The organism is Streptomyces tricolor (genome assembly GCF_002155905.1).
Taxonomy (GTDB): Bacteria; Actinomycetota; Actinomycetes; order Streptomycetales; family Streptomycetaceae; genus Streptomyces; species Streptomyces tricolor.
Genome location: NZ_MUMF01000263.1, coordinates 1 through 47,281, shown reverse-complemented (window position 1 = coordinate 47,281; position 47,281 = coordinate 1). Strand labels below are relative to the sequence as shown.

Here is a 47,281-nt window from a genome sequence, read left to right as displayed (position 1 = left end):
GTGGCCCTGCACGTCCCCGATGACGGCCGCGGCGGTGTGGTGGTCCAGCCGGATGACGTCGTAGAAGTCGCCGCCGATGTCCATGCCGTGGCTGGCGGGAAGGTAGCGGGCGGCCACGTCCAGGCCGTCGACGCGGGGCAGTCTCCGGGGCAGGAGCGCCTGCTGCAGGTCGTGGGCGAGCTGGTGTTTCGCGTCGTAGAGGCGGGCACGGTCCATGGCCTGGGCGATCAGTCCGGCCAGGGAGGTGAGGACGGCGCGTTCGTCGGCGGTGAAGGTGTGGGGCCGCTCGTAGGAGAGGATGCAGCAGCCCACGGGCCGCCCCGAGACGATCAGCGGCAGGAACGCCCACGCCTGCTTGCCGCTGATCCGCGGTGCCTGCGGGTAGTTGCGGGCCATCTCGTCCGGGTCGGTGACGAAGGAGGGCACGCCGGTGGCGATGACCTTCCCGGCGGGGGTGATGCCGGTGTCCAGCGGCAGGCCGTCGAGGCATGCGATGACCTCGGGCCGGTAGCCCCGGTAGCCGGTGATCTTCAAGCGGCCGGCGTCGGCCACGGACAGCACCAGGCCCTGGGCGTCGAAGGCGGGCAGGATCTCGGCTGCCACCAGGTCGACGACATCACGTACGCCCACGGCCTCGGTGAGGACCGCGGACAGGTGCATCAGCCGGTACAGGCGGCTCACCCCGGCCGGCCCAGTGGCCGTCGGGGGTCTGACCGGCGCCAGGGTCGGTGGCCGGTCGGCGAGCGCGGTCTCGATGACGCGGACGCTGATTCCGTCGGGATCGGGGAAGAGGTAGAAGTCCAGCCAGGTACCGGGCGGGCGCAGAGCGTGGAAGCTCACGGGCTCGCGGCTGAGCAGTGCGGTCCGGTACTTGTCGCCGTAGGCCGGGTCGTCCAGCCAGGGCAGGGCCTGCCAGGGCAGCCGGCCCAGCAGCGAGGCGGCATCGCAGTCCAGCAGGCGGGCGGCGCCTGAGGTCACGAAGACGACCCGGCCCTCGGTGTCGAGGGCGAGGCTGCCCCCGGGCAGCCGTTCGGAGAAGCCGAGCGCGGCCTGCGGGGCGCGGGTGTCCAGGGCGCGGACCTGCACCACGCGTGGCTGCTCGGGGATGGCAGGCGGCTCACCGGCGGCCTTGAGCAGGCCGCTGATGCGGTGGGCGGCATGCGTCATGCGGGCGCGCTCGCGGTGGCCGGCGCGCGGGGAACGGCCGGCGGGCCACAACAGCAGCAGGGCACCCCGGCAGGTGTCCGTTCCGCAGACGGGCGCGGCAGCCATGCAGAACCGGTAGGGCTGAGCGGCGGCCGCGCGCGGATAGCGCCGGGCCAGCTCTTCCAGGCCGTCGACCCACACCAGGCGGTCCTCGCGTACGGCGTCGGCCACCGGATCCTGGGTGGCCAGCACGATGCGCGTCCAGGGGTCGGCGTACTCGGGGGGCAGGCCGCCGGTCGCCACCAGGCACAGCACCTGCTGCCGGGCGTCCAGCAGGTAGACGCCGCCGACCGCGGCCCCGGTGCGGCGCACGGCCGTGGCCAGCGCCCGGTCCAAGGCCTGCTCCGACGGCCGTGCGGCGGGTCGTTCACCGTGGCGGGACATCGCCCGGTCCCGGTGGGCCTGCGCAGGTGTCCCGGCGGGTGAAGCGGGCGCGGGCGGCCTCGCCGCTGATGCCCGGCGCCCTGCCGGTCTGCGGCCGGCCGGCCCCCGCCTGCCGGTCCGCAAGCACCGCCAGGCGCACCAGCCGGTCGGTGAGAGGGGGAATGCGGGCCACCGCCACGCAAGGCGCGGCCTCCACCGGCGCCCGGCCGTCACCGACGGCCATGCCGGCCAGTTCGCGCTCGACCTGGGTCAGGAGCATCGAGCCGACGGTGACCAGGGTGCGCCGGGCGGCCTCGGCCTTGCTCCCACACCGCCGGGCCCACCAGGCCGCCTGCCGGTGCCCGGCGTGGCGGTACCGGCGACCGGCACCGGCGGAATCCGGCAGGACCGCCCCGCACCAGGCACAGCGTGCGTCACCCATACCAGGACACTACGCCCGCACAACGGCGACGGCGCCCCCGCCGCCTACGATCCTCCGAGCCGTCCTCCCGTGCCCCGGCATGGTGGCCGCACGCATAGGCACGCCCGGCTTATGTTCCCCCACCACATGTGCGCCCGACCTGCATGTTTCGGCGGTGTGCCGACACGTACCTGTCCCCCACCACACGAGGAAGCGGCGCACATGACTCTCCCGCATCGTCGCCGCCACCAGCCCCACCGGGACCACCATCGAGTGTCCGTAGCGGCGAGGGCGTCTGTCCGTAGCAGTGAGGGCGTCTCCGAGCGCCTCGGCTGGGCGCTGTCGGCCGCGCCCGAGCGGGGGCGGCGGTGGCGGTCGGCTCCCCTGTGGCCGTGGCCGGGGGTGTCGTGCTGACGGCTGTGCGAGGGTTGCGCACCGCCCTGCCGGCACCGACCCGCCCGGCCTCGCACCGGTACGGTCACATTCCCGACCCCGACCGGCGGGAGCGCAGCCTGCCGAAGAGTCGCTGGGCCTGGGCTCGGCGGCGCGGATCGGCCGCGGTCCGGCGTACTTGTTCGATCGTGCGCCGACCCTGCGGACTCCTCGCGAACTCCTTGAGTCGTTGGAAAACTCCTGCCATGACACTCCTTTCACCAGGGGTGCCCTGCTCTTGCCGGGCCCCGCGAGGTTCGAATACCCGGTGACGGACGGTCCAGCCTCTTTCGGCCGAGAGCGGACCGGCACGGCGCCATGCCGCCTCGCAAACGTCCCGCCATCACCGGACCCGGAGGGCGTCGACGGACCGCGACAGGGGCTTGAGCAGCCACCGGCTTCCACCGAGCCGGAAGAGCTCTCCGTAACGGGGATGCGGCGCCTTCAGACGGGCGCGCCGCGTTGGCCACGTACGCAGCGGCCCCGCAGACAGGAGGAGCAGGGTTCCACTGCTGGGTCCGCGGGACCGGTGCATGTCTCACATACCCCGCAGTGCGTCCGATAAGCCCGATCCCTCCCAACACGTAGAGGAGTTCCCGTTCATGCCAGTGGGCCCGGCGTATCGGCCGGGCCCACTCAGCGGTGGCGTGTGACGCGCTCTTCGCGCCGGATGCCTGTCGTCTACCAGCGGTACCAGCGACCCTTGCGGCCTCCGCTGTCCGCAGACCGGACGACGAAGCCCAGCAGCCACACGACGAGCACGATCACCGCGATCCACCACAGCGCCTTCAATGCGAAACCCGCGCCGAAGAGGATCAGAGCCAGCAGAAGAACCAGAAGCAGGGGAACCATAGTTATCAACCTCCTGACCACCGGATGCCCTTACCTCTGACCTACAAGCACACAAAACACGAGTTACTTCCACGAAATGAGGGGCATATTCGCGCACGCGCGGACAGACGGTGGTGACGGGTGGCCCTGGCAGCCTCGATGATCAGGTCGGCCACCGCCACGGACCGGGAGAGGGACACCGCGTGGGACGCCTCGCCGCGTACGGCATCGCGAGTCCGCGGCACGGCGGTCGGCCCGTGGCGCCGGGCACACCTGGCTCCGGAGCGCTGCGCAGGGACGGTGGGGCAGCTGCGCAGGGACGGTGGGGCAAGTGTGAGCGGGGCCGGGCGTCAGCCCAGTCGCACCGACCATGATCGAAGCGCTGCCTGCCGACCCGGCCGACGGGGTGCGCTTGAGGTGGTGGTCGACGGGTCGCTCGGCGGTGCGCAGTGGACGGTAGAGCGCACCGCCGCCCTGCGGCGCCGAGGCGCCGGCCCTTCCAGAGTGGCGGAGGCAGGGCGGCGCGGCGGTCGCACCGGCGTCAGCCTCAACCGTGGCTGCGCCGCCGGTGCGACCGTGTCCTCTCACCGTCCGTGGAACCCCGCCCCCTTCGGCTGGGGTCAGAAGTCGTCCGCGCCGTTGCGCAGTTCAGGCGTCCAGTAGCCGGTGAGGGCCTTCGCCGGGTCGACGGCGATGCCGTCGCTGCCGGGCGCGGTGACGGCGATGACCGTGGAGTCGCCGTCCAGCATGACGGAGAACGCCGACACGGGTTCGTTGTCCTCGTCGAGCCCGCCGTCCGACAGCCTCACCAGAGCGTAGGCCGGGGCTCCCGCGGTGAGGACTACCGGCGTGGCCGGCTTGCTCTTGGCAACGGCCGGGACATCCTGCTTGTGGCTCTCCAGGAACTGGATGTGCGGAAAGCCCGTCAGCCGGCAGGAGTGCCCGATGGTGCTCTTCGCCGTGAGGACGATGTGGGTGTAGGGCGGCCCGTCCTGCCTGGCGGCAGTGACACGGACGTCCTTCGCGGTGCAGAGCGGAGTGGAGGCGCTCACCCGCTCGCCGGTCGCACCGGCCGAGCCCGCGGAGGCGCCGCTGGAGCCGGCCGAGCCCTTCGACGCCGCCGACGCCGAGCCGGTCGAGCCCGTCGTGTCGGAGGTGCCGGTGCCCTTGCCGGCCGTCGGCGCGGCGGCCGCCGGGGACGACGCCACCGTGGCCGAGGTGGTCGGCGCGGACGACGAGGCGCCGTCCCCGTCGCTCTGGCAGGCGGTGAGCGACAGGGCGAGAACCGTGCCCGCGGCGGCGAGCAGCGTGGAGCGGTGACGCGCAGTGTTCATGGAGACTCCCCCGTGAGTGGTGCGGCCGCGGCGCGGTGCCGTCGGCCGGTGTGTCCGTGTGTCGGTCAGGTGGTCGGTGGTCGCTGCCGTCCGGTAGCCGGACGGCGCGGCGCGCACGCCCTCCGGCGGTACCGGCAGGTGCGTTCCGCGCCGGACTTCAGTCGACCATTTCCGGTCTCCGCCGCCCAGGCGGTTCTGCCGGCAGAAGTACCGTCGGCCATACTTCTGCCGGGGCTCTCAACCGGACGAGCCGGACGAATCGGGGACAGTGACGGTGCGTGACGGCACGCCTTCCACGGGGGACTTCGGACAGCGGTTGCGGCATCTGCGGGTCCGTTCCGGGCTGAGCCAGGAGGCGCTGTCGCACGCGTCCGGAGTGAGCGTCAGGGCGCTGGCCGACATGGAACGCGGACGCACCCGGGGGCCGCAGCGCCGTACGGTGCAGGCGCTGGCCGAGGCGCTGGGACTGGACGGTGCCGAGGCGGCGCGCCTGGAGAAGTCCGCCGCCGTGGGCCGTCCGCGCCCCAGGACGGGCCCCGTACCGGCCGGGGGCGGGCCCTTGGCGCTGCCGCGCGACATCCGGGACTTCACCGCCCGCGGCCCGGCGCTCGCCCGGCTGCTGGAACTGGCGCAGGACGCCGGTCCGGGGCTGCCGGTGGTCACCGTGGTCACCGGGCAGCCGGGGCTCGGCAAGACCGCGTTCGCGGTGCACGCCGCGCACCGCCTCGCCCCGCACTTCCCGGACGGGCAGTTCGCCCTGGACCTGCACGGCATGGATCCCGAGCCGACGACTCCCCGGGACGCGCTGGCCCGGCTGCTCGGTGCGCTGGGGGTCGCCGACGCGGCGATACCGGCCGGTACCGACGACCGTGCCGGTCTGTGGCGGTCCCTGGCCGGTGAGCGACGCCTGCTGCTGCTCCTCGACAACGCCGCCGACGAGTCCCAGGTCGGCCCCCTGCTGCCCGGCTCCGGTCCGTCCCTGACCCTCGTCACCAGCCGCCGCGCTCTGGCCGGTCTGGAGTCCGTCCACCGCACCGATCTCGCTCTGCTGCGGCGCGAGGAGGCGGTAGAGCTGCTGACCCGCATCATCGGCCCGGAACGGGTGCGGGCGGAGGCACAGGCCGCACGCGATCTCGCCGACCTGTGCGGGCACCTGCCGCTGGCCGTCCGGATCGCCGGCCAGCGGCTCCTCAGCCGGCCGCACGAACGCCTCGGCAAGCTCGTCACCCGTCTCGGTGCCGAGGGCCGGCGGCTGGACGGCCTGCAGGCCGGAAGTCTGCGGGTGCGTGCCGCCTTCGCGCTCTCCTACCGGCAACTCCCGCAGGAACCCCGGACGTTGTTACGGCGCGCCGCGCTCGCCGCCGGAGCGGACTTCAGCCCCCAGACCGCCGCGCTCCTGGCCGGACTGTCCCACGAGGAAGCGGTGGGCTGCGCCGAGGAACTGACCGATGCCGGGCTGCTGCAGAGCGATGCCGCCGCCGAGCGGTATCGCTTCCACGACCTGCTCAGGCTCTACGCGTCCGAGCAGGTGGACACCGAGGACGGTCCCGAGGTCCGCGACGCCGCGCTCGACCGGGCCGCGTCCTGGGTCCTGCGCCGGGCCACCGCCGCCGCGCTGCACTTCGACGCCGACCACGAACAGACCGAGCCGCGGAGCGACCCGGACCCGGAGACGGCGCCCGCCGGCCGGGACGAGGCACGGGCCTGGCTGGAGGCCGAGCGGGCCCAGTGGCTCGCGTCGCTGCGCCGGGCCCACGACACCGGCCGGCACCGGCAGGTCCTGGACACGGCGGAGGCGATGCACTGGTTCTCCGACCTCAACCAGCACTGGGAGCAGTGGGTGGAGGTTTTCCGGCTCTCCGCCGCCTCCGCCCGCCTGCTGGGCAGCAAACGGGAGGAAGCGGTTCACCTCAACTACCTCTCCTGGGCCCACAACTCCTGTACCCACGACGCACGGGCCGCCCTGGCGAGCGCCGACGCCGCGCTCGCGGCGGCCCGCGAGTGCCGGGACGGACTCCAGGAGGGCTGGGCACTCGGGTACGGCGCGGGCGCACTCCAGCGGCAGGGCCGCATGCAGGAGGCCGAGGAGCGGCTGCGCGAGGGAGTCCACCGCCTCGCCGCCGAGAAGTCCCCGCAGAGCCGGCTGGCCGAGCTGACGCTGCTCAACACCCTGGGCACCCTGCTGCGCGAGACCGGCCGGGCGGCCGAGGCGCTGGACCTGCACCGCCGCAGCGAACGGATCTGCCGCGCCGGCGTCCCCGGCCGGACGGACCGGGTGATCACGCTGTACCTCGCCGTTACGCGGCTGCACATCGGCAACGACCTCGCGGCCCTGGAACGCTGGCGCGAGGCGGAAACGCCGCTGCGGCAGGCCCTCGGCGCCCTGGAGGCCGCTCAGGTGTCGGCGTGGGCCGAACGGACCCGCCTGCACCTGGGCCAGACACTCGCCGCCCTGGGACACCCAGAGGCCCGCACGACGCTGCGCACCGCCCGCGACGCCCTCGCCGCACTGCGAAGCCCGCTCCTGGCCGAGGCCACGAAGGCACTCGCCGCACTCGACGACGCCGGTGCCGCCACCACCTGACGCAGGAACAGTCACCCCCACCCGCCATCCGCCCGCCGCGCCCGGCCGGCTGCTCAGGCGCGGGTGTCTGCGGGAGCGGCCTCAGCTCATCGGCCTGAAGCGTTCGGCCTGGTCGTGGCGGTCAGTGCGGCCTGTCTGCGCCAGGTGTCCGATTGGCTGGTTCCTGTCTTGGGAGTGCTGCTTTCCGCGCTCAGACTGCGGGCCCATGACATTTCTCAGACGTCTCACCACCTCATCGGCACTCCTCGCGGCCCTCACGGGCACCGTCCTCACCTCCGCACCTCTGTCCTTCGGTGCCGGCTCCCCGGCTGGGTCCGGTGCGGCGACGGTGCGGCCGGCGATGCCGTACGACTTCAACGGTGACGGCTACCGCGACCTCGCGGCCGGCGGGCCCTCGGGTGCGGTCGGGGCGGTGAAAGGCGCCGGGTACACAGCGGTCGTCTACGGCTCGGCATCCGGACCGGACACCGCCAGACGGCAGATCCTGACGCAGGACAGCCCGGGCGTTCCCGGTGCACCGGAGACGGGTGACTGGTTCGGCTGGGCGTTGACCTCGGCCGACTTCGACAATGACGGCTACGCGGATCTGGCCGTGGGTGCCCCGTACGAGAAGCTCGACGTCGTCGACGCCGGGCTCGTGGCCGTGATCTTCGGCAGCGCTTCGGGACTGTCCGGCCAGGCCGTCGGGTTGAACGTCCCCTCGGGGCAGCAAGCTGAGAATGACCAGTTCGGGGAATGTCTGGCCGCGGGCGACTTCAACCGCGACGGGCGTACGGAGCTGGTGGTCGGCTCGGAGGGGAAGCGTTCCTACTTCACGTACTCCTTCACCGCCCAGCGCACGGCGGTGGCGGGCCCGACGGTGAAGGTGCCCCAGGATCGGTTCATGGACATCGCCACGGGCGACGTCGACGGCGACGGCTACACGGACCTGGCGACCGTCACCAACGACTACGCCGAGACGTCCTCCAACGACGTCCGAGTCTTTCGAGGAGGCAGCGGCGGGCTCGCTTCGTCCCCTGTCTCCACCGTCGACTCGGGTGCCTGGAGCGGCCAGGCCCTGCTCGCGTCGGGTGACGTCAACGGCGACGGGCGGTCCGACGTGATCCTCGGCGACCTCTACGAGAAGGTGAACGGAATCAGCGCGGCCGGGCAGGTGGTGGCCTACTACGGCGGCACCGACGGTATCTCCGCCTCCCGCACCACCACCATCACCCAGGCCACGCCCGGTGTCGCCGGAGCGCCTGAGGAACTCGATCTCTTCGGGTCCAGTGTGGCGACCGGAGACATCAACAACGACGGCATCGCCGACGTGGCGGTGGGAGTCTCCGGCGAGTCGATCGACGGGGCGGATGGTGCGGGCATGGCCACCGTCCTCTACGGCGCCCCGACCGGCCTCTCCGGGACCGGTTCCCAGTCGTTCTCGCAGAAGGAGACCGTCGGCACCCCGGAGAAGAACGACTACATGGGGAGGTCGGTCACCCTTCTGGACTTCGACAACAACGGCCAGGACGACCTCGGCGTCGGCGTGCACGGCGAGAACGCCTTCGACGGAGGCGTGCAGGCCCTGAAAGCCACCGGCGGAAAGATCACGGGCGCCGGAGCCATCGGCTTCATCGGGTCCGACATCGGCGCCAATCCCACCGGCGCCCTGCTGGGTCTCGTCCTCGGCCACTGAACGTGTTCCATCCCGCCTCTGAGGGGTTGCAGGAACTGGTCAGCCTGGGTGGCGACATGGACTTGATCCCTCCGGGTGAGCAGGGGCCCGACCCCGGGCAGCCGGGGTCGGCCCCCATTTTTTTGGCGTACGGGCCACGCATGACATCCAGAGGCCCGAACCACCGCGTCAGGCGGTTCACCAGCCGGTCTCCGGGGTCGTCATGAACGTCCAGGAGGCGCTGCGCTCCCGGCATCCCGGCCTCCGCCCCTGCGCTCGCTGCCGTCAGCTGCACGTGCGCCGGGCTGCTGGGTACTGGACCAGGGGCAGCATCAGAGGGCCGGTTGCCGGCAAGAGGCACGTACGTTGGAGGTGACCATGAGGTACGACGAGTTCCTCGCCCGCGTCCGCGAGCGCGGCGAATACACCGACCAGGACCAAGCCGCCACGATCACCGAAGCCGTCCTAGGGGTGCTGGCGCAGCGGATCACTCCGGGAGAGGTCGATGATCTCGCTGCCCAGCTGCCCGGCGCGCTGGGAGAGATGCTGACCGGAGCGAAACAGCAGCAGCCCGAGATCTTCGGGATCGAGGAATTCCACCGTCGGGTCGCCGAGCGTGTCGGAGAGCGGCCACGCACCGCTGAACGGGACGCCAGCGCCGTCCTGACCACCGTCGCGGACACGGTCAGCGGCGGCGAGCTGAACCAGCTCATCAGCCAGCTCCCCTCCAGCTACGCCGCCTTGTTCGGCAAGCCGGACCTCGCCGGCTGAGACTCCGGTCCTCGGAGGACCCGGCCACGGCGCCAGGTCCTCCGAGTCGCTGTGGTCGCGGCGGCCCATGGCCGTCGGTCAGGGACGGACCGGATCGTTGAAGTCGGCGGCATCAGGCTTGACCTCAACCACGGTTGAGGGGCGAGGGTCGAGTCATGACCACTCAGGCATCGACCATTCTCCTCTTCCGGAACACCATGCGCATCAACGACGGTCATCTGGAGGGCTTTCGCGACGCCATCGCCAGGGCAGTGGCGTTCGCAGAGCAGCACGGGCCGCAGCTGATGGTGGAGACCTTCGTGGACGAAGAGCGGATGCTCGCCCACAGCTTCCAGCTCTACCGGAACTCCGAAGCGGTCCGAATCCACTGGAAGCTGGCGGACCCGTACATCCAAGAAGTGATGAAGCACTGTCGGGTGGAGCGCTTCGAGGTGTTCGGTGAGCCGGACGCCGATGTGGCAGCGGGCGTACGTTCGGCGCTCGGTGAGCAGTGCGAGCTGACGTTCAGCCCGCGCATCGCCGGCTTCGTCCGCTTCACCTGATCGCTCCGCGCCCACCATCCAAAGTGGCAGACAGTCCAGGTCAACGTCAGAGCGCACCGGGCGAGGCTGGCCTACCGGCGTCCGTAACGACCCCCGGTGACAGGTCGTCCCGGGTGTCACCCACATGCCCTAGCTACCCCAGCCCGCCCGGGGTGCTGATGCTCGCCGTCACCAGTCTGGCCCCGGCCAGGCCCTGTCTCCGCGTCGGCCGTGCCCTGACAGCTGCCTCGATCGGACGTTCCCGGATCAGGGACACACAGTGAAGGTGGCGTTGTTGTACCACAGCGGCCGCAGATCGCTGCTGATCCACATGCCCCAGCGTCCGTCGTCCTGCCGGGTCATGGTGATCTTGCGGTTGTCGTAACGGCCGTTGTAGATGATGCGGTTGTTCGTGCCCGCCGCCCCGCTCAGGTGCAGTGCGGCGCGGTTCAGCGTGTTCTGGCCCACGATTCCGTCCGCGCCGCCCGGTACCTGGTACTTGGTCTGCCAGTTCTTTGTGGCGGCCGTGGTGGTGGGCCCGAACTGGCAGTCGATGTCGGACCAGGACAGGAGTCCGTCCGCCCACAGGATCTGCTGCCACATCGCGGTCACGTTGCTGGTGGCGTAGTCCGTGGCGGAGATCGGACCCTCGTCGCCCCAGTCGTCCCACGGAATGTCGACGCCCGCGATGACCCCCTGGCCGGCGCTCGCGGAGGCGGGTGTGTTGGAGAGCGCGAGCCCGCCGAAGAGCCCCGCTGTCACGGCGAGCACCGCGGCCTTCTTGCGCAGACCCGTTCTGGAAACACGCTGTGTCGCCTTGTCCGTCACGTCAATTGTCCCTTCCCCGTCGTCCGCCTTGCTGAGAGGCTGGACGCATCATGCCCACCACGGCGGCCGAAAGCGTTGGCATTTCGCGCCAACTCCTTGGTGTGGCATCCCAGAGTCCTGCGAAATCCGCCACGCGCCGGGGTTTCACGTCCGACGAGGACGCCGAAGGCCCGGACCGTGACCGGCCCGGGTCTTGCGGGGCGGCAAAGACGCGGACATCAGCGGCCCCCCTTGACGACCTCCGATGTCGCCGCGCCCCCAGGGTGGGGATTGCTTCGCTGATGACGCCGGTGATCACCGCGGGCTGTCGTACGAGGTGGGTGCCTCTTCCCGTACGGCCCGGCCGTGTTCTTCCATGAAGCCGATCGCAACGCATCGCAGCTCATTGGCTCTTTTCCCTGTGGACTCGCAGGTGCACAGTGATCGCTGCGGCCAAGAAGACGGCAGCGGCCAGGGCCAGGAACCCACGTGAGCCAAGTGACTCGAGAAGCGCGCCTCCGCTGGCGAGTCCCAGGGGCAGACCTGCCTGGGCGAGGAGCCGGTAGATGCTGTTGATTCTGGTGTGCATGGGCTGAGGGATGATCGACATGCGGTGGGCGTAGAGAGTCGAGAAGTAGGGCGGTGCGACCCAGAGAGCAAGGGCCAGGCCCAACACGGCGGCCCATGGCGCCGGTGCGAGTGCCATGATCAGTTCGCCGGCCGACCATCCCAGCCCCGTAAAGAGCATCACTCCGTACGCGCCGAGACGCCGGTGCAGAGTTCCGCTGCAGAAGCTGCCGAGAACGCCACTCAACGCCCCCAGGGAGAGCAGCAGGCCCGTCCGGGAGGAGTCGATGTGGAACTCGGTCCTCATCAGGGTCATGAAGCTGAGCCATACCGTGCCCAGTGCGGCGATGTTGACGAAGTTCGCCAGCGCCAGTCGCCGGAGTTCCCTATGGCTGAGGAGATAGCTGATCCCTTCCCGGATGGATGCCCACAGGGGTTCGTGGCGCTCTTGGACGGCTACCGGCCGCAGGGAAGTGCGCAGACACAGGACGCCGATGCCGGCGATGACGTAGGTGATCGCGTCGGCTCCGAAGGCGTAACCGGCTCCCTCCATGGTGTTGGCGCCGAGGCCGATCAGTGCTCCGCCAAGGGCCGGTCCCAGCACCTCGGTCATCGCTGTCGTTCCCTCCACCCAGCCGGATGCCCTGGCGAGTTCGTGCGCGGGGAGGATGCGGGGGAACACGGTGCCGCTGGCCTGGTCGAAGAAGGTGTAGACGACCCCAGAGCTCAGCACGGTGACGGCGATGAACAGGACGTCGGTCCCGCCCCCGAGTAGGTAGCCGGCCAGTAGCCCGAAGAGGACGGCGCGGGCGAAGTTGCCGATGGCCATGACGACTTGCTTGTTCCATCTCTCGACCAACGCTCCGGCCGGGATGGCCAAGAGGACGTACGGCACCTGCTCCAGTGCCGCAATCATGCCGGCGGTGCTCGCCGAGCCGGTGGCGCTGAGCACCAGGAGCGGGAGCACGAACTGGGAGATCTGTGTCCCGATGCGCGAGGTGACCTGTGCCCACCAGATGATCAGGAAATCGCGCACCCGCCACAGGTTCAGCGGCGGGGGAACATCCGGAGGTCGGGTCGAGGGCTTCCCGAGGGCCATCTCGTGGTCACTTTCTTCATTCGCCGGAGCGTTGGAGGAGAGGTCGGGAGCGGTTCAGGCGGCTGCCGCAGCCCGCAGCGACCAGGTCTGGGCGCGGGTGAGACGGGTCAGTTCCGTCACGTCCAGGTCCGGTCGGTGCATCCAGCGCCGCACCCTTCGGTTGTAGTGTTCACTGATCTCGTCCGCGACCGGCGGGAGTTCGGCTCGTGTCGAGAGCGGCACCGTGCCCGGCAGGGAGCGCAACCCCTCAGCAGGGTCCCGTGCGACGAGATCGAGCAGTGAGGAGTACAACGTGGCCGCGGGCACCGCGATGCCGTCGGTCCGGGCCAGTGCCGGCAGCGCGCCGGTGGCGGCCACAGTCCGGCAGACGGAGTCGGCCACTTCGCGCAGCTGCTTGTCGTCCAGCCGGACGGGGTGGCCCGGCTGTTCCGCGGATCGCGGCCGCTCCACCGGCCCCAGGACCTCACCTCCCGGTCCTGCGCGGTCGATGTCCTCGCCCTGAATTCCGCGGCAGAGGGCGTGCAGCAACTGCGCTGGGGAGACCAAGCGCGACGTCGTGCCGATGTTCGGTCCCGCGGCTTCCGCCAGCGCTGTGGCGAACCAGCCTTCGGAGAAGACAGGCGTGATCCGCCGGGCGGCCACGAGATCGCTGAAGGCGACGAACTCCGCCTCCGGGGAGGCTCGAACAGCGTCGATGAATCGAGCCAGTCGGTCCAGCATGGTTCGGGTGTCGGCGCTTGGCCGTGGTGGTGGGGCGACAAGGGCCGAGCCCGGGTCGGGATTGCGTCCGGACGCGTAGTTCAGGCCGTCCCAGAACTCCTGATTCACGAACATGGTGGGATGGCCGATATAGAGGTGCAGGATGCGGTCCTCGGACTGCGCCGCGCGCCGGATGGTCTGCGGCAGCCGGCCGATCAGGTCGGTGAAGCGGGCCGGGTCCTGGAGGTCGTCCTCCACGGGCCCTGTCGCTTCGGAGCGGGCGAAACACAGGGCCCCCGCGTACCAGTGCGGATTGTGGCCGCCACCGGTCCTGCTGAACGAATGGACGTGGGCGGGGATGTCCAGCTCGGCGAGCGCGCCGGGTACCTGCGGTCCCCAGGAAGTGCCGGCGGTGGCGAAGCCGCACAGCTGCCTGCCGGACAGGTCCCGGATCAGGTCCGCTCCTGAGCGTTCGCGGCGCGCGACCTCGGCGACGCCGTCCGCCCAGCCGCACGGTTCCAGGTATTCGGCGATGGTCGGATGGGTCGAATGGTGGTTGGTGTGGTAGCCGATGTCATGGCTGCGCAGCGCCTCGAAGACGTCCAGCCGCTGTCGTCGCACCAGGGCACGGGCCTTGTCGCCGGTGATGAAGAAGGCCGCGCTCACGCCCTTGTCCCGCAGGAGTTCGGCCAGCCACACCACTGCGTCGTCGCTGGCAGGGGTGACGGGGTCCTCCACGTCGAAGGTGAGGAAGACCTGGGCCTTACCCGGCATGCGTGGTGTTCCCCTCGTGCGCGGGCGTCCAGAGGCCGTACATGCGCAGTACGGACACCGCGTCCCGCAGGCTTTGGCGGCCCTTGGGCGACTCGATCTCCAGGGCACAGCGCCCCTGGAAGCCTCCCGAGCGCACCACCTCGTGCAGCTCGCGCAACGGCATCGCGGCGAGCGGGGTGTCCGGGCCCCCCTTGAGGTGGACCTGCGCGACGAGAGGCAGCAGGGTCCGCAGATCGGACACGGGATCCGCACCCGCGTAGAGGCAGTTCCCGACGTCGAAGAACAGCCGCGCCCTGGGGTCGTCCACGACCCTGACCAGGTTCGCTGCGTCGGCCGGCCGTGCGCCGCCGACGAATTCCGCCGCGATCACGGTGCCGTGCTGTTTCGTCGCCGTCAGCAGTTCGGCGTACCCCTCGGCGTAGCTCTCGGCGCGCTCGGGTTCCTCCGGCTTGACCCGTACGGGGATCAGCACCAGGTCGCAGCCCAGGTCCACGGCGGTCAGGGCTGTGTCGGCGATCCTGCGCACGGCGTCGGCGCGCTCGGCTTCGGGCATGTCGGGCAGTCGTACGAATTCCGCGATCACGGCGGAGGCGATGGGGAGTCCGTGCGCCGCAGCCAGCGTGCGGAACGTCTCAGCCTGGGCGGTGGCGTCGGTGCTGCGCAGGGGGACTTCGACGAAGTCGAGGTTCAGGCGCCGGAATTCGGCGAACTTCTGTTCCAGGGTGTAGTCGTCGGTGATGGTGTCCGTGCCGGCTCCCAGCAGCATGCGGAGTCCTTCCGGTGTGGTGGGCATGACGGGGGTCAGGCGGTGTGGCCCAGCAGCGTGCTCACCTGCACGGGCCGGCCGGTCTCGGCGGACTGCTGGTGCGCGAGGGTGACCGCAAGGGTGCGCACCGCCTCCTCGTAGGGCGCGAGCACCAGTTCCGGGCGTCCGTCCCGGACGGCGCGGACAAAGGCCCGGTCCTGCGCGGCCATCGAGTCATCGTCGAAGGTGTGTTCCTGCCGGCCCTCGGCGGTCACCACCTCGATGGTGCGCGACTCGCCCTCATGCCCGAGTACGGAGAGGGTCAGCCCGTCGGCGATGACGTGAATCCCGCGGGCGTAAGCGGGATTGCCGTGGCCGGACACCATGTTGGTCACCAGGCTGCCGACTGCGCCGTTGTCGTATGTGAGGCTGGCCACGGAGACATCGAAGATCTCCGACGGGTCATGGGTGGCGATGCGGCGGCCACCGGAGACGTACACGGTGGAGATCTCGGACACCACATGCCTCAGCAGGTCGACCTGGTGGGTGGCCATCTCCACGACCTGTCCGCCGGAGCGGCTCTGATGCCGATACCACTCCCGGGGCGGCAGCTTGGTGAAGCGGTGGGCGAGGGTCATGGCGATCGTCCGGTCTCCCAGGGTCTCACGGACGAACGGGACGATCCGCGAGTACCTGCTCTGATAGCCGGCGGCCCCGATCAGTCCCCTGGCGTGCAGCGCGCTCGAGATCTTCTGGGCCAGTGGCAGGTCGAGGGCCACGGGCTTTTCCACCAGGAAGGGAATGCCGGCCTCGATGGCCGCGAACTCCACGTCACCGTGGGCGAAGGGCGGTAAGCACAGGAACACCGCGTCCAGGCTCTCCTGCTGGAACATGCGGACGGGGTTCGTGTGGACCGGGGCCTGGGCGAAGGATGCCAGGAGGTCGTCCCGCGCCGTTCCCTTGAGCTTGTCCAGCACGCTCGCGCGGGTGGCCTCCGCGGCGCTCGGCTCGGTGTCGCACAGCGCCACGACCCTCGCCTCGGGATCGGTCAGTACTCGTTTGAGGTGCTCCTTGGCGATGTAGCCGACACCGACGAAGCCAACACGTACAGTCATGATCGGTTCTTCCTTTCTCCCCTGGACAAGGGCCGGGAGGGAAGTGGGTGTGAGGGTGAGGGCGGGGATTCAGAGGTCGAGCTTGCGCCAGTCCAGCAGGACGCCGATGGCGTCGTTGTCCGGGGCGGCGATGAGCTTGTAGGCGGCCTCGGCCTCGTCCGCGGCGAAGGTGTGGGTGACCAGGTCCTCCACCCTCATGCGCTCGTGCGAGAGCAGGTGGAAGAACAGCTTCACGTTCTCCGCGAAGGTTCCGCGCAGGTGGCGTCCGACCGGGGCGCGAGGGATGTCACTGTCGTGGACACCGATGACCGTCTGGGCCCGGCGCAGCACCGCGCCGCCGAACAACTGCTGTCCCGGCCAGGCGGTGTCACCGACGAGGACGAGCGTGCCGGTCTCGCGGGTGAGCCCGGCCAAGCCGGCCAGAGCGTCGGGGGCACCGGTCACGTCGTAAGCGACGCCGACCCCTTCGTCACCCGTGAGGTTGGTGATCGTGGGGATGTGTGTGGCGATTCCGCCTGCCAGTACGGTGGTGGCACCATGCTGCGCCGCGGCGCTCAGCCGTGCTTCGCCGCGGGCTACGGCGAAGAGTTCACTGGCGCCGGCGACGGCCGCGTACTGCAGGACGAGCTGGCCCAGCGGGCCGAGGCCGGCGACCGCGACGGGCTGGCCGAAGAGCGCGCCCGTGCGCCGGACGGCGTGCTGGGCGATGGCGGACAGCGCGAACCATGCCGCCGCTTCATCGCTGATCTCGTCCGGTACCGGGTACACGGAGCCCTCGGACACCACCGCGTGGCTCTGGTGCGAGCGGCGGAGCACCACGCGGTCGCCCGGCCGGTGGCGGGCGGCCGTGGGGCCGGTGGCGACGACCTCTCCGACGGCGCTGTAGCCGGGTGCGAAGGGGTAGCGGACCCAGGAGGCCCAGTGCGAGGGCCGTTCGAACTGGCCGAGGAAGCAGTTGCGTTCGGTGCCTGTGCTGACCAGGGACACCCGGGTGCGCACGAGCAGGTCGTCGCCGGAGAGTTCCGGCAGTACCTCGCGGCGGAGTTCCGCACGTCCTGGCTCGGTGAACAGTACACGCGTGCTGTGCATGGCGGGGATCGGTCCTTTCAGGGTTCGACGACCGGCACCAGGCAGTCGGGGCGGCGGGCTGTCGCCACCGCGTCCGCGATGCGGTCGAGCGGGATTCGGTGGGTGAGAAGGGACTTCAGATCGATCTGGCCGGTCTCCAGCAGGCGGGCCGCCTCCTCGAACACACCGGGCGCGTAGTGGTAGCTGCCGACGAAGCGGATACGGCGGTAGTGGACGGCGTTCAGGTCGAGGGGGATGGTGGTGCCTGACGGGCAGCCGCCGAACCCCACCACGGTTCCTCCGTCCCGCACGACCTCGAAGGCGCTGGCGTAGGTCGCGGCGCTGCCGACCGCCTCGACCACGACGTGCGGGCCGCGCCCGGCTGTGAGGACGGCCATGTGCTCGGCGGACAGGTCCTCGGCGGCCACGGGTATGCCGCCTGCCTGATGGACGAGGTGGCGCCGGCCGGGATGGTTGACGCTGCAGAACACCCGCTGTGCACCCCGCAACCGGGCCAGTTGCACCTGGATGAGTCCAACTGGCCCGCAGCCGATGACCAGCACGTCCTGGCCGGGGCCGATGCCGGCGGTGTGGGTGGCGTCCAGCACGCAGGCCACGATCTCGGTGAGCAGGGCCTCTCCGGCGGACACCCCCGGCGGGACCGGCCTCGCGTGTGTGGCGACGGGTGGGCGGATCCTTACGTACTCGGCGTGGGCACCGGGCGAGATGCTGATCTTTGTGCTGCACAGGGCCTGGAGCCCGTCGCGGCAGTTGTCGCAGTGTCCGCACGGCGGGTGCGGGTCGAGAGTGACGCGCTGCCCGGGCTTGAGGTGCTGCACAGCGGCACCGGTCTCGACGACGTCGCCGACGACCAGGGTGCCCAGTACGGCCGGCGGAGACAGGCGCGGGTGCCCGACGGTGACGGCCCGGACGAGGGCGGCGCCGAACATGGCCGCTCGCACCCGGATCACCACGTCCCCGGGCTCCTCCACCCGGGGGGTGGGCAGCTCTTCGACGGTCAGCGGTCGGCCCGGGCCCCGCCACACAGCCGCCCGCATCCGGCTGGGCAGGCTGGGCGCGGCGGTCCCGGTCACGTGGCACCGTCCAGCAGCCAGGTATGGCGAGGGTCGGTACGGAAGTGCAGCTCGCGTTCGGTGCCGGCCAGCGCCCACAGATAGTAGAAGCGGTGTCCGGCGGCGGCGACGAAGCTGTGGTATCCCTCCCGGACGGTGACGGTGTCCCCGTCGTGTACGACCTGAGCCTGCCGAGGGTCCTCGGTGGACGGATAGTGGAGGAAGATCCCGAACCCCGAGGGTGGGTCGACCCGCACATGGAACGCTTCTTGCTGATGGCTCTCGCGCGGGGGGTCGTGGGCGTCGTGCTTGTGCGGCGGATAACTCGACCACACGCCTTCGGCGCTGAAGGTCTCCCCCACGAGGAGGCTGCCCGACGGCTGGTCCGGTCCGACGATGTCATGGACCTCACGGCTCCAGACTCCGGTGCCGCGCCGTTCGGAGCGGACCTGGTCGGGCCGTACGACGTAGGGCTCGTAGGGGGTCGAGGCCGGGGCCGCCGCCAGGGCGAAGCGTACGCCGCCCGGCCCCGCGGTCATTCGCCATCCCCTGCCGGCCGGTGCGTAGAGGGCGGTGGCCCGGCCGTTGAACACATCCGCGCGCTCGCCCAGCTGCTCCCAGTGGGGTCCGCCGTCGAAGCGGACGTCGCAGCGCCCGCCGAGGAGCACGACGACTGCTTCCTCATCCGTCGGGCGAAACGTCCGCGACTGCCCGGGAGCGAGTTCACCGACGTTGAGGGTGACCGGTAAACCGGCGGCATCCATTCAGCTCTCCTTTCCTGTCGTGGCCCACGCCGGCCCGGCGTGGGCGCAGGTGCGCACTCCTGGGAGCAGTTCGTCGACGGCGACCACCGTGCCGTCTGCGGCCGAGCGGGTCAGTGCCTCACCGACGGCCACCGCGTAGGCGCCGTCGACGGCGGTCGCCGCCTGACTCGCCCGCTGCGGGGTTGCGTGCCGCAGCACCGCGTCGATCATTCGGGCGTCGGCGCCGGAGTGTGTGCCGCTCTCCACGGGGATCCTGTGGGTGTGCGGCGCTCCGCCGAGCGGGCTCACCTCGACGGCGTACCGCTCGGCCGGCGGTGTCCCGTCGGGCGGCGCCACTTCGTACCGGGTGGTCAGCTCGCCTTCCGTGCCCAGCACGGTCAGCGTGTACCCCTCCCAGGGCGAGCGGGCGGACAGGGAGTAGTGAGCCACCGCTCCGCCGCTGTAGCGGATGACTGCCGCCAGCACGTCGTCGATGTCCGCGTCGGCCGGAATCCGCCTGTCCTCGGCGGGCGTGTCGGGACTGTAGTGGACGCGCCGGGTCCATCCGGTCACCTCCTGCGGCCGGTCGCCCAGCCACCAGTTGAGCAAGTCGAAGTGATGGCAGCTCTTGGTGATCTGCAGACCGCCGGACGCCGCCGCCCGGCGGTGCCAGCGCAGGAAGTAGCTGCGTCCGTGCCCGGGGCGGAGCCGGTAGGCGAGATGTGCCTGGACGGGCTGCCCGATCGCCCCCTGGTCCAGCAGACGTTTGACCGTCTGATGGAGGTTGAGATAGCGCATGTTGTGTGCGACGCGTAGCGAGGCGGGGGAACGGCGCTCCGCAGCCACCACAGCAGCCGCCTGAGCCGCCGACACCGTCATGGGCTTTTCCGTCAACACATCCACCCCGGCACTCAGGGCGGCTTGGATCTGCTCGGCGTGCACATGGTCCGGCGCCGTGACGATCAGAACGTCCGGCCGGACTTCGTCGAGCAGCGGCCGGATGTCGCCGCCGAACGCCGGGACGTTCCACCGGGCCGTCACCGCGGCGAGTTGCTCCGGGGTGTCGTCGGCCACCGCGACGAGGGTGCCGATGCCCGGAGCGTACGCGTCAGGCCCGAACAGAGGAAGGTACGTCTTCCAGGCCCGCTTGCCGGCCCCGCTCAACGCATACCGCGGCGGTCGGGTCTCAGCCATCGCCTGTTTCCTCTCCTTCGTCCGCCGGCCCCCGGCCGCCCTCGTCCAGCCACCGGCCGTGGCGTGCGACGCGCAGCACCCGCAAGCCGTCGTCCAGGACGACGAGGTCGGCGGCCAGGCCGGGGGCGAGGGAGCCGGTCCGCTCCGCGATGCCGGCGACCCGGGCTGGTGTGGTTGCCGCCATGCGCGTGGCGTGCGGCAACGGCACCCCCGCCCGCAGCACGGTGAAACGCAGGATGTCGGAGAGGAAACTGGTGCTCCCGCAGAACGCCTCGCCCCTGTGGTCGAGGGCCACTCCGTCGGCGACGACACCTCGGGCCGCGCCCATGGAGAACTCGGTTCCCGGCGGCAGCCCCGTACCGGCCGAGGCGTCCGAAACCAGACACAGCCGGTCGGGCCCCAGGCAGCGGTAGGCGATCCGCACCAGTTCTGCCGGCAGGTGCCGTCCGTCGGCGATCAGTTCGGCGGTCAGTCCGTCGGATGCCAGCACCGATTCCAGGAGCCCGGTGATGCGCCACGGTCCGTCCTTGGAGAGCGCGGACTGCCCGCTCCACAGATGCGCGACATGGCTCAGACCGTGCGAGCGCGCGGTGGCGAGCACCTCGCCCGACGCCCCGCTGTGCCCGGCCGAGACGACGATGTTCCGCTCGGTGAGCGCCCGGATGGCCTTGGCCGCCCCGGGCAGCTCGGGCGCGAGCGTCACCATGCGGACGAATTCCGGCTCGGCCAGCAGTGTCTGCCACCCCCCGTCATCGGGAGTGCGCAGGGCCTCCTCGGGGTGCGCCCCCGCGAACTCGGGATTCAGGTACGGGCCTTCGAGATGAGCGCCGACCGGGCGGCTGTCGCCGTCCGTACGCCGGCCCGCGTCCAGGGCCGCTGCCGTGGCCGGCAGGCTGTCCGAGGCCAGTGTCGCCAGCACGCTGGTGCTGCCCGCTCGGGCATGCGCGGCGGTGACACTGGTCCATGCCTGGGTGTCGGGTTCGTTGAAGGTACGGCCGCGCGCACCGTGCACATGGACGTCGACCAGCCCGGGCAGCAGGAGCCGGCCCCGCACGTCGACGACGTCCCAGCCTGCCGGCGGCCGGCGGTGGGGACCCACGTACTCGATGACGCCGTCGCGCTGGAAGAGGCACTCGCCGGTTGCGACCCGCTCGTGGTGCACGATCGACGCGTTGACGACGGCGACACCCCGCTCCCCGCTCACCGGCCGCTCACCCTCCGGTACACCTGGAGGTGGCGGTCGGTGAACCGGTCGAGATCGAAGAGCCCGGAGCGTTCCAGGCTGGTCTCGCCCAGTTCCTTGCGCCGGTGAGCGTCAGCGGCCAGCCCTTCCAGCGCGGCGGCGAGTTCACCAGGCTTGTCCGGCGCGAAGTAGAGGCCCGCCTCCCCCGCCGTCTCGCGGTGAGAGGAGATGTCGGAGAGGACCAACGGCAGGCCGGCGGCCATGGCTTCCAGGATGGAGATGGGCATGCCCTCGAACCGGCTCGCCGAGACGAACACCTGCGACGTGGTCAGCAGGGGGAGCACCAGGTCGCGGCGCCACACCTGCCCGTACCACTCGACGGCCTCCGCGATGCCCAGGGCGACGCTCTGCTGGTAGAGCTGGGCCATCTGCGGCCCGTCACCGATCACCCGCAACTGAACGTCCACGCCGCGCCGCCGCGCCTCCGCCACGCCCGCCAGCACGGTCGCCTGGTTCTTGTGCGGGTACAGGCCGGCCAGGCTGATCACGACGAGCCCGCCGTGCTCCCCCTTGTCGGCACGCTTCGGGCAGTCCACCCGGATGGCGTTGGGAACAACCTCCACCCGCTCCTGCTCCAGTCCGATCTGAGAGGTGCAGAAGTCCCGCACCGCCTGCGACACGGCGAGGATCTGATCCGTGCGGCGGTTGACATACCGGTCGATGCGATTGCGGAGCCGGCTGCGCTTGTGGGTGTAGTCGCTGTGGTACGAGACGACGGTGCGCCGGCCCTTGAGCGCCAGCCTCACCAGGGGATGGATGCGGCCGTCCCCGAAGTGAAGGTGGACTACACGGCCGCGCGTCAGCCGGGCTACCGCGGCAAGGCGCCGCAGCGGCGGTCCGGACAGGGTGATGGCCTCCACGCGCGGATCGAGTTCGGTCATGAGCGCGTTGCGCTTGGCGACCGCCAATGCCACGACGCGTACGTCGACACCGCGCTCCACGAGTTCGTTGGCCAGCGAGGTCACCACGCGTTCCAGGCCGCCGACGGTGAAGTAGCGCAGCAGCAGGCACACCCGCAGGCCCTTGCCGGACGGCTCCTGCCGGGCCCCGGTCGGTCCGCTCACGCTTCCTCACCGCCCAAGAGCGCCGGGTAACGCCGGGCGCCGCCCAGCAGATTTCCGGACTCGGGAGCCAGCGGTTCGCGCAGGGCTTCGGCCAGGACCGGGGCGACAGCGCCCGACAGGACCTCGGGGAGGTCACACATGCGGACCAGCCCGCGGTCGGCGAGCAGCTGGGCATGGATGCGTTGTTCCGACTCCCGCACCTGGCGCGGTATCACGACACTGTTGCAGCCGACGGCGAGGATCTCGCTGAGCATGTTCGCGCCGGCAGCCCCGACGAACAGGTCGGCCGCCGCCATCCAGACCATCATCGCCGGTTCATAGGAGGTGATCTCCAGCCACGGAAGCGACGCGGCACGTTCGCGCAGCGCCTCGGCGTCTCCCGCCTCCAGGTAGGGGCCGGTCACCAGCCTGACTCGGTCGAACTCGGTGTCCTGCTTCGTCAGCGCGTCGATCAGCGCGTTCCACAGCGGCATCGCGCCCTGTCCACCGCCCATGCCGGCCACGATCAGTCGCTCCCCATGAGCGACGCCGAGCCGCGCCCGCGCGGCTTCCTTGCTCAGCCGGAACTCGTCGACCAGGTATCCGGTGTAGCGGATACGGTCCTTGAGGTAGCCCGGAACGGCGTAGTGGTCTTCGAGACGGAAGACGTCAGGGTGGGTGTGGACATGGATGGCGTCGAAATGCTGATCGATCCAGCGGGCGCCCTCCTCGCTGAAGTATTCGCGATTGGTCTTGTCGGCGTCGAAGAGAACGCCGCGCAGGGTGAGGATCCGGCGCCCGCCGTTGCCGCGGGTGCTGGTCAGCGCCGGGGCCAGCTCGTTCTCCGCGCCCTTGGGCAGGTGGTTGACCAGAAGAACGTCGGGCTCGTAGTGCCGCAGGAACACCTCGGCCATCTCCGCACGCATGCGAAACAGCGGGCCGGCCGCCATGGCCGCGCGTCCACGGGTTGCCCAGCCGGCCACGTTGTCGTAGTTGGTGAAGGCGGGCAGTTTGACCACGTCCATGGCGGACGGCAACAGGTCCAGTCCGCGGTAGGCACCGGTCAGCCCCGAGAGATGGAACTCCTGGCCGCTGCCGGCCAGCCCATGCGCGACTTTGGCGCTCTCCGCGGTGTGTCCGAGGCTCCTGCCGTTGTGCCAGTACATCACGACCCGCACGATCTACGACCTCGCTTCCGGGGAGGGGTGGGTGTTACGTGTCCCGGCGAAGTAGGACACCGTTGTTCGCAGCCCTTGGTCGAGGCCGACGACCGCCTCATAGCCCAGCTCGTGCCGCACCAGATCGAGATCGGCGAGAGCGGAGGCCACGTCACCGGCCCGCGGAGGCGCTGGGGTCGCTTCCAGGGCGGCGATCTCCGGCCGGCCGGCGACCGCCGCGACGTGGGAGCGCAGGGTCTCGAAGAGGGCGTTCAGGGATGTGCCGTGCCCGGTGCCGACGTTGAAGAGCTGGTGGTCGCCGGTCGCGCGCACCGCTGCCAGGAGATTGGCGTGAACGACGTTGTCGACGTGCGTGAAGTCCCGGGTCTGGGTGCCGTCCCCGTAGATCACGGGTGATTGTGCGGCCAGCAGGGCACGGATCCAGCGGGGGATGACCGCCGAGTACGGCCCGTCCGGGTTCTGCCGGGGCCCGAAGACATTGAAGTAGCGCAGCCCGGTCAACGCTGTGGCGGAGTTGCGGTGCAGGACGGCTGCCAGGTGTTCCATGGCCCGCTTGCTCACCGCGTACGGCGACATGGGCTCGCCGAGGACGCCTTCTCGGCGCACCGGGGAGGAGGTGTCGCCGTAGACGGAGCTGGAGCTGGCGTACACGACGCGTGGTACGCCGGCCTCGACCGCAGCGCTGAAGAGATTGACCGAGCCGATGCTGTTGGTCTCCAGCACCTGGACGGGCTGGGCCATCGACCGGGGTACGGAGTTCAGGGCGGCCTCGTGCAGGACGACATCGACCCCGCGCACGGCTGCATCGCAGTCCGGCCGGGACCGCAGGTCGCCTTCGATGAGCCGGAAGCGCGCCCACCGCTCGGGCCCGACCCGGGCCTCCACGTCGGCGAGGTTCTCCTTCTTCCCGGTGGAGAAGTTGTCCAGGCCCACGACGCGCCGGTCGGCCGTCAGCAGTGTTTCCAGCAGGTGCGAGCCGATGAAACCGGCCACACCCGTGACCAGCCAGCTATCGGGCAGTTGGTTGCTCAGTTCTCCGTCGACTGATCGTAATGCCGACAAACTGTCCTCCATCGGGCAGTGAGGGGGCGGAGGAAGGAAAGTGAGGGCAAGCGAAGGGGGAAAGGAGGGGCAACGCGACTACAGGACCGCGACGTCGCGGTTGGCGAGCCAGCCCCGGGTGTCGAACAGCAGACGCGTCCTGGCGCCGTCGACATGCTCCCGGTAGAGAGAGTGCCACTGCAGCACGATCGTCAGATCGACCGCCCCCAGGGCGGTGTCCAGATCGCCGGCGTACGGCACGACCGCGCCGTCGACGGCCCAGCTCCGGACGAAGGGGTCGTGGTACGAGACCTCGGCGCCCTGACTCCTCAGGTGACGCACGACATCTTCCGCGGGAGACTCCCGCTGGTCGGAGACGTCCGCCTTGTAGGTGACGCCGAGGACAAGGACACGGGAACCGGCCAGCTCGGCACCCTCGCGCCGGAGCATACGGGCGGCGCGGTCCACGACGTAGCGCGGCATACCGTCGTTGATCTCCTGGGCCAGGTCGATGAGTTCGGACCGCCGGCCCAGGACCCGCGCCTGGTAGGACAGATAGCGGGGGTCGATCGGTATGCAGTGGCCGCCCACGCCGGGGCCGGGCTGGAAGGCGGCGAAGCCGAAGGGCTTGGTCGTCGCGCAGGCGATGGCATCCCAGACGTCGACACCCAACTCGTGGCTGAGCATGGCCATCTCGTTGACCAACGCGATGTTGACCTGCCGGTAGGTGTTCTCCAGGATCTTGGCCATCTCGGCCTCCCGGGTGCTCTTCGCCGCGACGACCTTGACGACGAAGCGCCCGTAGAAGTCCATGGCGCGCCGTGTGCAGCCCGGGGTGTATCCCCCGACGACCTTGGGAGTGTTGCGTACGCCGTATTCGGCGTTCCCCGGGTCGATGCGTTCGGGCGAGAAGGCGAGCGCGAAGTCCTCACCCGCACACAGCCCGGACTCCTCCAGGACGGGCCGAACGATGTCGTCCGTGGTCCCGGGAAAGGTCGTGGACTCCAGCACGACCAGCATGCCGCGACGCAGATGGCGTCCCACCATGCCGGCGGCCTCGATCACCATGGACAGGTCGGGCCGCCCCTCGCCGTCCAGCGGTGTCGGCACGCACACGACGACCACCCGGGGCGCCCAGAAGTTGTTCTCGTCGCAGGTGGCCGCGAAACCGGCCGCACGCATCTGTGCCATGTCCTCGTCGCTGACGCCGTCGACGTGGGACTTTCCCGCGTTCAGCCCGCGGACCACGTGCGGACTGACGTCGAAGCCCCGGACGTTCAGGCCGGCCTGGACGGCTTCCCTGGCGAGCGGCAACCCCACATAGCCCAGCCCGATGACCAGCAGATCCACCGGTTCAGACATGGGCGTGCTCCCCGTGAACGGCAGCCGCCAAGCCGCGGATGGTCTCCACGGGTTTGCTCGCCGCCCAGGCACGGCGCCCGATCGCGGCACCGCCGATGCCTTGGTTCACCGCGCGGCGGAGGAACTCTTCCAAGTCCGTCGACGTGTCCGGAGGTCCGCCCGCCACAACGATGGGCACCGACGTGCTCTCGACACACTGTGCGATCACGGCGGGATCGTCGGGGAGAGAGGTCTTGATGACATCGGCTCCGATCTCCTCCGCGATCCGGCAGGCGTGCGCATAAGCATCGGATCCCAGTCTGTCCAGAGCCTCCGGCCGGCTGTACACCGTGACCAGGACGGGAATTCCCATCATGTGCGCACGTTCGGCGAGTTGAGCGATGATGCGAGCGTTCTCGAGATCACCGGACGAACCGAATTTGAACTCTCCGCACACGGCGTCCGCCGCCTGGGAGGCAGCGTATTCCACCGAATTGAGGAGTACGTGGTCCACCCCCGTAGCCAGGCGTCCGGTCAGGGCGAGAATGACACCGAGTTTCTCGGCCCCGACCCCGGAGAGGCAGCCGACCATTCCCGGCCTGAGCATCACCGCGTCGGCGTTCCCGAGCACTGCGGCCTCGATGATGGAGCGAGGCCGCTCCAGGCCTCCGCTCGGCCCCATGGTGATGGCATGGTCGAGCGGGATTATCAGACTCCTTCCGGTGTCCGGAGAGAATAATCGCCGTAATCGGATCTCCAACCCACCGAAAGAACTCGACTCTCGACTGCCGGCCCGACCGCGATCGTTCACGTGCTTCCCCTTCCCTTGCTCTACGAGATGTGGGCAAGATTCAGATAACCGGGATACCTTCCGGTGTTCAGATAGTCTCGCATGAGACCAAGGATTCCCTTGGCACGGACCGGTCCCCACTCCATGACGGCTTGGTTCGCGGATCCCAGAATGAAATTCAGGATGATCGTGTCGCGCATGACCAGGAATTCGTTCAACAGACCCACCGAAGGCGGAAAGTCCCGAACGGAACGGTATCCACGACTGTAGCTCGCTGCGAACTCCGGATAATCAGCGGCCTTGCAGGACCGCAGGAAGGACGAGAGCACGGTGGCCACGTCGAGCATGTAATACCCGAGCCCGCAGTCATCGAAGTCGATGACGGCCACGTCACCTTCCGGGGTGACCACGAGGTTCCCTCTGTGCAAGTCAGCGTGGATCAGGCCCCACTCAGCGGCGGTACGCTCGGGCAGCCGGTCGCGCACCGCCTCCCTCACCTGGGCCAACAGGGCCTGCTCCTCGGCGCTGAGCCGCTCACGCGCCAGCGGACTGAGCGCCGCTGCCCCGTGGTCGAAAATCTCCGCATGACCCCACTCAGGACGGGAGAAGTCAGCCGGGAGGCGATAGTGCATCGCATGCTCGTGAAGTTTCGCGGTGACACGTCCGAGTTCCTCGGCCATCCGCCCGTTCAAAGACCCGGGGGAAACCTTTCCGGGAATCCACTCGAACATCGCGGTCGTCACCGCCTCGGGCCACCCCGGACGAGCATGGACCGACACCTTTCGATCCGGTCTCGCATAAACCGGCTTCGGAGCGATGATCGCCTTCTCGGCGATCAGTGATTCCATCCACTCCAACTCGGAGCACTGCTCCTGTGGGCTCCGGCCGTCACGTACGGACATACGCAAGACGTACCGCGCGTCACCTGCTTCCACCAGATAAACCGCGTTGTCCTCGAACTGCAGCAGTCTGATATCACCCGCGATGACACCGTGATACTCGAGGCAGTCAAAAGCAAGGGACCGCAATTTCTTTCGCTGAGTAGCTCGCGTCAGCTTCTCGAAAGGTAGAATCGTCAACTTTCCGTCACCTAGGTCGACAGGGGTTCTCCCTGCTCTTCCTGATATGGCACCTCGCCACCTGCGGGCGCTAGATACCCCCGGCGTAGCCCGAACGGCTCGCTGAGGCGATGAACCGATGCTCTCAACGATGCATGGGCCATTCAAGTAGGGTCTTGGTTCCCGTGGCTTGATGGTTGTCGCACTCCCGGAGGAGCGCGGCGGATCGTGAGTCCGCGCCACGTTTGCATCTGTGCAGGTCATTGATGCGAAAAGTCCGCTGCTGTAGGTCGCGGCTTCTCGCCGAACGGACCATCCAAAGCCCCCATCCTGACCGGTTAAACACCCTACGCCGGCGGACGTGCCGTGCTGGCGTCCCCCGCCGGTGTCGGCTCAGTGCCGTGTCCGGTGCAGGTGGTCCGCTCAACGGCAGATGCAGCTCTTGCCCGCCCAGCTCACGATCCGGCAGCACGCCCCGCTGCCCGGCGTCCCTCGGTGACGGTGACTCAGATCGTCGAGCGGCAGGCCCCTCCTGCACGGGGTTGGCCCGGCACCCGGGCCAACCGCAACCCGAAGGCAGACAAGGCCGCCGTCATCGAGGACACTGGGTACCCCACTCGCAGCACGCCGGGTCCAATCACCCGAACACGACGAGTGCCCCCGTATACGCGGAGGCTCGCCGTTCCACCTTCAGCCGGCGTGAGGCCAAGTGGACGCCGGGCACCTAGCCGTCGCCCAGCGAGCGTGGCGCCTGCGGCGTTCCGCTGCGTCGAGCGGCCAGGAGCGGCCGTCCGTCCCCGCTCCCTATGTACGACCGGGGAACCTCCTCACTCGAAGCCGTCCGGCGGTCAGTCGGCGGGGGCGACTTCCTCGGGCCGGCCGGGAGCCTCCGGCAGGTGCTGGCCAGCATCTGCTCCAGCACCTCATAGAACTTGCCGGCCCGCTGGCCGCGCCGACTGCCGAAGACCTCCCGCTCGGTGGTGAGCAGCAGCAGCCAGTACGTACCGGTCATCCGCCTCCGGCCGGCCGCCCGGATCGTGCTCAGCAGGCACCGGTTCTCGGGTTTCTTCAGCTGCCACTGCCCCTGCACGGACGTCACCAACTGGCAGGCGGCCATCCGCAGCTGCTGGCGCAGTTGCAGCGGTTCCTCGTCCCGGACGGGTCGTCCGCCCCGGGACGCAGTCGGGCGCGCGCGGCGCCGGACTCGGCGCGTACCGGCGGCGTGGTGCCGGCCGCCGCGAGCACGGGGACGGCGTGGTGTGCGGTTGGTGCCGCGGGTTCCGCTCCAGTGTGTTCCGGCGCTGCGGGCACGGGCTCGTCCGGGGTTGCGGCCGGTGCCTCGCCGACGCAGGAGCCGGTCCGGGCATGGGCGGCCGGCCCGGCCTGCATCTCGGCGTACGCGCCACCGGCGCGGCGAAGTGGCGGCGCCTCGTGCAGCCGGCGGCATTCAGCGGAGGACGGGGCGCGAGGTGTCGGGCGCCCCGGCTCTCAAGGACCTGGCGTGATCCCGCCACCGGCCACGAGCCCGCCCCGCAGGCGCAGCGACGGCTCGATCACCACCCACGCAGCGTCAGAACTCCCCCCATCCCTCGCCACCAGACCAACGCTCCGGTGACAACGAGTGTGCCCGCCATGCCTCCCGTGGCATGACGCCATAGCGATATTCGTCTTGGACGTAGGGATCCCGCCCGCCATAGCGTCGTAACCGTCGCACAGAGCAGTTCAAGTGCCCTGTGCCGCACGGAAGTTCCATCGCGAGGGGATTCATCATGCCCATGAAGAGGTTCGTCGCCGTCTCCCTGGCCGCCGCCACCCTCGGCGTCCTCGCCGTCGGCAGTGCCGGTGCCGCCGACACGGCGGCGGCACCGAAGAAGCGCGTCGAGGTCCTCGAACTCAAGGTCGAGAACCTCCAGTACGAGTCGGTCGACGTCGGCGCGGCAGGGCCGAGCCAGGGCGACATGAACGCCTTCTCCGGCACCACGTCGAGGGACGGCCGCATCGTCGGACTCGGGGGCGGTACGTGCGAGGTCGTCCGCATAGAAGGCGACAAGCAGACGTCGCAATGCGTGATCACAGCCCGGCTCGAGAAGGGCTCCCTGACCATGCAGGCCCTCTGGGAAAGGGGAGCGCCGGAGCTCGAGATGGCCATCACCGGTGGCACCGGCGTCTACAAAGGCGCGAGCGGCACCGCCTCCTACTGGGACATCGCCACCCCGGACGAGCGCATCCGCGCCGAGATCGTCCGCTGACGCGCCCCGCCGACGGGGGTACGAGAAGGGGCGCGGCCACCCGGCCGAGCCCCTTCTGGCGTTCCCGGCCTGATCGGAGAGCCACCCTCTGGTAGTGCTTCGTCAGGTTCTGGCTCTGGTTCTCCGGCAGGGGCGGCCGCAGGTGGTGCAGGTTCCGGCAAGAGATGGGGGTGGGGCCGGTGATCTCGTAGCGGTCGGCCAGTTGCCCCGCTGCCCGGGCCGGCGACGAGGTCGGGGGCATCCGGACCCGGATCACGCCGTGAAGCAGGCCGGTCGGTACCTCGGTGGCCGAGACGCTGCGCGACTCCGGCCTGACGGCGGCGACGTCCCTCGCCTCCGGCAGGATCGTGGTCCTGGCGCCCCGATGAGCCGCGGGGCGCTGACCAAGGTTTTGCCGTCGGGGCAGGGTGACCACATGGGTTCCCCTCCCCGACGCAGCTCGGTCGGCCGGGCGGCGGGTTACCGGCCGCCCGGCCGAGGTCGGTGCCGTGTGCGGCGCTCCCCGGCTCAGCCGAAGTTCACGTCGCTGCACCACATGTAGGCCTGGTCGAGGTGCGAGGCCTGCCAGATCACGAACAGGATGTGGTGTCCGGTGTAGCCGGAGGTCTGGACGGGGAACGTGATGTCCTGCGCCGGGGCGAAGCGGCCGGTCTGCGTGATGAAGTCAAGGTTGCCCCAGCCCAGGGTCTGGGTCTTGGGGTTGAAGCCCTGCTTGCTCACGTAGACCTTGAAGTAGTCGGCACCGTGGGACGCCTGGTCGTACAGGTGGACCGTGAAGTTGTTGCCGACGGTGGTGGTCCTCCACGGCCCGGGCTTGTTCAGGCTGGCGTTCCGCGAGAGGTTGTTGCTGCAGAGCGTCCCGTCGGGGGTCCGCGCCTGGAACTGGCCACCGAGGCCGTCGCGGAGCGCGCTCATCCAGTTCCACATGGTGTCGGGGTTGGCCTGGAAGGCCTGCCAACACATGGGGTCCTCGGTCTGCATGGCCGGGTTCGTGTGGTTGCTGCCCCACGTCTTCCAGCACTGGTACGCGCGGGAAGCGGGGTCGACGACGGTGCCGTGGGCCTGGGCGGGAGCCGACCAGGTCAGTGCGCCGACAACCACGGCGAACAGCATGGCGAGCGCCTGGAGCGGCCGGCGGAGGGACGACCGCGAACGCCCGGTTAACGGACTCTGTTTGCGCATGTGGGGGGAACTCCTTCCAGTGGCAAGCTGTCATGGGAGCGCTCCCAACGGTAGGACTTCTGAGTGAAATGTCAATGAAACGAACGGGGTTGATTACAGGTGGGCAGCAAGCGGGGGGCTGCCGTGGGTCGGGAGTCAGAACCGTTCCCGTGACCGGAAAACGAGACTGTGCCACCGCGCCACATGTCGCCAGGAAGCGCGGCGGCCCCTCGGCGTCTGCCGGGCCGAACGGACAGCAGAGGCGGCGGCCGGGTCGCCGACGGTGTCTGCTGCAGCTGGTGGGGTCCGTCGGACCGCCAGGGCTGTGGCGCCTTTCGTCTGCTCTCCGGCTTGTGCGCAGTGCCGTGGAACCGCGCACGAGCCGGAACCCCGTCACCGGTCGGGCCGGCCACCATCACCTGCTGAGGCGCTGGACCGGCACCTGCACCACCTGCGACCGCCCTCTGCCCGGAACCGAGCCAGAACCTGATGAAGCACCACCAGGCCGTTCCTACGGGCCCGCGCGCAAAAATGTTCGCCCGCGGACGCAGGTCGTCCCGCCGGCCACGCCAACGTCCTGTGTTACGGCACATATGTGCGCGGTGCGGAAGAACCAGGGTCAGGCGGCGGGGCCGGCGGTCACCAGGCGACCGGCAGGGCCTCCACGCCGTAGACCGTTGAGCCCTGGCGGAAGCGGAGGGCCGTTTCGGGGACGGCGAGTGTGAGCGTGGGGAAGCGGCGGAGCAGGGCCGGCAGGGCGATCGCAGGCAGCCTTCGCACGCGTCGCACGCCTGCCCCCGACTGGAGCACGACCACGACGCCGGATTCCCACCGGAGTTCCCGGGCATCGAGGACTTCGCCGGCACGGTGATCCATCCGCAGCACTGGCCGGCGGAGCTCGACCACACCGGCAAGCGGGTCGTCGTGATCGGCAGCGGTGCCACGGCCATCACCCTCATCCCCTCGATGGCCCGCACCGCCGGCCACGTCACCATGCTGCAGCGCTCACCCAGCTATGTGTTCTCGATGCCGGCCCATGACTCCCTGGCCCACGCGCTGCGGAAACTGGTCGGCCACGAACGGGCGCACCGGATGGTCCGCCGCAAAAACATCCTGTTCACGCGCGCGATCTACAAGGCCAGCCGGCGCATGCCGAAACTCATGCGCAGACTGCTCATCGCCAACGTGCGCCGGCAACTCCCCCGGCACTTCGACATCGACACCCACTTCACCCCGCGCTACGCCCCCTGGGACCAGCGGCTGTGCGTGGTGCCCGACGGCGATCTGTTCGAGGCGACCTCGGCCGGGCGGGCCTCGGTCGTCACCGACCACATCGACCGGTTCACCAAGACCGGCATCCTGCTGAAGTCCGGCCAGGAACTGACCGCCGACATCGCCGTCACCGCGGCCGGGCTCACCATGTCGCCCTTCGGCGGAATCCGGCTGAGCGTCGACGGCCGCGAGACGAAACCCTCGGACACCATGGCGTACAAGGCGATGATGCTCTCCGGCGTGCCGAACCTCGTCTTCGCGCTCGGCTACACCAACCTCTCGTGGACGCTCAAGGTCGATCTGGTCTGCGAGCATTTCTGCCGCCTGCTCGACCACATGGACGCCCACGGCTACGACACCGTCGCAGCCGTCCTCGACGACCCGACCGTCGAACGGGTGCCATACATGGATCTGAGGTCGAACTACGTCCTACGAGGCATCAGGGAGTTCCCGCGGGCGGGGACGAGCGGCCCCCATGGACGGTGGAGATGGCGTACGAGAGGGACGTCGAGCGGCTGCGTGAGGGACCGGTCGAGGACAGCGCCCTCCGCTTCACCGCCGGCGGCCCGGTGCCGTCGGCCCGGCCGGAGGCGGCACGGTGAAGCGCGACCTCACCTTCGTCAGCCATGGCGCCCGCTGCGCCGCCTGGCACGTGCCGGCCGGCAGCGACGCCCTGACCGGCCCGGGCGGACGGCCCTGCGTGGTCATGGCCCACGGCTTCGGCGGCACCCGGGACAGCGGCCTGCTGAACTACGCCGAGGGCTTCGCCGAAGCCGGCATCGACGCATTCGTCTTCGACTACCGGGGCTTCGGCGACTCCGACGGCACCCCCCGCCAGGACGTCTCGGTCCGCCGCCAGCGGCAGGACTACCACGCGGCCCTCGCGGCCGCCCGGCGGCTGCCCGGCGTCGACCCGGACCGGGTCGTGCTGTGAGGGGTGTCGTACGCGGGCGGCCACGCCCTCGTCGTCGCCGCCCAGGACGCCCGTGTCGCGGCGGTGGTCTCGCTGACGCCCGTGACCGACGGTCTCGCCTCGCTGGCCCATGTCGTGCGCCAGCCGGGGTCGGCCGGCTGCTGCGCCTGGCCGGGCACGGGCTGCGTGACGCCGCTCGCGCCCTGACCGCTCGGCCGCCGCACCACGTACCGGTCGTAGCGGAGCCCGGGTCGCTGGCCATGATGGGCGTCCCCCGCGCGCAGGAGATCTGCGCGTCGTTCGCCCGTCCCGCCTTCCGCAACGAGGTGTGCGCACGCGCGGCGCTGAAGGTCGGCCTGAACCGGCCCACCACCTTCGCCGGGCGCTTGGGCCTGCCCGGTCCTCGTGCAGATCGGCACGGAGGACCGCATCGCACCGGCCGGGGCGGCCCGGCGGACCGCCCGGAAGGCCGGCCGGCGAGGGGAGCTGCGCGAGTACCCCGTGGACCACCTGGATGTCTACGCCGGACCGGGACAGCGGCGAGTGCTGGCCGACCAGCTCGACTTCCTCGCACGCGTCCTCGATCCGGCGCGTTCGCCCCGGTAACCAGGACGGGCCGGACTCACCGGGGCCGGCGCCGCCTCTTCGTTCGCCACCACGCTGTATTCCTTCAAGGGACGGGATGAGCATGTACGACTACGTCATCGTCGGCGCCGGGTCCGCAGGCTGCGTTCTCGCGGCGCGACTCTCGGAGGACCCCGACGTGCGGGTCGCGCTGATCGAGGCCGGCGGCCCCGACACAGCACAGGAGATCCACGTCCCGGCCGCCTTCCCGCAGCTGTTCAAGTCCGAGCTGGACTGGGACCTCGACTCCGACCCGGAACCCGGCATCGGCGGGCGGCGGACCTACCTGCCCAGGGGCAAGGTGTTCGGCGGCTCCAGCTCGATCAACGCGGTGATCTACATCCGGGGCAATCGCGCCGACTACGACGGACGGGCGGCGGCCGGGGCGACCGGCTGGGGTTACGCCGACGTACTCCCGTACTTCGGACGCTCGGAGGACAACGAGCGCGGCGAGGACATCTACCACGGGGTCGGCGGACCACTGACGGTCAGCGACGGCAGGTCCGGGGCATCCCCTCGCCTCGGCCTTCGTGCGGGCCGCCGAACAGGCCGGGCACCAGGCCAACGACGACTTCAACGGTGAGACGCAGTTCGGTGTCGGCCGCTACCAGTTGACGCAGCGCGGTGGAAGGAGCAGGCGGCCGGCGCCGGAGGCCGCGTCCTTGCCGCCGCGCGCTGTAGGTCACGCCGCCGCAGCGCGGAACGTACTGGGACTCAGGCCTTTGTGGCGTTTGAAAGCGGCGCTGAAGCCGAAGGCGTCGGCGTATCCGACGGTCTTCGCGATCTGGGCGATGCTGAGGTCGGTGTCGGCAAGGAGGGCCTCGGCTTCGTCCATGCGGCACTCGGTGAGGTAGGCGAGGGGCGGGCGGCCCATCAGTTCGGTGAAGCGTCTGGCGAACAGCGCCCGGGAGACGCCGGCTTGCGCGGCGAGCGACGCGACTGTCCATGCATCGGCGGGCCGGTCGTGGAAGGCGTGCAGGGCGGGCGCCAGGACCGGGTCGGCGAGGCCGCGATACCAGCTCGGAGCGTCGTCACCCGACCGCTCGAACCAGGTGCGCAGCGTGCACACCAGAGCCCAGTCCAGGAGCCGGTCCATCAGCGCCTGCGAACCGGAGGAGAGCCGTGCGGCGTCGGCGGCTGAACTCTCCAGCCAGGCGCAGACTTCGGCGTCCTCGGTGACGACAAGAACGGGCGGCAGCGCGCGCAGGAGCCGTTCGTGGCGATGGCCGGAGGCGCGGTAGGCACCCACAATGAGTGCCGTGGCTCCGCCCGTGTCGGTGCCCCAGTTGATCCCGCCCAACGCTTGTACTGAGCACGGGGATTGTGCGGCGAAGCAGTTGATCTCGTACTCCGCGCGGGGGCGGTGGACGGCGGCGGGCTCGTCTGCGAGATGGAACGGTGCGGGGCCGCGCACGATGGCCGTGTCGCCTGCGGCGATCACCCGCTCGGTGCCGTCGGGCAGCAGCAGGCTGCCGCCCCCGCGCAGCACGGTGACCATGGTGAGCGGTGCGCCGTCGGCGAAGCGGATGGTCCAGGGCGCCTTCAGGACGGCATGGCTGACGACCGAGCCCTCGGCCCGGATGCCGCTCAGCAGCGAACTCAAGGGATCCATAGGGGAATCGTAGACGATCTCCTATGCCTTGGAGACTTTCTCCCATGGATCATCTACACGGCCCCGGTTGTACTGGACTCACCGAACACATCGAGTCCAGTCGGGAGACACTGTGCCTCAGCACACCGGTGACGCCGGAACAGCCCTCGTGGTCGTCGCACACCACCGTAGCGATTCCCTCACCGCACACACCGCCCGCCGTGCGGCCGCCCGCCTCGGAGCCGCCGGATACCGCATCGATCTGCTCGACCTGCACGCCGAGGGATTCGACCCTCGGATGAACGTGGAGGACCAGCCGGACTGGGGCAACCGGGAGAAGAGGTACTCGGAAGAGACACATGCTCATATGCGGCGCATCCTCGACGCCGATGTCATCGTCGCCGTCTTCCCCGTGTACTGGCAGAGCGTGCCGGCAGTCCTCAAGGGATGGATCGACCGCGTGTGGAACTACGGGTTCGCCTACGGCCGCAGCAAGCCCCGCCTGGCCGGCAAGCGCATCCTGTGGCTCGGCCTGGCCGGCGCCACCGCCGACGATCCCATCGCACAGGGAATGCAGTCCGTCCTTGAGGCCACCCTGAGCGAGGGCATCGCCTTGTACTGCGGCTTCTCACGCTCCACCGTGGGCCTGCTCCTCGACGCCGAGGAGCGACCGCAGCGCGTCGACGACGAGGGCAATCTGCTCGTCGGCGACGCGGTCACGGGCGCCGAACGCGAGGCCCAGTACGCCGACTTCGACCGTCGGACACTGGAGTTCGTGGAGAAGTTCCTCGCGGACGAATCGCTCGTGGCCTGAAGACGCCCGGATGCCTCGGGCCGACCNNGGTCGGCCCGAGGCATCCGGCAAGGGCCAGAATCACTCAGCCGACACAGTTGGTGGCCGAGCGCCCTGTCGAAGAAGGGGGCGCCCGGATACAGTGCGCGAGAGGGCAGCCTGGTCAGAGAGGGAAGCGTGACCGACACCGGCAACACCCGGCCCGCAGACAGCGAAGCGCCGGCTTCGCGGCCGAGCCGACTGCGCCGCCTGATGCGCTACGTCCCCCTGATCGCCCCTGTCCTGCTGTGGGCCGTGCCCTGCTGGATGCTCCTGCACACCGGCCAGCACTGGCCGCTGCCCGTCGCACTCGCCGGCACCGCCCTCTTCGCCCTCGGTCTCTTCGGAATGCCGCTCGCGATGGCGCGCGGCCACGGCCGGCGCCAACAGGACCGCGCTGCGATCGTCGGTGACACCCTGCTGGGCGCCGGCTGGGTTCTGTTCACCTGGTCCCTGCTGCTCGGCATCCTCTTGCGGCTCGCCCTCACCGTGGCCGGCGTCGGCGCGAGCCAGGACCGGGCTCGAACGGTCACATGGGCCGTGCTCGGCACAACCGCCGTACTCCTCACCTGGGGGTACGCCGAAGCCCGCCGCGTTCCCCGCGTGCGCCGACTCGACGTGCAACTCCCGCGGCTCGGTGCCGGGCTGGACGGCCTCCGCGTCGTCCTCATCACCGACACCCACTACGGTCCCCTCGATCGAGCCCGCTGGTCGGCGCGGGTGTGCGAGACGGTGAACGCCCTGGAAGCGGACCTCGTCTGTCACACGGGTGACATCGCGGACGGCACCGCCGAACGCCGCCGCGCCCAGGCCGCCCCACTCGCCACCGTGCGGGCCACCCGGGCCCGGGTCTACGTCACCGGCAACCACGAGTACTACAGCGAGGCCCAGGGCTGGGTCGACCTGATGGACGAGCTGGGCTGGGAGCCGCTGCGCAACCGCCATCTGCTGCTCGAACGCGGAGGCGACACCCTCGTGGTCGCCGGCGTGGACGACGTCACCGCCGAGTCCTCCGGTTTGACAGGCCATCGCGCCCACCTCGCCGGAGCCCTGCACGGCGCCGACCCCGACCTGCCCGTCCTGCTCCTGGCGCACCAGCCCAAGTTCATCGACCGGGCGGCAGCCGCCGGCATCGACCTCCAACTCTCCGGCCACACCCACGGCGGCCAGATCTGGCCCTTCCACCACCTGGTCCACCTCGACCAGCCCGCCCTCGCCGGCCTCAGCCACCACGGCACCCGCACCCTCCTCTACACCAGCCGCGGCACCGGCTTCTGGGGCCCGCCGTTCCGCGTCTTCGCCCCCAGCGAGATCACCCTGCTCGTGCTCCGCTCCCCGCACCTGCCCGCCCCGACGTAGCGCCTGCCGGGGCCGGTACAGCGAGGTGCCGGCCGACCAGGCAACCCGGGACGGGGCATCAGCAGCCGGCACGGCCAGGGACTCAAGCAACATGCGCCGACGAGCACGGACTGTGCCGTGGTGAGGAGGCGCTGGCCGTCGGGCCCGTTTCCGACGCACGCCGCTCGGTCAGCAGTCGTTCGCCACCGGCCTGCCCTCCAGGCGGTCCGCCAGCCAGCCGGTCGTGTCCGGGGCAGCTGCGTAGAAAGTGGCGATGTGGGTGGGCACGAGGTACGAGTCCCAGTCGACGGACGCGCCGAGTGCGCAGAGCCGGTCCTTCAGCTCGGTGCCCGCCCGGTAGGGGATCACGTCGTCCAGGCGCGAGTGGTAGAGCCGCACCGGCACCGCCGGACGGTGCTGCCCGGCCCGTTGTTCGGTGAGGCGGGCGCGCCAGTCGCCTCGCGCGAACGGGTCCTCGGTGGTCAGCCCGTCCCAGCTGTGCAGTCCGTACTTGGCGGCGATCTGCAGCGTGCAGTCGTCGGAGATGTCGGCCAGCAGCTCGCGGCCGTGGTCGGTGAACAGCTCCTCCAGGGGGAGTTCCGGGTATGCGTGCTTCAGGCCGACGGCCGCGGTCAGGCCGAAGCCGAAGGCCGGACTGCCGTCCACTCCCTCCGCGACCACCAGAAGGTCCGCGGCGGGCGCTCCGACCGACGCGCCGCGCAGGTCCAGCTCCGGTGCGTACGACGGCTGGAGCTCCGCCGCCCAGCTCGCCGCCTGGCCGCCCTGCGAGTAACCGGCGACAAGAACCGGAGCGTCGGCAGCGATCCCCGCCTCGGGCAGCCGCTGGGCGGCCCGCACCGAGTCCAGCACGGCCTGGCCCTCGGCCCTGCCGTTGACGTAGCTGTGCCCGCCGGGGGTGCCGAGACCCTGGTAGTCGGTGACGACCACGGCCCAGCCGCGGTCGAGCATCGACTTGATGACGAGGCTCTCGTACTGGGTGCCTTCGGCCAGTGCCCGCGAGGGAGCGCATCGGTCGCCCAGGCCGTGCGTGCCGATGGCGTGCGCGACCACCGGGCGCGGGCCGGGACCGGCGTACGGGGTCTCGGGGACGAGCACGGTGCCGGAGACGGCGATCCGGCGGCCCTCGGCGTCGGCGGAGCCGTACAGCAACTGCCAGGAGCGGACGTCCTGGTCGATGAGACCGGTCGGCTCGATGCGGAAGTCGGCGGCTCGGTACCGGATCAACTCGCCAGACCCTGTGGTGAGTTCGCCGGGCGGTGGGGTGTAGAAGGCGTCGCTGAGATCACCGCTCTCCACGGCGGCGGCCGGAGCGGGCACCGCGATCAGGGTGACCGCCAGCAGTGCGGCGAGGGCGGGCACGGCGGTGCGCAGAAGTCTCATGAGGGTCCTCGGGGTGAGTGAGGCTGACGAGTTCGTGCACCGATGATCGAGCGAGCGGTGTGCGGCTGGTGATAGCGCCGCTCACATGGTGTGACGCGTCATCATGTGATCAACGACAATGACATATACCGTTCGGCAATGCCGTACACCCTCGTTAGGATGCGGCCATGCCCGACATTCCCGTCACCACCCAGCCGACGGATCGACGGATCGGCTTACTCGCCACCGCCTTGAAGGGACGGCTGACCGAACTGGGCGAGCAGGCAGCCGAGCGGATCCTCGCACCGTCCGGCACCGTCGCCTACCGTCGACTGGTCCCCATCGAGGAGCTACGCGCCTCCTGCCGCGCCCATCTTGCCTTCACGCTTTCCTCGCTGACGGGTCGTCATGGCGCCGCGCCGGCCACCGCCACGGCGCTGCGCAGGGCCGGTCAGGGCGTTCCGCTGCCCGCCGTGATCGCCGCCTACCACGCGGGCGGACGCATGCTGCTGGAGGAGCTGACCGCCGAGGCACGCAACGCGGGCCATCACGGGCTGGAGGCGCTGCCCGACGGCGCCGCCCGCCTGCTCGGGCTGATCGAAACCGGTGCCAACGAGATCACCGCCGCCTACCGGCATGCGTCAGGGGCCGCCACGGGCCAGGTGGGCTCCCCCGCTCTCGCCGAGCTCTTCGACGGCACCGCCCGCACCACGGAGGCCCTCTGGCGGGCGGCGGACGCCCTTCGCCTGCCCTACGACGGACTGTTCGTGGTGCTGGTCGCCGACCCGCCGCCCGGGCCGGCGCCCGAACTCGGCAACCGGCTCGCCGCCCACGGCATCGCCTCCGCCTGGAGCCACACTGCCGGTCTGCTGGCGGGCCTGGTCTCGGTCCGCGACCAGCGCACACTGGAGCGGCTGCTGACCGTGCTCCAGCGGCAGGCCACCCTCCGCTACGGGGTGAGCCCCGCCTTCACGAGCCTCGCCGAATGCCCCACGGGCCTGCGGCTGGCCCGGCTTGCCCTGGCCGCAGCCGACACGGCCGGCCCGCGGGTCGTCCGTTTCGACGACGGCCCGCTGGCCGGGCTGGTGGCGGACTCCCCCGACGTCGCCGCCCGGATGGCCCGCTCCGTACTCGGTGCGCTGCTCGATCTCCCCGCCGAGCAACGCACCATGCTGATCGGCACACTCACCGCGTGGTACGCGGCCTCCGGCTCCACGGAGAAGGCCGCGCGGGCCCTGCACTGTCACGCCAACACCGTCCGTCAGCGGCTACGCCGGATCCACGCACTCACCGGACGCACCGTCACCGACCCGGTCGGCACAGCCGAGTTGTACGCCGCACTCCAGTCGCTCCGGACCCTGCCGCCATCGGCTCTGCACTGACCGGAGCTACGGCCGGCGCACACATGCCGCGGCGAACGGCGCGTCGACCCGCAGGCCGGCTGGGCCGTGTCACCAGACGCGTACGTCGACCCGGGGAGTTGCCCTGGCGGCAGGCGGACCGTCGCGCCGGTGGCGACGAGTTGCACGCTGCCGCCGTACGTCCCGACCGTGTCCCAGGTCAGCCGGTAGTCCCCGATGCCGAGGCGGACGAGTGCCGGTGTCTGGCCGGTGGACGCCCGGGAGTGGGCCGGTCCGCCACGGGGTTCGCCGGATCGCCGGTGACCTGCGCCAACGACGCCGCAGCGATCGGCACAGTCACCTCTCGGAGGCGATGCGGAACAGCCTCTCGGCCTTCCTCGTGTCGTCGTCGGCGCCACCGCACACCGGCACGACACCACCGTGATCGGCGGTGACGAGGTCGAACCGGCCGCCGACTCGAACGTCCATGCCTCAGCGAAGGCATGGACGCTGCTCAGCCAGGCCGACGCCGCGTCTCCGCCGCGGAACCAGTGGCCGGCCGCTTCTTCGGCTCGCACGTACTGGAGACGCCCAGCAGCAGTCCTCCGCCGTCAGGCAGACGGGCGCCGCCTGATACCACCGTCGCCGCCGTTCAGCGGGATCAAGGTCTCCAGACGAGCGCCCTTGACCCAGGCGCCCAGCAGGTCACGGTGCAGGGCCACGATGTCCTGGCGCAGTGCCAGTCCCACCGCGGCCTTCGTGAAGGTGCGGCAAGTGGTCACGAACAACGCGACATCCGCGCCGTGTTCGAGACGGGCGGTGCCGACGAACTTCTGCATGTCCTGCGAGGAAACGCTCCGGTGGGGTGCGTACTTCTTGCACTGGACGACCAGCTTTCGGCCGTCGGCCAAGTAGCCGACGACGTCCGCGCCCAGGTCGCCGCTCCTGCCACTGACGACGACCTTCGTGCAGCCGTCCCGTCGGCACAGATCGGCGACATACTCCTCGAACTCCTGCCACGACAGCGCGTCGACCTCGGCCATCGACAACTCCCGCGCCCTGGCCTCCTCCCGCGCCCGCCACGCCCGGTCCTGGCCGACCGCGAGACGGTGCGCCCGCAACAGTGCCCATCCGGCCCCGCCCACCACGGCCGCGGCGAGCACGGCCACGAGAACGGGCCACACCACCGACCAGTTCGCGGCCATCCACACCACGGCGATCACCGCCGACACCGCGCCCCAGCCCTGTAGTTGCCTACGCGTCCGCTTCTTCAAGCGCCGGCGCCGTCGACGTACTGCCATCACTCCCCCGCTCCCCGGCTCCGTGCCATGCAGTGTGCGGCGAGGGGCGCCGTCCGGGACGGGCGTGGGCGGGGGCTCATCGGCTGTCCTGGGTGACGCCGTTCGCAAACTGCCAAACTCTGACCAATCATCACAGAACACCCGCCAAGGTCTCCACAAAGCGCGCGACACGACTGGTGGAGTGCGGTGGCAGTGTCACGCTGCGCAGGGACGCCTCGCCCGCCACCCGGCAGTGGGTGGGTATCTCCACGGACGAATTCCACCGCGCCAAGGAGGCCGACGTCCGCTACATGCGCAACCGCCACCCGCTCATCGACCTGGGCTGGTCGCGCACCGACTGCATCCGCTACCTCGCCTCGCTCGGCCTCGCCGACACCCCGAAGTCCAGCTGTCTGGGCTGCCCATTCCATGGAAATGCCCAGTGGAGGCACATCAGGGATACCTCACCGTCCGAGTGGGCGGATGTGGTGGATTTCGATGCGGCCATCCGGCAGGGAAATGCGTGCGCCAACGCATCGGGCAACCGGCTGCTCGGCGAGGCGTTCTTGCACCGCTCCCGCGTGCCTCTGAGCGAGGCGCCGATCGATCACGTCACCGCCGCCGAACGGGCCGCTCTCCAGATAGCCGCCGACGATGCGGACGAGTTGGAGAACGGGGCGGTGGACGGCTGCTCACCCTGGGCGTGCCGCGGGGATGCGGACGCACCGACGCAGGACGACTTCGGGCTGGCCACTTGATACTTGATCTCTTCGCGGGGCCGGGTTGCTGGAGCCGGGCCCTGGCATCCCTCGGTGCGCGGGATATCGGCCTGGAATGGGACGAGTGGGCCTGTAAGACCCGAGCAGCCGCTGGTTAGTTGACCGTGCGGACCGATGTTGCGCTGTATCCGACGTGGCCCGGTCGGCCGGACGCGTGGGCTGATCGCGTCTCCTCCGTGCCAGGCGTGGAGCATGGCCGGCAAACGCCTCGGCCCACCGGCCAACGCAGAGGCTGCTTCCCTGGACGCCCCAAGAGGGTGGCCCGCACCTCCCGGCAGCGGCGTTAGCCGCGTATCAGCCTTCGGCGGAACCAACAAAACAGGTCACACGCCCCCCTTCAACGCAGCGTAGGCAGCACCAAGTCAGCACGGGAGAGGTGAAGACGGGTGATGACGTGGGCTTTCAGCCAGCACCGAACCAGCACCCGGCTCAGCCCGCCGCCATCAAAATCACACCGAAATACGCATCACAGACATCGCTCATCCCGGCCCCTTCCGAGTCGCCGAAGCACCCTTCGACGAGCCAGCATGGGGACCGCGCGCATAGCTCGCCTCAGAACTATGGTGTCCCACCACATACGCCTCTGACGTGCCCGTTTCTACGGTGTGGCGACACACAATCGTCCCCACCGCACACGAGGAAGTGGCGCACATGGCCTCCGGAACCACCGTTCCCCCACCCCCCGCCAGCCTCCCCCGCATCGTCGCCGCCAGCCTCATCGGCACCACCATCGAGTGGTACGACTTCTTCCTCTACGGCTCGGCCGCCGCGTTGGTGTTCAACAAGTTGTTCTTCCCGGACTCCGATCCGCTCGTCGGGACGCTGCTGTCGTTCCTGACGTACGCCGTGGGGTTCGCGGCCCGGCCGCTCGGGGCGCTCGTGTTCGGGCACTACGGTGACCGGCTGGGGCGGAAGAAGCTGCTGGTGCTGAGCCTGGTGCTGATGGGCGGGGCCACGTTCGCCATCGGACTGCTGCCCACGCACGCCACCATCGGGAGCGCCGCGCCGGTGCTGCTCACCGTGCTGCGGCTGGTGCAGGGCTTCGCACTCGGCGGCGAGTGGGGCGGTGCCGTCCTGCTGGTGTCGGAGCACGGGGACGCGCGGCGGCGCGGTTTCTGGGCCTCGTGGCCGCAGACCGGCGCGCCCGCCGGGCAGTTGCTCGCGACGGGTGTGCTCTCGCTGCTCACCGCCGTGCTGTCCGACGACGCCTTCGGCACCTGGGGCTGGCGTATTCCGTTCCTGCTCTCCGGAGTACTCGTCCTCGTGGGTCTGTGGATCCGTCTGTCCGTCGATGAATCACCCGTGTTCAAGGAGGCCTTGGAGCGGGCCGAGGCGCGGCGGGCCGGCGCGAGCGAGAGGCTCCCGCTCGTCTCCGTGCTGCGCCACCACTGGCGGGACGTGCTCGTGGCGATGGGCGCCCGGATGGCGGAGAACATCAGCTACTACGTCATCACCGCCTTCATCCTCGTCTACGCCACCACCTCGGCCGGCGTCTCCAAGCAGACCGCGCTCAACGCGGTACTCATCGGCTCGGCCGTGCACTTCGCGGTCATCCCGGCCTGGGGCGCGCTCTCCGACCGGGTCGGGCGGCGGCCCGTGTACCTGGTGGGTGCGGCCGGTGTCGGGCTGTGGATGTTCCCGTTCTTCGCGCTGGTGGACACCGGCTCGTTCGGGTACCTGATCCTGGCCGTGACCGTCGGCCTCGTGCTGCACGGCGCGATGTACGCGCCCCAGGCCGCTTTCTTCGCCGAGATGTTCGCGACCCGGATGCGGTACTCGGGCGCGTCCATCGGCGCCCAGTTCGCCTCCGTGGCGGCCGGTGCGCCCGCCCCGCTCATCGCCACCGCGCTGCTCTCCGACTACGACAGCTCCACCCCGATCGCGCTGTACGTGATCGCCGCCGCCGTGCTGACCCTGGTCGCCGTGGCCCTCGCACGCGAGACACGGCACCGGGACCTCGCCCGGGTCGCGGACGACGACGCCGAGCCCGCGGACGCGGCACCGGCCGCCGAGGCGCGCACCGTCTGACCGGCCCACCGAGGCCCCCAACCGTGTGAGCAGCCACGCCGTGGCCCGAGCCGTCTGATCGGCCACACCGTGGCCCGGACCGTCCGACCGGCCATCGACACCGGGGCCGTCCGATCGGTCCCACCGAGACCCACCACCGCGTTGACCGGCTCCCGCTCAGGGGGCCGGTCAGCGTCGTCCTGGTGTGGCCAGACGGTGCAGGCGCAGGGCCAGTTGGATCTCCAGGGCGCGGGCGGGGGTCTGCCAGTCCGCGCCGAGCAGGCGGCCCACGCGCTCCAGGCGCTGCGCGACCGTGTTCACATGGACGTGCAGCGCGTCCTTGGTGCGTGCCGGGCTCATCCCGCCCTCGAAGTACGCGTCCAGGGTGCGCAGCAGTTCCGTGCCGCGCCGCTCGTCGTACGACACCACCGGGCCGATGGTGCGCTCGACGAAGCCGGCGATGTCCCGTTCGCCCGCGAGAAGCAGGCCGAGGAAGCCGAAGTCCTCGGCCGCCGCGCCGTCCCCGGCCCGGCCCAGCAGGTGCAGCGCGTCCAGGCAGCGGCGGCCCTCCGCGTAGGCGGCGGCCACCGTCTCGGGGTGTCCGGCGAGGTCGGTCACGGGGGCCGAGGCGCCGACGGTGACCGGCTGGTGGACGGCCGTGCCCAGATGGCGGGCGGTGCGGCGGGCCACCTCCGCGGCGGTGTCGCCGGCACCGAGCGGCAGCAGCAGGACGGTGCCGCCGTCGCGGGCGGCGGCCAGACCGTGCCGGGTGGCCGCGAGGTGGGAGGCGGCGGACCACAGCCGGCGGCGGGCCGAGGCCTCCTCGTCGGCGTCGGCCGCCGGGCCGTCGAGGCGGGCGGCGAGGACGACATGGGTGGCGTCCAGGTCCGCCTGGAGGCGGCTGGCGCGTTCGCGCAGCAGGCGGGGGTCGCGGTCGCGCGCGTCGAGCAGGTCGTCCAGCAGCTCGCCGCGAACGCGCTGTTCGGCCTCGGCGGCGGAGCGCCGGGCGAGCAGCAGCAGGGACGTGACCATCGCCGCCCGCTCCAGGGTGCGCTGGTCGACGGGGTCGAGGCCGGGGTGCCCGCGCAGGACCAGCGCGCCGAGGAGTTCCCCGCCGGCGGCCACCGCGGCGATCCAGTCGCTGCCGTGCCGTACGGCGTGCCCCTCGGCGCGGGATGCCCGCAGCGCCTCGGCCGGTGCCGCCGCGGCCTCGGTGAACTGGACGGTTCCGTCGAGGACCTCGGAGACGGCGGCGGCCACGTCGTGGACTCCGCCGCCGCGCAGGACGAGTTCGGCGAGCCGGTCGTGGACCTCGGACGCGCGCTCGATGACGGCGCTGCGGTCCTGGATGATCTCGTTGGCGCGCTCCAGGCCGGCCAGCGCGGCCCTCGTCTCGGTGAGCAGGTTGGCGGTGTCGATGGCCGCCGCGGCGAGCGCGGCGAACGAGCCGAGCAGGGCGATCTGCTCGCGTTCGAAGACCCGCGCGCGCCGGTCCGCCGCGAAGAGGACGCCGATCACGTGCGGGCCGAGCATCAGAGGGACGCCGAGGATCGCGACCAGGCCCTCGTCGCGGACACCGGCGTCGATGGTGAGGGTGTGCTGGAAGCGGTCGTCCTGGAAGTAGTCGTCGGTGACGTACGGCCGCGCGGTCTGGGCGACGAGTCCGCCGAGCCCCTCCCCCATGCCGAGGCGCAGCTGCTGGAAGCGGGCGGAGACGGAGCCCTCCGTGACCCGCATGTAGGTGTCGCCGCGGGCCGGGTCGTTGAGGCTGAGGTAGGCGACGTCGGTGCCGAGCAGGGAACGGGCGCGCTGCACGATCGCCTGCAGGACGGCGTCCAGGTCGCGGAGTCCGGCGAGGTCGTGGGCGGTCTCGAAGAGCGCCGACAGCTCCGCCTCGCGCCGTCGGCGGCCCTCCAGCTCCGCGCGCACGCGCAGCGCGAGCAGTCTGGCCTCTTCCAGCGCGGCGATCCGGTCGGCCGGCTCGCCCGCGGCTCGGGCGAGCAGGACGGGCTGCTCGTAGGCCTCCACGGAGGCGTCGCGGGCCAGCAGGTCGAGGTAAGGGGCCTCGGCGCTGCCGCTGGGTGCCGACTGCAGTTGATCGCGGGACATGGTCACAGGATTCCGTATCGGCCACCCGGCCCGGCAGGCCTGTGGAAAACTCCGGGAGCCGGTGCGGCCGGGCCTTTCAGTGGGCCGTCCACCCGCCGTCCAGGACGAGGGAGGTGCCGGTGACGAAGGACGCCTGCGGGCTGCACAGGTAGGCCACGGCCTCGGCGACCTCCTCGGGTTCGATGAGCCGCTTCAGGGCGCTGTCCTTCAGCAGGACCTCGGACAGCACGCGTTCCTCGGGGATGCCGTGTGCCTGCGCCTGGTCGGCGATCTGCTTCTCGACCAGTGGGGTGCGCACATATGCCGGGTTCACACAGTTCGAGGTCACACCGTGGGCGGCGCCTTCCAGCGCGGCCGTCTTGGACAGGCCTTCGAGGCCATGCTTGGCGGCCACATAAGCGGACTTGAAGGCCGAGGCGCGCAGACCATGGACGGAGGACACATTCACAATGCGGCCCCACCGGTGTGCGTACATGTGCGGCAGGGCGCCGCGGATGAGGCGGAACGGTGCCTCCAGCATCACGGTCAGCACCGTGTGGAACACCTCGGGCGGGAACTCCTCGATGGGCCGCACGAGTTGCAGCCCGGCGTTGTTGACCAGCACATCGGTGCCGGCGGCGGCGAGCCGCAGCGCGCAGGCGCGGCCGATGCCGCTGGCGGCACCGGTGACGAGCGCGGTGCGGCCGCCGAGGTCGAGGGCGAGGGCCTGAG

The 47,281-nt window shown here is 70.6% G+C and carries 44 protein-coding genes and 2 pseudogenes; 16 read left to right on the top strand and 30 right to left on the bottom strand.

Going from position 1 to position 47,281, the window contains the following annotated elements; translation table 11 throughout:
- The 4 genes from CCN44_RS19565 to CCN44_RS19550 form a co-directional block, all read right to left on the bottom strand.
- A partial coding sequence (locus CCN44_RS19565; RefSeq protein ID WP_086698416.1) for a GAF domain-containing protein occupies positions 1–1,590 on the bottom strand: 1,590 nt, incomplete at its 3' end.
- Positions 1,574–2,011, bottom strand: coding sequence for a hypothetical protein (locus CCN44_RS19560; protein ID WP_086698415.1), 438 nt, complete (start codon positions 2,009–2,011; stop codon positions 1,574–1,576). The genes CCN44_RS19565 and CCN44_RS19560, both read right to left, overlap by 17 nt.
- Before the next feature lie 1,092 nt (positions 2,012–3,103).
- The gene (locus CCN44_RS19555) at positions 3,104–3,274 is read right to left on the bottom strand and encodes a DUF5670 family protein (RefSeq protein ID WP_059247750.1); all 171 of its coding nucleotides are present in this window, start codon (positions 3,272–3,274) and stop codon (positions 3,104–3,106) included.
- Positions 3,275–3,873: 599 nt separating this feature from the next.
- The gene (locus tag CCN44_RS19550; protein ID WP_086698414.1) at positions 3,874–4,587 is read right to left on the bottom strand and encodes a DUF4232 domain-containing protein; all 714 of its coding nucleotides are present in this window, start codon (positions 4,585–4,587) and stop codon (positions 3,874–3,876) included.
- A 274-nt stretch (positions 4,588–4,861) separates the two neighbouring features.
- On the opposite strand from CCN44_RS19550, the gene CCN44_RS19545 reads away from it, so the two are divergent.
- The 4 genes from CCN44_RS19545 (at position 4,862) to CCN44_RS19530 (ending at position 10,138) form a co-directional block, all read left to right on the top strand.
- Positions 4,862–7,171 (top strand): helix-turn-helix domain-containing protein, encoded by a 2,310-nt coding sequence (locus CCN44_RS19545; RefSeq protein ID WP_107502086.1) that lies wholly within the window; start codon positions 4,862–4,864, stop codon positions 7,169–7,171.
- 205 nt (positions 7,172–7,376) lie between these two features.
- Complete coding sequence (locus tag CCN44_RS19540) at positions 7,377–8,846, top strand: FG-GAP-like repeat-containing protein (protein ID WP_086698413.1); 1,470 nt, start codon at positions 7,377–7,379, stop codon at positions 8,844–8,846.
- Positions 8,847–9,203: 357 nt separating this feature from the next.
- The gene (locus CCN44_RS19535) at positions 9,204–9,596 is read left to right on the top strand and encodes a DUF2267 domain-containing protein (protein ID WP_059247753.1); all 393 of its coding nucleotides are present in this window, start codon (positions 9,204–9,206) and stop codon (positions 9,594–9,596) included.
- Between the two features lie 155 nt (positions 9,597–9,751).
- Entirely contained in the window at positions 9,752–10,138 is a 387-nt protein-coding gene (locus tag CCN44_RS19530) for a hypothetical protein (protein WP_059247754.1), read from the top strand.
- Positions 10,139–10,384: 246 nt separating this feature from the next.
- Here the strand turns inward: CCN44_RS19530 and CCN44_RS19525 are convergent, their stop codons facing one another.
- From CCN44_RS19525 to CCN44_RS19445, 17 genes are all read right to left on the bottom strand, one after another.
- Complete coding sequence (locus tag CCN44_RS19525; protein ID WP_086698412.1) at positions 10,385–10,945, bottom strand: peptidoglycan-binding domain-containing protein; 561 nt, start codon at positions 10,943–10,945, stop codon at positions 10,385–10,387.
- Positions 10,946–11,327: 382 nt separating this feature from the next.
- A complete protein-coding gene (locus tag CCN44_RS19520; protein WP_158103122.1) occupies positions 11,328–12,527 on the bottom strand; it encodes an MFS transporter in 1,200 nt (399 codons plus the stop codon).
- A 117-nt stretch (positions 12,528–12,644) separates the two neighbouring features.
- On the bottom strand, positions 12,645–14,063 hold the full coding sequence (locus CCN44_RS19515; RefSeq protein ID WP_059247757.1) for a polysaccharide deacetylase family protein: 1,419 nt from the start codon (positions 14,061–14,063) through the stop codon (positions 12,645–12,647).
- Positions 14,053–14,829 carry a sugar phosphate isomerase/epimerase family protein gene (locus tag CCN44_RS19510; protein ID WP_158103121.1) on the bottom strand — a complete coding sequence of 259 codons (777 nt, stop codon included), beginning with the start codon at positions 14,827–14,829 and terminating at the stop codon, positions 14,053–14,055. Before CCN44_RS19510 ends, CCN44_RS19515 begins: the two co-directional genes overlap by 11 nt.
- Before the next feature lie 35 nt (positions 14,830–14,864).
- Positions 14,865–15,923, bottom strand: a complete 1,059-nt coding sequence (locus CCN44_RS19505; RefSeq protein ID WP_086698409.1) for a Gfo/Idh/MocA family protein — start codon at positions 15,921–15,923, stop codon at positions 14,865–14,867.
- Positions 15,924–15,992: 69 nt separating this feature from the next.
- The gene (locus CCN44_RS19500) at positions 15,993–17,012 is read right to left on the bottom strand and encodes a zinc-dependent alcohol dehydrogenase (protein ID WP_086698408.1); all 1,020 of its coding nucleotides are present in this window, start codon (positions 17,010–17,012) and stop codon (positions 15,993–15,995) included.
- A gap of 17 nt (positions 17,013–17,029) precedes the next feature.
- Positions 17,030–18,085, bottom strand: a complete 1,056-nt coding sequence (locus tag CCN44_RS19495) for a zinc-dependent alcohol dehydrogenase (protein WP_086698407.1) — start codon at positions 18,083–18,085, stop codon at positions 17,030–17,032.
- Positions 18,082–18,828, bottom strand: coding sequence for a 5-deoxy-glucuronate isomerase (locus CCN44_RS19490; protein ID WP_079080867.1), 747 nt, complete (start codon positions 18,826–18,828; stop codon positions 18,082–18,084). The genes CCN44_RS19495 and CCN44_RS19490 overlap by 4 nt, the downstream gene beginning before the upstream one ends.
- Complete coding sequence (locus CCN44_RS19485) at positions 18,829–20,001, bottom strand: Gfo/Idh/MocA family protein (RefSeq protein ID WP_059247763.1); 1,173 nt, start codon at positions 19,999–20,001, stop codon at positions 18,829–18,831. It abuts the gene before it with no gap.
- Positions 19,994–21,205: an N-acetylglucosamine-6-phosphate deacetylase gene (locus CCN44_RS19480; RefSeq protein ID WP_086698406.1), complete on the bottom strand. Its 1,212-nt coding sequence runs from the start codon at positions 21,203–21,205 to the stop codon at positions 19,994–19,996. The genes CCN44_RS19485 and CCN44_RS19480 overlap by 8 nt, the downstream gene beginning before the upstream one ends.
- A complete protein-coding gene (locus CCN44_RS19475) occupies positions 21,202–22,308 on the bottom strand; it encodes a glycosyltransferase family 4 protein (protein ID WP_086698405.1) in 1,107 nt (368 codons plus the stop codon). Before CCN44_RS19475 ends, CCN44_RS19480 begins: the two co-directional genes overlap by 4 nt.
- Positions 22,305–23,465, bottom strand: coding sequence for a glycosyltransferase family protein (locus tag CCN44_RS19470; RefSeq protein ID WP_086698404.1), 1,161 nt, complete (start codon positions 23,463–23,465; stop codon positions 22,305–22,307). The genes CCN44_RS19475 and CCN44_RS19470 overlap by 4 nt, the downstream gene beginning before the upstream one ends.
- A 3-nt stretch (positions 23,466–23,468) precedes the next feature.
- Positions 23,469–24,539 (bottom strand): NAD-dependent epimerase/dehydratase family protein, encoded by a 1,071-nt coding sequence (locus CCN44_RS19465; protein ID WP_079080868.1) that lies wholly within the window; start codon positions 24,537–24,539, stop codon positions 23,469–23,471.
- Positions 24,540–24,605: 66 nt separating this feature from the next.
- On the bottom strand, positions 24,606–25,868 hold the full coding sequence (locus CCN44_RS19460; protein ID WP_086698403.1) for a nucleotide sugar dehydrogenase: 1,263 nt from the start codon (positions 25,866–25,868) through the stop codon (positions 24,606–24,608).
- Positions 25,861–26,658, bottom strand: a complete 798-nt coding sequence (locus CCN44_RS19455) for a class I fructose-bisphosphate aldolase (RefSeq protein ID WP_143649854.1) — start codon at positions 26,656–26,658, stop codon at positions 25,861–25,863. The genes CCN44_RS19460 and CCN44_RS19455 overlap by 8 nt, the downstream gene beginning before the upstream one ends.
- 20 nt (positions 26,659–26,678) lie before the next feature.
- Complete coding sequence (locus CCN44_RS19450) at positions 26,679–27,716, bottom strand: phosphotransferase enzyme family protein (RefSeq protein WP_158103120.1); 1,038 nt, start codon at positions 27,714–27,716, stop codon at positions 26,679–26,681.
- Between the two features lie 703 nt (positions 27,717–28,419).
- Positions 28,420–28,812 (bottom strand): hypothetical protein, encoded by a 393-nt coding sequence (locus CCN44_RS19445; RefSeq protein ID WP_086698400.1) that lies wholly within the window; start codon positions 28,810–28,812, stop codon positions 28,420–28,422.
- A gap of 652 nt (positions 28,813–29,464) precedes the next feature.
- Between CCN44_RS19445 and CCN44_RS19440 the strand changes: the two genes are divergently transcribed.
- Positions 29,465–29,944, top strand: coding sequence for an allene oxide cyclase barrel-like domain-containing protein (locus CCN44_RS19440; RefSeq protein ID WP_059247770.1), 480 nt, complete (start codon positions 29,465–29,467; stop codon positions 29,942–29,944).
- Between the two features lie 507 nt (positions 29,945–30,451).
- On the opposite strand, the gene CCN44_RS19435 is transcribed toward CCN44_RS19440, so the two are convergent.
- The gene (locus CCN44_RS19435; RefSeq protein ID WP_462509655.1) at positions 30,452–31,126 is read right to left on the bottom strand and encodes a lytic polysaccharide monooxygenase auxiliary activity family 9 protein; all 675 of its coding nucleotides are present in this window, start codon (positions 31,124–31,126) and stop codon (positions 30,452–30,454) included.
- Positions 31,127–31,744: 618 nt separating this feature from the next.
- Positions 31,745–31,885: a hypothetical protein gene (locus tag CCN44_RS46315; RefSeq protein ID WP_189397340.1), complete on the bottom strand. Its 141-nt coding sequence runs from the start codon at positions 31,883–31,885 to the stop codon at positions 31,745–31,747.
- Positions 31,886–31,972: 87 nt separating this feature from the next.
- Between CCN44_RS46315 and CCN44_RS46310 the strand changes: the two are divergent.
- Positions 31,973–32,095 (top strand): annotated as a pseudogene (locus CCN44_RS46310) (hypothetical protein); the annotation flags it as partial.
- Between the two features lie 15 nt (positions 32,096–32,110).
- On the opposite strand, the gene CCN44_RS46305 reads toward CCN44_RS46310, so the two are convergent.
- Positions 32,111–32,725 carry a hypothetical protein gene (locus CCN44_RS46305; protein WP_167404004.1) on the bottom strand — a complete coding sequence of 205 codons (615 nt, stop codon included), beginning with the start codon at positions 32,723–32,725 and terminating at the stop codon, positions 32,111–32,113.
- A gap of 250 nt (positions 32,726–32,975) precedes the next feature.
- On the opposite strand from CCN44_RS46305, the gene CCN44_RS45590 reads away from it, so the two are divergent.
- The 4 genes from CCN44_RS45590 (at position 32,976) to CCN44_RS19415 (ending at position 34,497) form a co-directional block, all read left to right on the top strand.
- Positions 32,976–33,311, top strand: coding sequence for an alpha/beta hydrolase (locus CCN44_RS45590; RefSeq protein WP_208639799.1), 336 nt, complete (start codon positions 32,976–32,978; stop codon positions 33,309–33,311).
- Between the two features lie 3 nt (positions 33,312–33,314).
- A complete protein-coding gene (locus CCN44_RS45585; RefSeq protein WP_208639798.1) occupies positions 33,315–33,497 on the top strand; it encodes a hypothetical protein in 183 nt (60 codons plus the stop codon).
- Between the two features lie 198 nt (positions 33,498–33,695).
- Positions 33,696–33,896, top strand: a complete 201-nt coding sequence (locus tag CCN44_RS45580; protein ID WP_208639797.1) for an alpha/beta fold hydrolase — start codon at positions 33,696–33,698, stop codon at positions 33,894–33,896.
- Positions 33,897–33,972: 76 nt separating this feature from the next.
- Positions 33,973–34,497, top strand: coding sequence for a GMC family oxidoreductase (locus tag CCN44_RS19415; protein WP_308406206.1), 525 nt, complete (start codon positions 33,973–33,975; stop codon positions 34,495–34,497).
- Between the two features lie 99 nt (positions 34,498–34,596).
- Here CCN44_RS19415 and CCN44_RS19410 read toward each other — a convergent pair whose 3' ends face one another.
- Entirely contained in the window at positions 34,597–35,526 is a 930-nt protein-coding gene (locus tag CCN44_RS19410) for an AraC family transcriptional regulator (RefSeq protein ID WP_086698398.1), read from the bottom strand.
- A gap of 112 nt (positions 35,527–35,638) precedes the next feature.
- Between CCN44_RS19410 and CCN44_RS19405 the strand changes: the two genes are divergently transcribed.
- Together CCN44_RS19405 and CCN44_RS19400 are read left to right on the top strand one after the other, a co-directional pair.
- Complete coding sequence (locus CCN44_RS19405; RefSeq protein ID WP_167404005.1) at positions 35,639–36,319, top strand: NAD(P)H oxidoreductase; 681 nt, start codon at positions 35,639–35,641, stop codon at positions 36,317–36,319.
- Positions 36,320–36,475: 156 nt separating this feature from the next.
- Entirely contained in the window at positions 36,476–37,696 is a 1,221-nt protein-coding gene (locus CCN44_RS19400; protein ID WP_086698396.1) for a metallophosphoesterase, read from the top strand.
- 168 nt (positions 37,697–37,864) lie between these two features.
- On the opposite strand, the gene CCN44_RS19395 is transcribed toward CCN44_RS19400, so the two are convergent.
- Entirely contained in the window at positions 37,865–39,076 is a 1,212-nt protein-coding gene (locus CCN44_RS19395; protein ID WP_086698395.1) for a lipase family protein, read from the bottom strand.
- Positions 39,077–39,243: 167 nt separating this feature from the next.
- Between CCN44_RS19395 and CCN44_RS19390 the strand changes: the two genes are divergently transcribed.
- Positions 39,244–40,437 (top strand): PucR family transcriptional regulator, encoded by a 1,194-nt coding sequence (locus tag CCN44_RS19390; protein WP_086698394.1) that lies wholly within the window; start codon positions 39,244–39,246, stop codon positions 40,435–40,437.
- Positions 40,438–40,752: 315 nt separating this feature from the next.
- Here the strand turns inward: CCN44_RS19390 and CCN44_RS47385 are convergent, their stop codons facing one another.
- Together CCN44_RS47385 and CCN44_RS19385 are read right to left on the bottom strand one after the other, a co-directional pair.
- On the bottom strand, positions 40,753–40,884 hold the full coding sequence (locus CCN44_RS47385) for a hypothetical protein (RefSeq protein ID WP_272934962.1): 132 nt from the start codon (positions 40,882–40,884) through the stop codon (positions 40,753–40,755).
- A gap of 122 nt (positions 40,885–41,006) precedes the next feature.
- Positions 41,007–41,600, bottom strand: a complete 594-nt coding sequence (locus tag CCN44_RS19385) for a restriction endonuclease (protein WP_086698420.1) — start codon at positions 41,598–41,600, stop codon at positions 41,007–41,009.
- A 188-nt stretch (positions 41,601–41,788) separates the two neighbouring features.
- Here CCN44_RS19385 and CCN44_RS19380 point away from each other — a divergent pair, with 188 nt between their 5' ends.
- The 3 genes and pseudogenes from CCN44_RS19380 to CCN44_RS19375 all read left to right on the top strand — a co-directional run bounded on the left by CCN44_RS19380 (position 41,789) and on the right by CCN44_RS19375 (position 44,482).
- The gene (locus tag CCN44_RS19380) at positions 41,789–42,433 is read left to right on the top strand and encodes a hypothetical protein (protein ID WP_237480975.1); all 645 of its coding nucleotides are present in this window, start codon (positions 41,789–41,791) and stop codon (positions 42,431–42,433) included.
- Positions 42,430–42,709, top strand: a pseudogene (locus CCN44_RS46300) (DNA cytosine methyltransferase); the annotation flags it as partial. The gene CCN44_RS19380 and the pseudogene CCN44_RS46300, both read left to right, overlap by 4 nt.
- A 396-nt stretch (positions 42,710–43,105) precedes the next feature.
- A complete protein-coding gene (locus CCN44_RS19375; protein WP_086698393.1) occupies positions 43,106–44,482 on the top strand; it encodes an MFS transporter in 1,377 nt (458 codons plus the stop codon).
- Between the two features lie 168 nt (positions 44,483–44,650).
- Here the strand turns inward: CCN44_RS19375 and CCN44_RS19370 are convergent, their stop codons facing one another.
- Together CCN44_RS19370 and CCN44_RS19365 are read right to left on the bottom strand one after the other, a co-directional pair.
- Positions 44,651–46,570 carry a helix-turn-helix domain-containing protein gene (locus CCN44_RS19370; RefSeq protein ID WP_086698418.1) on the bottom strand — a complete coding sequence of 640 codons (1,920 nt, stop codon included), beginning with the start codon at positions 46,568–46,570 and terminating at the stop codon, positions 44,651–44,653.
- Between the two features lie 76 nt (positions 46,571–46,646).
- A partial coding sequence (locus CCN44_RS19365) for an SDR family oxidoreductase (protein WP_244203939.1) occupies positions 46,647–47,281 on the bottom strand: 635 nt, incomplete at its 5' end.

Excerpts from the sequence above, each read along its gene's own strand:
- CCN44_RS19560 (WP_086698415.1), bottom strand. The coding sequence starts at position 2,011 with ATGGGTGACGCACGCTGTGCCTGGTGCGGGGCGGTCCTGCCGGATTCC.
- CCN44_RS19555 (WP_059247750.1), bottom strand. The coding sequence starts at position 3,274 with ATGGTTCCCCTGCTTCTGGTTCTTCTGCTGGCTCTGATCCTCTTCGGC.
- CCN44_RS19550 (WP_086698414.1), bottom strand. The coding sequence starts at position 4,587 with ATGAACACTGCGCGTCACCGCTCCACGCTGCTCGCCGCCGCGGGCACG.
- CCN44_RS19540 (WP_086698413.1), top strand. The coding sequence starts at position 7,377 with ATGACATTTCTCAGACGTCTCACCACCTCATCGGCACTCCTCGCGGCC.
- CCN44_RS19535 (WP_059247753.1), top strand. The coding sequence starts at position 9,204 with ATGAGGTACGACGAGTTCCTCGCCCGCGTCCGCGAGCGCGGCGAATAC.
- CCN44_RS19530 (WP_059247754.1), top strand. The coding sequence starts at position 9,752 with ATGACCACTCAGGCATCGACCATTCTCCTCTTCCGGAACACCATGCGC.
- CCN44_RS19515 (WP_059247757.1), bottom strand. The coding sequence starts at position 14,063 with ATGCCGGGTAAGGCCCAGGTCTTCCTCACCTTCGACGTGGAGGACCCC.
- CCN44_RS19510 (WP_158103121.1), bottom strand. The coding sequence starts at position 14,829 with ATGCTGCTGGGAGCCGGCACGGACACCATCACCGACGACTACACCCTG.
- CCN44_RS19505 (WP_086698409.1), bottom strand. The coding sequence starts at position 15,923 with ATGACTGTACGTGTTGGCTTCGTCGGTGTCGGCTACATCGCCAAGGAG.
- CCN44_RS19500 (WP_086698408.1), bottom strand. The coding sequence starts at position 17,012 with ATGCACAGCACGCGTGTACTGTTCACCGAGCCAGGACGTGCGGAACTC.
- CCN44_RS19490 (WP_079080867.1), bottom strand. The coding sequence starts at position 18,828 with ATGGATGCCGCCGGTTTACCGGTCACCCTCAACGTCGGTGAACTCGCT.
- CCN44_RS19485 (WP_059247763.1), bottom strand. The coding sequence starts at position 20,001 with ATGGCTGAGACCCGACCGCCGCGGTATGCGTTGAGCGGGGCCGGCAAG.
- CCN44_RS19465 (WP_079080868.1), bottom strand. The coding sequence starts at position 24,539 with ATGGAGGACAGTTTGTCGGCATTACGATCAGTCGACGGAGAACTGAGC.
- CCN44_RS19460 (WP_086698403.1), bottom strand. The coding sequence starts at position 25,868 with ATGTCTGAACCGGTGGATCTGCTGGTCATCGGGCTGGGCTATGTGGGG.
- CCN44_RS19445 (WP_086698400.1), bottom strand. The coding sequence starts at position 28,812 with ATGGCCGCCTGCCAGTTGGTGACGTCCGTGCAGGGGCAGTGGCAGCTG.
- CCN44_RS19440 (WP_059247770.1), top strand. The coding sequence starts at position 29,465 with ATGCCCATGAAGAGGTTCGTCGCCGTCTCCCTGGCCGCCGCCACCCTC.
- CCN44_RS19435 (WP_462509655.1), bottom strand. The coding sequence starts at position 31,126 with ATGCGCAAACAGAGTCCGTTAACCGGGCGTTCGCGGTCGTCCCTCCGC.
- CCN44_RS19415 (WP_308406206.1), top strand. The coding sequence starts at position 33,973 with ATGAGCATGTACGACTACGTCATCGTCGGCGCCGGGTCCGCAGGCTGC.
- CCN44_RS19410 (WP_086698398.1), bottom strand. The coding sequence starts at position 35,526 with ATGGATCCCTTGAGTTCGCTGCTGAGCGGCATCCGGGCCGAGGGCTCG.
- CCN44_RS19395 (WP_086698395.1), bottom strand. The coding sequence starts at position 39,076 with ATGAGACTTCTGCGCACCGCCGTGCCCGCCCTCGCCGCACTGCTGGCG.
- CCN44_RS19390 (WP_086698394.1), top strand. The coding sequence starts at position 39,244 with ATGCCCGACATTCCCGTCACCACCCAGCCGACGGATCGACGGATCGGC.
- CCN44_RS47385 (WP_272934962.1), bottom strand. The coding sequence starts at position 40,884 with ATGGACGTTCGAGTCGGCGGCCGGTTCGACCTCGTCACCGCCGATCAC.
- CCN44_RS19385 (WP_086698420.1), bottom strand. The coding sequence starts at position 41,600 with ATGGCCGCGAACTGGTCGGTGGTGTGGCCCGTTCTCGTGGCCGTGCTC.
- CCN44_RS19375 (WP_086698393.1), top strand. The coding sequence starts at position 43,106 with ATGGCCTCCGGAACCACCGTTCCCCCACCCCCCGCCAGCCTCCCCCGC.
- CCN44_RS19370 (WP_086698418.1), bottom strand. The coding sequence starts at position 46,570 with ATGTCCCGCGATCAACTGCAGTCGGCACCCAGCGGCAGCGCCGAGGCC.